The following is a 55,147-nucleotide window of genomic DNA, read 5'->3' as shown; positions in this document are numbered from 1 at the left end:
TCCACGTCGCCTACGGGCTGCCGTTCGCCATCTTCCTGCTGCGCAACTACTTCGCCGAGATCCCCCGCGAGATGCTGGAGGCGGCGCGGATGGACGGCGGCAGCGAGTGGCGGATCTTCGCCCAACTGGTCCTGCCCGTGGGCCGGCCCGCCCTGGCCAGCCTGGCCATCTTCCAGTTCCTGTGGGTCTGGAACGACATGCTGGTCGCCCTGCTCTTCGCGGACAGCTCCTCGCAGCCGCTCACGGTGGCGCTCCAGTCGCAGATACGGCAGTTCGGCAGCAACATCGACGTACTGGCGCCCGGCGCGTTCCTCTCACTCGTCGTGCCGGTGGCCGTCTTCTTCGCCTTCCAGCGTCACTTCGTGCAGGGCGTCATGGCGGGCTCCGTCAAGTAGGCGCTCCCGTACGCGAAGGGGCCCGGCGCGCCGTGAGGCGGGCCGGGCCCTCGTCGTGCCGTTCGGCGTCAGGCCGTCAGGGGATGGCAGGACGGTAGAGCGCGCGCGGCAGCTGGGACGCCGCCGCGTCGTCCAGCAGCCACAGCGTGCGGCGGCGGCCGTACGCGCCCGCCGCCGGGGCCTGGATCTCCCCGGCGCCCGACAGCGCGATGGCCGCGGCCTTCGCCTTGTCCTCGCCCGCCGCCAGCAGCCACACCTCACGCGCCGCGCGGATCGCGGGCAGCGTGAGGGTGACCCGGGTGGGCGGGGGCTTGGGCGCACCGTGCACCCCGACCACCGTGCGCTCCGTCTCGCGGACCGCCGGCAGCTCCGGGAACAGCGACGCGACGTGCGTGTCGGGGCCGACGCCCAGCATCAGGACGTCGAACGTCGGCACCGGACCGTGGTCCTCGGACCCGGCAGCCGCGGCCAGTTCGGCGGCGTACCCGGCCGCCGCCGCGTCCACGTCCTCGCCGTACTCGCCGTCCGACGCCGGCATCGCGTGCACCCGCGCGGGGTCCAGTGGCACCGCGTCCAGCAGCGCCTCGCGCGCCTGGGTGACGTTGCGCTCCGCATCCCCCTCGGGGAGGAAGCGCTCGTCGCCCCACCACAGGTCGAGCCGCGACCAGTCGACCGCGTCCCGCGCCGGCGAGGAGGCCAGCGCGGCCAGCAGGCCGTTGCCGTTGCGGCCGCCGGTCAGTACGACCGACGCCGACCCGCGGGTGGCCTGCGCGTCCACGACCTTCGTGATCAGCCGGGCCGCCGCGGCCTGCGCCATCAGCTCCTTGTCGTGGTGGACGACAAGCTGCGGTGCTCTCACTTCGACGCCGCCTTCTTGGCCGCCGCGCCCGAAGCCGTCTTCTTGGCCGGGGCCGCCGCGGACGTGTCCGCCGCCGGCTCCTTGGCGCCCTGCTCACCGAGCCGCTCGACGCCGTACTTCAGCGCCGACGCGTACGTGTCGTCCGGGTCCAGCCTGCGCAGCTCCTCGGCGATCAGCTCGGCGGTGTCCCGCCGCTTGAGCGCCACCGCGCGGTCCGGCTGCCCCTCGATGGACAGGGACGCCAGCGAACCGTCGGACCGTCCGAGCCGGATCGGCCCGCAGTTGGTGTCCATCCGTACGCCCGTCAGACCGGGACCGTCCGAGACGGAACGCTTCACCGGTACGCCCAGCCGGTCGGCGAGCCACATGCCCAGCAGCTCCACGCTCGGATTGAACTCCTCGCCCTCCACCTCGACCGAGCTGACCTCGCACTCGATCTGGTCCAGCGCCGCCGCGAGCATCGAGCGCCACGGCGTGATGCGCGTCCAGGACAGGTCGGTGTCGCCCGGCGTGTACGCCTCGGCGCGCGCGGTGAGCTCCCGGATCGGGTGCTCGGCGGCGTACGTGTCCGTCACCCGGCGCTGCGCCAGCGCGCCCAGCGGGTCCTTCGCCGGGTCGAGCGGCGCGTTCACCGCCCACCACACCACGACGGGGGCGTCGGGCAGCAGCAGCGGCAGCACCACGGACTGCGCGTGGTCGATGACCTCGCCGTACAGCCGCAGGACGACGGTCTCGCCGGTGCCCGCCGCCGTACCCACGCGCACTTCGGCGTCGAGGCGGGCCTTGGAGCGGTCGCGCGGTGAGCGCGACACCCGCTTGATGACGACCAGGGTGCGCGAGGGGTGCTCGCGGGAGGCCTCGTTGGCCGCCTTGAGCGCGTCGTACGCGTTCTCCTCGTCGGTGACGATGACCAGTGTCAGGACCATCCCCACGGCCGGCGTGCCGATGGCGCGGCGGCCCTGGACGAGAGCCTTGTTGATCTTGCTGGACGTGGTGTCCGTCAGGTCGATTTTCATGGCCGACGCCAGCTCCGTCCGTCTCGTGCGAGCATTTCGTCCGCCTCGACCGGGCCCCACGTACCGGCCGGGTACTGCGCGGGCTTGCCGGTCCTGTCCCAGAACTCCTCGATCGGGTCGAGGATCCGCCAGGACTGCTCGACCTCCTCCAGGCGCGGGAAGAGGTTGGCGTCGCCGAGCAGGACGTCCAGGATCAGGCGCTCGTACGCCTCCGGGCTGGACTCGGTGAAGGACTCGCCGTACGCGAAGTCCATCGACACGTCCCGCACCTCCATCGCGGTGCCCGGCACCTTGGAGCCGAACCGGACCGTGACTCCCTCGTCCGGCTGGACCCGGATGACCAGGGCGTTCTGCCCCAGCTCCTCGGTGGCCGTGTGGTCGAAGGGGGAGTGCGGGGCGCGCTGGAAGACGACCGCGATCTCGGTGACGCGGCGGCCGAGGCGCTTGCCCGTACGGAGGTAGAAGGGGACGCCCGCCCAGCGGCGGTTGTCGATCTCCAGCTTGATCGCGGCGTAGGTGTCGGTCTTCGACTTGGGGTCGATGCCGTCTTCCTGGAGGTAGCCGACGGCCTTCTCGCCGCCCTGCCAGCCGGCCGCGTACTGCCCGCGCACGGTCTCCCGGGCCAGGTCCTTGGGCAGCTTGACGGCGCCGAGCACCTTGGTCTTCTCGGCGACCAGCGCGTCGGCGTCGAAGGAGGCGGGCTCCTCCATGGCGGTCAGCGCGAGGAGCTGGAGCAGGTGGTTCTGGATGACGTCACGGGCGGCGCCGATGCCGTCGTAGTAGCCGGCGCGGCCGCCGATGCCGATGTCCTCGGCCATGGTGATCTGCACGTGGTCGACGTACGACCGGTTCCAGAGGGGCTCGAACATCTGGTTGGCGAACCGCAGCGCCATGATGTTCTGGACCGTCTCCTTGCCCAGGTAGTGGTCGATCCGGAAGACCTCGTTGGCCGGGAAGACCTCGTGGACGATCCGGTTGAGCTCCTGCGCCGAGGCGAGGTCGTGCCCGAAGGGCTTCTCGATGACGGCCCGCCGCCAGGAGCCCTCCTTCTGGTCGGCGAGTCCGTGCTTCTTGAGCTGCTGCACGACCGCCGGGAAGAACTTCGGCGGCACGGACAGGTAGAAGGCGAAGTTGCCGCCGGTGCCCTGGGCCTTGTCGAGCTCCGCGATCGTGGACTTCAGCGTCTCGAAGGCGTTGTCGTCGTCGAAGTTGCCCTGGACGAAGCGCATGCCCTGGATGAGCTGCTGCCAGACCTCCTCGCGGAAGGGCGTACGGGCGTGCTCCTTGACGGCGTCGTGGACGACCTGGGCGAAGTCCTCGTTCTCCCAGTCGCGGCGGGCGAAGCCGATGAGCGAGAAGCCCGGCGGCAGCAGGCCGCGATTGGCCAGGTCGTAGACGGCAGGCATCAACTTTTTACGTGACAAATCGCCCGTGACGCCAAAGATGACCAGGCCCGACGGCCCCGCGATACGCGGGAGCCGTCGGTCCTGAGCGTCACGCAGCGGATTGCTGCTGGACAATGTTTAGCCCTCCGAAGGGGCGAGGCGCTTGAGCTCCGCCTCGGTCGACTTGAGCAGGTCGTTCCAGGACGCCTCGAACTTGTCGACGCCCTCGTCCTCGAGCAGCTGCACCACGTCGTCGTAACTGATCCCGAGCTTCTCGACGGCGTCGAGCTCGGCGCGCGCCTGCTCGTACGTACCGGCGATCGTGTTGCCCGTGATCCGCCCGTGGTCGCCGGTCGCCTCCAGCGTCGCCTCGGGCATGGTGTTCACCGTGCCGGGGGCGACGAGGTCCTCGACGTACAGGGTGTCCTTGTACGACGGGTCCTTGACGCCGGTCGACGCCCACAGCGGACGCTGCTTGTTGGCGTTGGCCTTGTCCAGCGCGGCCCAGCGGTCCGAGGAGAAGACCTCCTCGTACGCCTGGTACGCCAGCCGGGCGTTGGCCAGCGCGGCCTTGCCCTTGAGGGCCTTGGCCTCGTCCGTGCCGATGCCGTCGAGACGCTTGTCGATCTCGGTGTCCACGCGGGACACGAAGAACGAGGCCACCGAGTGGATCTTGGACAGGTCCAGGCCCGCGGCCTTCGCCTTCTCCAGGCCGGCCAGGTAGGCGTCCATGACCTCGCGGTAGCGCTCCAGCGAGAAGATCAGCGTCACGTTGACGCTGATGCCGAGACCGATGGTCTCGGTGATCGCCGGGATGCCCGCACGGGTGGCGGGGATCTTGATCAGGGTGTTCGGACGGTCCACCAGCCAGGCGAGCTGGCGGGCCTCGGCCGTCGTGGCCCTGGTGTTGTGCGCCAGGCGGGGGTCGACCTCGATCGACACCCGGCCGTCCTGACCGCCGGTCGCGTCGAACACCGGCCGCAGGATGTCGGCGGCGTCCCTCACGTCAGCCGTCGTGATCATGCGGATGGCTTCTTCGACGGTGACCTCACGGGCGGCGAGGTCGCCGAGCTGCTGGTCGTAACCGTGGCCCTCGGAGATCGCCTTCTGGAAGATCGAAGGGTTGGTCGTGACGCCCACGACGTGCTGCTGGTCGATCAGCTCGGCGAGGTTGCCGGAGGTGATCCGCTGGCGCGAAAGGTCGTCAAGCCAGATCGCGACGCCTTCGTCGGAGAGGCGCTTGAGTGCGTCTGTCATGAGAGTTGCATCTCCTACTTGTCGTATATACCGGCGTCAGCGCGCTGCGGCAGCCAGGGATTCCCGGGCGGCGGCCGTGACCGCGTCCGCGGTGAAACCGAACTCCCGGAAGAGCACCTTGGCGTCCGCGGAAGCCCCGAAGTGCTCCAGCGAGACGATGCGGCCGGCCTCACCGACGTACCGGTACCAGGTCAGGGCGATGCCCGCCTCGACCGCGACGCGGGCCTTGACGGACGGCGGCAGCACGCTGTCGCGGTACCCCTGGTCCTGCTCCTCGAACCACTCGATCGAGGGCATCGACACCACACGGGTCGGAATACCGGCCGCCTGGAGCTGCTCGCGCGCCTCGACGGCGAGCTGGACCTCGGAGCCGGTGCCGATCAGGACGACCTGCGGCTGGCCGCCCTCGGCCTCGGCGAGCACGTAACCGCCGCGCGCGGCGTCCTCGTTGGCCTCGTACGTCGGCACACCCTGGCGGGTCAGCGCCAGACCGTGCGGGGCGTCGTTGCGGCGGAGGATCTCGCGCCACGCGATCGCCGTCTCGTTGGCGTCGGCCGGGCGGACCATGTTGAGACCCGGGATGGCGCGCAGCGCGGCCATGTGCTCGACCGGCTGGTGCGTCGGGCCGTCCTCGCCCAGACCGATGGAGTCGTGCGTCCAGACGTACGTCACGGGCAGCTTCATCAGCGCGGCGAGGCGGACGGCGGGGCGCATGTAGTCGGAGAACACCAGGAAGGTGCCGCCGTAGATGCGGGTGTTGCCGTGCAGCGCGATGCCGTTCATCGTCGAGCCCATGGCGTGCTCGCGGATGCCGAAGTGGACCGTACGGCCGTACGGGTTCGCCTCGGGCAGCGGGTTGCCGACGGGCAGGAACGACGACGTCTTGTCGATCGTCGTGTTGTTCGAGCCGGCGAGGTCGGCGGAGCCGCCCCACAGCTCGGGGATGACCGCGCCGAGCGCCTGGAGGACCTTGCCGGAGGCGGCGCGGGTCGCGACGGCCTTGCCCGGCTCGAAGACGGGAAGCGACTTCTCCCAGCCCTCGGGCAGCTCGCCCTTGGCGATGCGGTCGAAGGTGGCGGCGCGCTCGGCGTTGGCGTTGCGCCACTCCTGGAACTGCTTGTCCCAGGCGGCGTGCGCCTCACGGCCGCGCTCGGCGGCCTTGCGGACGTGCGCGAAGACGTCGTCGTCGACCTGGAAGTGCTGCTCGGGGTCGAAGCCCAGCACGCGCTTGGTGGCCGCGATCTCCTCCTCGCCCAGCGCCGAGCCGTGCGAGGCCTCGGTGCCCTGGGCGTTCGGTGCCGGCCAGGCGATGATCGTGCGCGCCGCGATGATCGACGGGCGCTCGGTCTCGTCCTGCGCCGCCTTGAGCGCCGCGTACAGCGCCTTGACGTCGAAGTCGCCGTTCGCGTTCTGCTCGACGCGCTGCACGTGCCAGCCGTACGCCTCGTAGCGCTTGAGCACGTCCTCGGAGAAGGCGGTCTCGGTGTCGCCCTCGATCGAGATGTGGTTGTCGTCGTACAGCGCGACGATGCTGCCGAGCTTCTGGTGGCCCGCGAGCGAGGACGCCTCGGCGGAGATGCCCTCCTCCAGGTCGCCGTCGGAGACGATCGCCCAGATGGTGTGGTCGAACGGGGAGGCGCCCTCGGCGGCCTCCGGGTCGAACAGACCGCGCTCGTAGCGGGCGGCCATCGCCATGCCCACGGCGTTGGCGATGCCCTGGCCCAGCGGGCCCGTGGTCGTCTCCACACCGGTCGTGTGCCCGTGCTCGGGGTGACCCGGCGTCAGGCTGCCCCAGGTGCGGAACGCCTTCAGGTCGTCCAGCTCCAGGCCGTAGCCGGCCATGTAGAGCTGGATGTAGAGCGTCAGGCTGGAGTGACCGGGTGAGAGGACGAAACGGTCGCGGCCGGTCCAGTTCGCGTCACTGGGGTCGTGGCGCATCAGCTTCTGGAACAGCACATACGCGGCCGGGGCGAGGCTCATGGCCGTACCAGGGTGGCCGTTGCCGACCTTCTGTACGGAATCCATGGCCAGGACGCGGACGGTATCGACAGCCCGCTGGTCCAATTCGGTCCACTCGAGATCTGTGGTGGTCGGCTTGGTGCTCACCCTGAGTCAGGGCTCCTCTCCACATGTCGAATCCCGGCGACTGGTAGCGCACCGGGCGTAGTCGAGCCTACCCCCGCGAGAACACGCCTCTTTTCGAGTCCAGGGCTTGGACGGTCCCGGATAAAAGGGGACACGGCCCAGCGTGCGGGCGGGCGGGGGACTTCGCCTCCCGGAGTTCACCTCGTATGTACGGACCCCCCCTGCTTATAAGTACGTATCCCCCTGCGGGGGTGCTCAACACGACCGGACCCCGGCGGAGATCGGTGTCCGGGCAACGTCTAGAGTGGCGTGGTACGCGCAAGTCTTTACCGGGCCCTCACGCCCGGAGCTTGCTGGAATTTCTCTGTCAGGGGTGTGCGTGACGGCCGTCGAGTCCCGACCCGCAGGGGTCGCCTTGACTCCCAGCCCGGGGGGCCATCGGCCGTTCGGAGCCCGGGTCAAAGCGTTCGTGGCACTGACCAAGCCTCGGATCATCGAACTGCTGCTGATCACCACCGTCCCGGTGATGTTCCTGGCCGAGCAGGGTGTGCCCGACCTGTGGCTGGTCCTGGTGACCTGTCTCGGCGGCTACCTGTCGGCCGGCGGCGCCAACGCGCTGAACATGTACATCGACCGTGACATCGACGCGCTGATGGACCGCACGTCGCAGCGTCCGCTGGTCACCGGCATGGTGAGCCCCGCAGAGTGCCTCGTCTTCGGCATCAGCCTGGCCGTGATCTCCACGCTCTGGTTCGGCCTGCTGGTCAACTGGCTGTCGGCCGCCCTCTCGCTCGGCGCGCTCCTCTTCTACGTCGTCGTCTACACGATGATCCTCAAGCGGCGCACCGCGCAGAACATCGTCTGGGGCGGCATCGCGGGCTGCCTGCCGGTCCTCATCGGCTGGTCCGCCGTCACGAACTCGATGTCCTGGGCCGCCGTCGTCCTCTTCATGGTCATCTTCTTCTGGACGCCGCCGCACTACTGGCCGCTGTCGATGAAGGTGAAGGAGGACTACGCCCGGGTGGGTGTTCCGATGCTCCCCGTCGTCGCCTCCAACAAGGTGGTGGCCCGCCAGATCGTGGCGTACAGCTGGGTGATGGTCGGTGTCTCACTGCTGCTGACCCCGCTGGGCTACACCGGCTGGTTCTACACCGCGGTCGCCCTGGTGGCCGGCGGCTGGTGGCTCAAGGAGGCGCACGGCCTCCAGTCCCGCGCCAAGGCCGGGGTCACCGGTGGGAAGCTCAAGGAGATGCGGCTGTTCCACTGGTCCATCACCTACGTCTCGCTGCTGTTCGTCGCGGTGGCGGTGGACCCCTTCCTGCGATAGGCCGTCCGCTGTGGACCGCTGGGCTACCCGTCGGTAGCATCGGCCGCATGGCAGACACGAAGCAGGCAGAGCGCAAGGTGGCGAAGCTCGCCAAGGAGATCACCGCCTTCGCCAAGCGGCACGGCGGCGCCGAGGGGCAGCTCGCCCACATCGGCCAGGCGGGCACCCGCATCGTGCTCGTGGGCGAGGACGGCGAGTGGGGCGACCTGGTCGCCCCCACCCACGCCGTCGCGCGGAGCGCGGCCGAGAAGTCCGGGATCACCCTGCACGAGTCCTTCGACGGCGACTTCGCCGCCAAGGTGCGCACGGGCCCGTACGAGTGGACCCGGATGGCCGGCATCCAGGTCGGCGGCCCCTCCAACGGACCGGCCGACGCGCCGGCTCCGACTGCCCAGCCGCCCGCCTAGCAACACCTGACGCGGGGGTCACCCGTTAGAGCCTGTGGAAGCACGTCCACCACAGGAGCCCCGGATGATCGAAACGCCTTCCCTGGTGGACCAGTACTGCCACGGAGTGCTCCGTACGGAGCTGGGCCTCGGCACCTTCGAGACCTACCTCGGCAGGACCCCCGCGCCACCCGCGCCGGGCACCACGTTCTTCGACACCCAGACGGGCTTCGCGGTACGCCGCTGGTGTCCGCCGCTGCTCGGCCTCGAACCGCACTGCCCGCCCGCGCGCTATCTGGCGCGCCGCAGGGAACTGGGTGTGCTGGAGACCGGCAGGAGGCTGCTGCGGGGCAGCGGGATCTCCACCTACCTGGTGGACACCGGGCTGCCGGGCGATCTCACCGGGCCCGTCGAGATCGCCGCCGCGGGCGACGCCCAGGCCCGGGAGATCGTGCGCCTGGAACTCCTCGCCGAGCAGGTCGCGGACACCTCCGGCACCGTCGACGGCTTCCTCGCCAACCTCGCCGAGGCCGTGCACGGTTCGGCGGGCTCAGCGGTCGCCTTCACCTCGGTGGCGGGCGTACGGCACGGACTCGCCCTCGCGCCGCACCCGCCGGGGCCCGGCGAGGTACGCGGCGCGGTGGGGCGCTGGCTGGCCGGGCGCCGGGCCGGCGCCGCGCTCACCGATCCCGTGGTGCTGCGGCACCTGCTGTGGGTCGCCGTCGCCTCCGGGCTGCCGCTCCAGCTCCAGGCGGGGGCGGCGGGCCCCGGCCTGCGGATCGACCGTACCGACCCGGTGCTGCTCACCGACTTCGCGGCGGCGACCGCGGGCCTCGGCACGAACGTGGTGCTGCTGCACGGCTATCCGTACCACCGGCACGCCGCACATCTGGCGAGCGTCTTCCCGCACGTGTACGCCGACCTCGGGCCCGCCCTCGTGCACACGGGGGCGCGGGCTGCGGCCGTACTCGCGGAGATCCTGGAGCTCGCGCCCTTCGGCAAGCTGCTCTTCTCCAGCGGCGCGCGCGGCCTGCCCGAGCTGCACGTGGTGGGCGCCCGGCTGTTCCGCGAGGCGCTCGGCAGGGTGCTCGGCGAGTGGGTCGGCGACGGCGCGTGGTCGCGGGTGGACGCCGAACGGGTCGCCGCCATGATCGCGGCGGGCAACGCCCGCCGCGTCTACGGACTGGCCGAGGACCCCTCAGACCGCGGCGGACACCGCTGAACCGGCCTGGACTGGGACCGGGGCCGGGGCTTCCAGCGGACGCTCGCGCAGGCTCAGCGCCAGGCGCAGCACCGCGATCCACATCAGCGAGGACCCGAGCATGTGCGCGCCGACCAGAAGCTCGGGCACCTCGGTGAAGAACTGCACGTAACCGATGGCTCCCTGCGCGAGGAGGACGACCAGCAGGTCGCGGGCGCGCGCCCGGGTGTCGTCGGGAGCGTCGACCACGCGCAGCACCAGCCACATCGCGACGGCCAGCGCGCAGACCACCCAGGCGGCCGCGGCGTGCAGGTGGGCGGCGTCGGCCCAGTCCCACGGCATGCGCGGCACGTCGCTGCTGTCACCGGCGTGCTTGCCCGAGCCGGTCACCGTCGTGCCCAGGGCGATCAGCAGCCCGGAGGTGACGAGCAGCGCCCAGGAGAGCTTTCGGACGGGGCGCGGGACGCGCGGGCGGGGGGCGGTGTCGCCCTCGCGGGTGCGCTGCCAGGTGATCACGGCGACGGTGAGCAGGGCGTTGGCGAGCAGGAAGTGCCCGGCGACGCTCCAGGGGTTCAGGCCCGCCCAGACCGTGAGGCCGCCGACGACGGCGTTGCCCATCACGATCCAGAACTGGAGCCAGCCCAGGCGCGTGAGACCACGCCGCCACGGTTTCGTGGACCGGGCCGCGATGATCGCCCAGCCGACGGCGGCCGACAGGACGTACGTCAGCAGGCGGTTGCCGAACTCGATCGCGCCGTGGATGCCCTGTTCGGGCGTCGCGAAGAGGCTGTCGTCGGTGCACTTGGGCCAGGTGTCGCAGCCGAGGCCGGAACCGGTCAGCCGGACGGCGCCGCCGGTGACGACGATGAGGACGCTCATCACGACGGCGGAGAGCGCGGCGCGCCGGAGCGTACGGGGGGTGGGCGTCCAGCGCCGCGCGATGAGGGCGAGGGGGGTCAACACGGGAACCATCGTAGGACGGGGCTTGTGCGGGAATTCACGAGGGGTGCCAATCGGGGCGTATCTCACTCTCCGCGCGGCGAACCCGCGCGTCTCACTCCCAGCGGAAGAAGCGGGCCGCCGCGCCGAGCCCCAGGACCGCCCACGCCGTGAGGATCCCGGCCGCGCCCCACGGGACGGCCGCGCCGTGCTGGAGCACGTCGCGCAGGCCGTCCGACAGGGCCGAGATCGGCAGCAGCCCGAGGACCGACTGGACCGCGTCCGGGAACTTGTCGAGCGGCACGATCACCCCGCCGCCCACCAGCAGCAGCAGGAAGACGAGATTGGCGGCGGCGAGCGTCGCCTCCGCCTTGAGCGTGCCGGCCATCAGCAGGCCGAGACCGGAGAAGGCCGCCGTACCGAGGACGAGGAGAAGGAGTACGGCGAACGGGCTGCCGTGCGGGGACCAGCCGAGGCCGAACGCGATCAGCGTCAGCAGGACGACCTGGAGCATCTCGGTGACGAGTACGGAAAAGGTCTTCGCCGTCATCAGCGCCCAGCGGGGCAGCGGAGAGGTGCCGAGCAGCTTCAGGACGCCGTAACGGCGCTCGAAGCCGGTCGCGATGGCCTGCCCGGTGAAGGCGGTGGACATCACGGCCAGCGCCAGGACGCCCGGGGCCAGGAAGTCGACCGCCGGGCCGGAACCGGTGTCGATGATGTCGACCGACGAGAACAGCACCAGCAGCAGCGCCGGAATGATCACCGTGAGCAGCAGCTGCTCGCCGTTGCGCAGCAGCATCTTCGTCTCGAAGGCGGTCTGCGCCGCGATCATCCGGGGGACGGGGGCCGCTCCCGGCCGGGGCGTGTACGTGCCGATGCTCATGAACGGAGGTCCTTACCGGTCAGCTCGAGGAAGACGTCCTCCAGGGAATGCCGCTCGACGGAGATGCCGTCCGGCATCACGCCGTGCTGTGCGCACCAGGAGGTCACGGTGGCCAGCAACTGGGGGTCGACCTTGCCGGTGATCCGGTACGTCCCCGGCGTCAGCTCGGCCGCCAGGGTGTCCACGGGCAGGGCCTTGAGCAGGGAGGCCACGTCGAGGCCGGGGCGGCCGGTGAAGCGCAGGGTGTTCTCGGCTCCGCCGCGGCACAGCTCCTCGGGGCTGCCCTGGGCGATCACCCGGCCGCCGTCGATGATGGCGACGTCGTCCGCGAGCTGCTCGGCCTCGTCCATGAAGTGGGTGGTCAGGACGACGGTGACGCCGTCCGACCGCAGCTCGCGGACCAGGTCCCAGGTGGACCGGCGGGCCTGCGGGTCCAGACCCGCCGTCGGCTCGTCGAGGAAGACCAGCTCGGGGCGGCCCACCACGGCCATCGCCAGCGCGAGCCGCTGCTGCTGCCCGCCGGAGAGCCGCCGGTACGCCGTACGGCCGCAGCCGCCGAGGCCGAGGCGCTCGATCAGCGCGTCGACGTCCAGGGGGCGGGCGTGCAGCTTCGCCACATGACGCAGCATCTCGCCGGCCCGGGCCCCCGAGTAGACGCCGCCCGACTGGAGCATGACGCCGATCCGGGGGCGCAGCTCGGCCGCGTCGGCGACCGGGTCGAGGCCGAGGACGCGCACGGACCCGGCGTCCGGCCTGCGGTAGCCCTCGCACGTCTCGATCATGGTGGTCTTGCCGGCTCCGTTGGGGCCGAGGACGGCGGTGACCGCGCCCGGGCGGACCTCCAGATCGAGGCCGTCGACGGCGGTCTTGGATCCGTACCGCTTGACCAGTCCTGAGACCTGGACGGCGACCTCGGCGGTCTCGCTTCTCATGCCAGGAAGTCTAGAGAGGGTGCCGGGACGGGGGTCCGGGGGCTCCGGTCAAGACCGGAAAGGCCCTGGTCAACCTCGTCAGAGTGACCGGAAGGCCCGTTATATTCCTGAGTGGTCCGCAGGGCGGCGGCCCGGGGCGGCGCGGACCGTACTGATCGTTTCCGCAGGTCAGATTAGGTTTACCTAAGTGATGCAGTACACCGGAGCTTGATCAGGACGCGGGTTGTCACGCTCTCGGGAATTACGCAACAATGGCGTTGTGAAATACGGTGTGAGTTCGACCGAGCCTCCCCAGGAGGAGCTCGCGACCGGTGAGCGCTCGACGCGCAACCGGATCGCGCGGTCCGTCCTGGACCACGGCCCGTCCACCGCCGCCGATCTCGCGAAACGACTGGGGCTCACCCAGGCCGCCGTCCGCCGCCACCTCGATTCGCTCGTCGCCGAGAACGTCGTCGAGCCCCGCGAGCAGCGCGTGTACGGCACCAGGACCCGGGGCAGGCCCGCCAAGGTCTTCGCGCTCACCGACTGCGGCCGGGACGCCTTCGACCAGTCCTACGACAAGCTCGCGGCCGACGCCCTGCACTGGATCTCCCAGGCGGCCGGCGGCGGCGAGAAGGGCGAGGCGGCGGTCGCCGCGTTCGCCCGGGCACGGTTCGCCGCCCAGTCCGGGGCCTACCGCGAGGCGGTCGAGGCCGCCGCCCCCGAGGACCGGACGGAAGCGCTCGCCAGGGCTTTGTCGGTCGACGGGTACGCTGCTACGGCGCGTAACGCACCGGTCGGAGAGCAGCTCTGCCAGCACCACTGCCCGGTCGCCCACGTCGCCGAGCAGTACCCGCAGCTGTGCGAGGCGGAGACCGAGTTCTTCTCCGAGCTGCTCGGAACGCATGTGCAGCGGCTGGCGACCATCGCCCACGGCGACGGCGTATGCACGACGTACATCCCCAAGATTTCCCATTCAGCATCTGCAAGTACGGCCGGGAGGAACCCCGCATGACTCTCCCCACGGAGACTGCCCACCCCGAACTCGAGGGCCTGGGTACGTACGAATTCGGCTGGGCCGACTCCGACGCGGCAGGCGCCACGGCCAAGCGCGGCCTTTCCGAGGACGTCGTACGCGACATCTCGGCGAAGAAGAACGAGCCGGAGTGGATGCTGAAGCTGCGGCTCAAGGGCCTCAAGCTCTTCGGCAAGAAGCCCATGCCGAACTGGGGCTCCGACCTGTCGGGCATCGACTTCGACAACATCAAGTACTTCGTCCGGTCCACTGAGAAGCAGGCCGAGTCCTGGGAGGACCTGCCGGAGGACATCAAGAACACGTACGACAAGCTCGGCATCCCCGAGGCGGAGAAGCAGCGCCTGGTGGCCGGTGTCGCGGCCCAGTACGAGTCCGAGGTCGTCTACCACCAGATCCGTGAGGACCTGGAGGAGCAGGGCGTCATCTTCCTCGACACGGACACGGCGCTGAAGGAGCACCCGGAGCTCTTCCAGGAGTACTTCGGCACGGTCATCCCGGTCGGCGACAACAAGTTCGCCTCGCTGAACTCGGCCGTGTGGTCCGGCGGCTCGTTCATCTACGTCCCCAAGGGCGTGCACGTCGACATCCCGCTCCAGGCCTACTTCCGCATCAACACGGAGAACATGGGCCAGTTCGAGCGGACGCTGATCATCGTCGACGAGGACGCGTACGTCCACTACGTCGAGGGCTGCACCGCGCCGATCTACTCCTCCGACTCGCTGCACAGCGCCGTCGTGGAGATCATCGTGAAGAAGGGCGGCCGCTGCCGCTACACGACCATCCAGAACTGGTCGAACAACGTCTACAACCTGGTCACCAAGCGCGCCGTGGCGTACGAGGGCGCGACCATGGAGTGGGTCGACGGCAACATCGGCTCCAAGGTGACGATGAAGTACCCGGCCGTCTACCTGATGGGCGAGCACGCCAAGGGCGAGACCCTGTCGATCGCCTTCGCGGGCGAGGGCCAGCACCAGGACGCCGGCTCCAAGATGGTCCACATGGCGCCGAACACCTCCTCCAACATCGTCTCCAAGTCGGTGGCGCGAGGCGGCGGCCGCACCTCCTACCGCGGTCTCGTCGAGATCGGCGAGGGCGCACCGGGCTCGAAGTCCAACGTGCTGTGCGACGCGCTGCTCGTCGACACGATCTCCCGCTCGGACACGTACCCGTACGTGGACGTGCGCGAGGACGACGTCTCCATGGGCCACGAGGCGACCGTCTCCAAGGTCTCCGAGGACCAGCTCTTCTACCTGATGAGCCGCGGCATGACCGAGTTCGAGGCCATGGCGATGATCGTGCGCGGCTTCGTCGAGCCGATCGCCAAGGAGCTGCCCATGGAGTACGCACTGGAGCTCAACCGGCTGATCGAGCTGCAGATGGAGGGTTCGGTCGGCTGAGGCCCCGTACCCCCGCAGTGACTGACTGCAGCGACTGACTTTCGACCCAGAGAGAGAGCACTACGACAGCCATGGCTGAGGCTCAGAACATCCCGGTGGGTTCCACCACCGCCGGCACGATCGCGGTGGCCGCCGAGTCCACCGTCGCCACGCGCATGAGCGCCCCGCCGTCCTTCGACGTGGCGGACTTCCCCGTGCCGCACGGCCGCGAGGAGGAGTGGCGCTTCACGCCGCTGGAGCGCCTGCGCGGGCTGCACGACGGCACCGCCGAGGCCGGCGGCGTACTCACCGTCGAGGTGAGCGCCCCCGAGGGCGTCACCGTCGAGACGGTGGACCGCGGCGACGCGCGGCTCGGAACGGCCGGCACCCCGGTGGACCGTGTCGCGGCCCAGGCGTACAGCTCCTTCGAGAAGGCCTCGGTCGTCTCGGTGCCCAAGGAAGCCGTGCTCACGGAGCCCATCCGCATCGCCGTCCACGGCGAGGGCGGCACGGCCTACGGCCACCAGGTCGTGGAGCTGGGCGCCTTCGCCGAGGCTGTCGTCGTCATCGACCACACCGGTGATGCCGTGCTCGCCGCCAACGTCGACTTCGTCGTCGGCGACGGCGCGAAGCTGACCGTCGTGTCCGTGCAGGACTGGGACGACACCGCCGTGCACGTCTCCCAGCACAACGCGCGGATCGGCCGCGACGCCTCGTTCAAGTCGGTCGTGGTGACCTTCGGCGGTGACCTCGTACGCCTCAACCCGCAGGTGCGGTACGACGGCCCCGGCGGCGAGGCCGAGCTCTTCGGCCTGTACTTCACCGACGCGGGCCAGCACCAGGAGCACCGCCTCCTGGTCAACCACAACACCCCGCACTGCAAGTCGAACGTCGCCTACAAGGGCGCGCTCCAGGGCGAAGGCGCGCACGCCGTGTGGATCGGCGACGTGCTGATCCAGGCCGCCGCCGAGGGCACGGACACGTACGAGATGAACCGCAACCTCGTCCTCACGGACGGTGCGCGCGTCGACTCGGTGCCGAACCTGGAGATCGAGACCGGCGAGATCGCCGGCGCCGGCCACGCCTCGGCCACCGGCCGTTTCGACGACGAGCAGCTCTTCTACCTCATGTCGCGCGGCATCCGGGCCGAAGAGGCCCGCCGTCTGGTCGTCCGCGGCTTCTTCGCGGAGCTCGTCCAGCAGATCGGTCTGCCCGACGTCGAGGAACGCCTCCTCGCCAAGATCGACGCGGAGCTGGAGGCGTCCGTCTGATGGCCTTCGTCAAAGCCTGTGCGCTGAGTGAGCTGGAGGACGACACCCCGAAAAGGGTGGAGCTCGACGGCACACCGGTGTCCGTCGTCCGTACCGAGGGCGAGGTGTACGCGATCAACGACATCTGCTCGCACGCGAACGTCTCCCTCTCGGAGGGCGAGGTGGAGGACTGCATGATCGAGTGCTGGCTGCACGGCTCGAGCTTCGACCTCCGCACCGGCAAGCCCTCCGGCCTTCCCGCGACGCGCCCCGTCCCCGTATACCCCGTCAAGATCGAAGGGGACGATGTGCTCGTCTCCGTCACCCAGGAGTCCTGAGACACCCATGGCAACGCTTGAAATCCGCGACCTGCACGTTTCCGTCGAGGCCGACAACTCCACCAAGGAGATCCTCAAGGGCGTCGACCTGACCGTGAAGCAGGGCGAGACCCACGCCATCATGGGCCCCAACGGCTCCGGCAAGTCCACCCTCGCGTACTCCATCGCCGGTCACCCCAAGTACACGATCACCAGCGGCACCGTCACCCTCGACGGCGAGGACGTCCTGGAGATGTCCGTCGACGAGCGCGCCCGCGCCGGCATGTTCCTCGCCATGCAGTACCCGGTCGAGGTTCCCGGCGTCTCGGTCTCCAACTTCCTGCGTACGTCGGCTACGGCGATCCGCGGCGAGGCCCCCAAGCTGCGCACCTGGGTGAAGGAGGTCAAGACGGCTATGGAGACCCTCCAGATGGACCCGGCCTTCGCCGAGCGCAACGTCAACGAGGGCTTCTCCGGCGGCGAGAAGAAGCGCCACGAGATCCTCCAGCTGGAGCTCCTCAAGCCGAAGATCGCGATCCTCGACGAGACCGACTCCGGCCTCGACGTCGACGCCCTGCGTCAGGTCTCCGAGGGCGTCAACCGCGTCCACGCGAGCGGCGAGGTCGGCACGCTGCTGATCACGCACTACACGCGCATCCTGCGCTACATCAAGCCGGACTTCGTGCACGTCTTCGCCAAGGGCAGGATCGTGGCGTCCGGCGGCCCGGAGCTCGCCGACAAGCTCGAGGCCGAGGGCTACGAGGAGTACACGAAGGGTGGCGTAGGCGCGTGACACAGCTGCCGGGCCTTCTCGACACCGAGGCGATCCGCAAGGACTTCCCGATCCTGGATCGCACGATCCACGACGGCAAGAAGATCGTTTACCTGGACAACGCGGCGACTTCGCAGAAGCCGCGCCAGGTCCTCGACGCGATCAACGCGTACTACGAGCAGAGCAACGCCAACGTCCACCGCGGCGTGCACGTGCTCGCCGAGGAGGCCACGGCGCTGTACGAGGGCGCCCGCGACAAGGTCGCCGCCTTCATCAACGCGCCGAGCCGCGACGAGGTCATCTTCACGAAGAACGCCTCGGAGTCGCTCAACCTCGTGGCGAACATGCTGGGCTGGGCCGACGAGCCCTACCGCGTGGACGCCGAGACCGAGATCGTCATCACGGAGATGGAGCACCACTCCAACATCGTGCCGTGGCAGCTGCTCTCGCAGCGCACGGGCGCGAAGCTGAAGTGGTTCGGCATCACCGACGACGGCCGTCTCGACCTGTCGGACATCGACGAGATCATCACCGAGAAGACGAAGATCGTCTCCTTCACGCTGGTCTCGAACATCATGGGCACGGTCAACCCGGTCGACACGATCATCCGCCGGGCGCAGGAGGTCGGCGCGCTGGTGTGCATCGACGCCTCGCAGGCGGCGCCGCACATGGTGCTCGACGTACAGGCGCTGCAGGCCGACTTCGTGGCCTTCACGGGACACAAGATGGTCGGCCCGACCGGCATCGGCGTGCTGTGGGGACGCCAGGAGCTGCTGGAGGACCTTCCGCCGTTCCTCGGCGGCGGCGAGATGATCGAGACCGTGTCGATGAGCTCGTCGACGTACGCTCCCGCGCCGCACAAGTTCGAGGCGGGTACGCCCCCGATCGCCCAGGCCGTCGGCCTCGGCGCGGCCGTGGACTACCTCACCGCGATCGGCATGGACAAGATCGCCGCGCACGAGCACGCGATCACCGAGTACGCGATCAAGCGCCTCTCGGAGGTCGAGGGCCTGCGGATCATCGGCCCGACGACGGCCGAGGACCGCGGCGCGACCATCTCGTTCACGCTCGGCGACATCCACCCGCACGACGTGGGCCAGGTCCTCGACGAGCTGGGCATCGCGGTCCGGGTCGGACACCACTGCGCGCGGCCCGTCTGCCTGCGGTACGGAATTCCTGCGACCACGCGAGCGTCGTTCTATCTGTACTCCACGCCGGCCGAGGTCGACGCCCTGGTCGAGGGCCTGGAGCACGTCCGGAACTTCTTCGGTTAAGGGCTGGGGATCGTGAAGCTTGATTCGATGTACCAGGAAGTCATCCTGGATCACTACAAGCACCCGCACGGGCGGGGCTTGCGGGACGGCGACGCCGAGGTGCACCACGTCAACCCGACGTGCGGCGACGAGATCACGCTTCGCGTGAAGTACGACGGCGAGACCGTCGCGGACGTCTCGTACGAGGGCCAGGGCTGTTCCATCAGCCAGGCCAGCGCCTCCGTGCTGAACGACCTGCTGGTCGGCAAGGAACTGACCGAGGCGCAGAAGATCCAGGCGACGTTCCTGGAGCTGATGCAGTCCAAGGGCCAGATCGAGCCGGACGACGCGATGGAGGAGGTGCTGGAGGACGCGGTCGCGTTCGCCGGTGTCTCGAAGTACCCGGCTCGGGTGAAGTGCGCTCTGCTGAGCTGGATGGCATGGAAGGACGCGACGTCCCAGGCACTGGGCGACGGCGCCGAGAGGAAGACCGCATGAGCGAGAACGCTGCGACCCCCACCGAGGGCGTCACGACCAAGCCGGCCTCCGAGGAGGAGGTCCGCGAGGCCCTGTACGACGTGGTCGACCCGGAGCTGGGCATCGACGTGGTCAACCTCGGTTTGATCTACGGCATCCACATCGACGACTCGAACATCGCCACCCTCGACATGACGCTGACGTCCGCGGCCTGCCCGCTGACCGACGTCATCGAGGACCAGGCGAAGTCGGCGACCGAGGGCATCGTCAACGAGCTGAAGATCAACTGGGTCTGGATGCCGCCGTGGGGCCCGGACAAGATCACGGACGACGGCCGCGAGCAGCTGCGCGCGCTGGGCTTCAACGTCTGAGACACCCCGCGACGTACGGGACGTACGTCGCGCACGGCATGCGAGAGGCCCCCGGCAGTGCGCCGGGGGCCTCTCGCATGCCGGACGTCAGTGCGGGGCCGCCGCCGCCTCGGCCAGGGCCGGGGCCAGGTTCTCCTTGCGGATGCGCTGGTCGACGTAGAGCAGGCCGGTCACCACCTGGGGGTAGGTGGTGGCGATGATCTGGCTGATGATGCTGCCCAGCATGATGAACAGCAGGTAGCCGGCCATCGCGGTGAGCGTCTCGCCGACGCTCGGCTCCGCGCCCGCGCCCGCCATGCCGGGCATGCTCGTCATCATGCCGATGATCGTGAGCGGGAACTGCACGATGTATCCCGCGACCATGGCGATGAGCCACGCCAGCATGCTGATGCCGAAGATCCGCCACCAGGAGCCCTTCACCAGTTGGGCCGAGCGGCGCAGCGCGGCGACGGGCCGCTGCGACTCGAAGACGACGGCGGCCGGGGCCAGGCTGAACGTCACCCACACCCAGACGGCCACGGGAAAGCACGCCAGCATCAGGACGAAGCCGAGGACGGCCCAGCCAACGGGCAGGTCGTCCGAGACGAACGACACGATCATCAGGATGTAACTGGCCAGGAAGACGCCCATGATGAACGCCGCGACGAGCCAGGGCAGCAGCATCGCGCCGATCACCGCGGGCACCCGGCTCCAGGCGCGCCGCCACACCGCGGCGAGCGTCGTACGGCGGCCGAGCACCGCGTCCTGGAGGACGGCGGGGCAGGCGGCCATGATCACCGCGTTGGCGAGCGTCAGCGCCAGGACGGCGACGAGGCACACGAGGGCGAACGCGACGATCAGGGGCACCGCGACGTCGGAGCCGAACGAGTCGTCGTACTCGTCCACGTCGACCACCTTGCGCAGGGTGTCGCTCGTCGCGGAGTAGGCGACCAGCAGGGCCGCCAGCGTCACCAGGAGCGCGCCGCCGTACGTCAGCACGGCTATGCCGAACAGCTGCTTCCAGTACCGGCCCACCGTGCTCATGGATCCGCTGATGACGTCCCCGAGCGCGAGCGGCGCCAGCGGGATCACCCCGGGCTTCGGCGGGGGAGGGGGCGGCATCCAGCCGCCGCCCCAGCCGGGCGGCGGGGGGTGAGGGGGGCCTGCGTGGGGGCCGCCGCCGTGGGGGCCGTTCCAGCCCGAATCGTGCGCCACTTTCACTCCGTTGGGTTCAGGCCCTGACCGGGCGCTACACCGTATCCGGTGGCTGTCGCCGGGCGGAACGGGATAAGGGGCACAAGGATGCGTACGCCCGTACACAACGATGTGTACAGTCGTACGCATGCCCACGCCCTACGTACTGCTCGCCGCCGCCATCGCGGCGGAGGTGGCCGGCACGACGGCCATGAAGTACAGCGACGGATTCACCAGGCTGTGGCCCTCGCTCGGAACGGCCGCCGGTTATCTGCTCGCCTTCACCCTGCTCGCCCAGACCCTCAAGTCCATGTCGGTCGGGACCGCGTACGCGATCTGGGCCGGTGTCGGGACGGCGGCGGTGGCCGCTATCGGGATGTTCTTCCTCGGTGAGTCGGCGAACGCGGTCAAGCTGGCGGGGATCGGCCTGGTCATCGCCGGCGTCGTCCTGCTCAACCTCGGCGGCGCGCACTGATGGCCCGCCGTTACGACCCCGAGCGCAGGCAGCGCATCATCGACGCCGCGATACGCGTCGTGGGGAGCCAGGGCATCGCCGGGCTGAGCCACCGGTCCGTCGCGGCCGAGGCGGACGTGCCGCTCGGTTCGACGACGTACCACTTCGCCACGCTCGACGAACTCATGGTCGCCGCGCTGCGGCAGGCGAGCGAGGGCTTCGCGAAGGCGGTGAGCACGCGCGGCGCCTTCGAGGACCCGCGGACCGGTCTCGCCGACGAGCTGGCCCGGTTGCTCGGGGAGTGGCTGTCGGGCGACCCCGCCGGGGTGGAGCTGGAGTACGAGCTCTACCTCGCCGCGCTGCGCAGGCCGGCCCTGCGCCCGGTCGCCGCCGAGTGGTGCGCGGGCCTGGCCGAGCGGCTGGCGCGGCGCACCGACCCGGTCACCGCGCGGGCGCTGGTCGCGCTGATGGACGGCATCTGCCTCCAGGTGCTGCTGACGGGCGCGCGGTACGACGAGGCGTACGCGCGCGAGATGCTGGCGCGCCTCGTCGGCTGACGGGCGCCGCTGGGCTGATCCCGCGTCACGCACGCACCCCCTGCTCCCGCACGCGCACTCACGCCCCGGCCCGCGTCCTGCGCACTCCCTGCTCACGCACGCCGTCATGCCCCGGCCCGTGTCAGGCACTCGGCCCCCCGCCGCACCCCGGTCCGCGTGACGCGGCCGGCGTCAGGAGCCGAGGCCGGCCAGCGCCGACTCGACGCTCGCCGTGATGTCCGTGACCGGGTAGTGGACCTGACGGATCGTACGGTCGCGCTCCACCACCAGCGTCAGCCGTTTCAGCCGGCTGACGCCCGCCGCCCGGAACGTCGGAAGGCGCAGGGCGGCCGCCAGTGCGAGGTCCGCGTCCGACAGGAGCGGGAAGTCCAGCCGCTCCGCGTCCGCGAACGCCCGCTGTTCGTCCGGGCGCTGGGCGGACACGCCGTGCACGGTCGCGCCCGCGGCGGCGAACTCGGCCGACCGGTCGCGGTACGTGCAGGATTCGAGCGTGCAGCCCCGCGCGCCGGGGATCTCGGCCCAGCCGGGCGGATACGCCTCGGGGCGGGCGTACGCGCCCGGGAAGCAGTACAGGACGGTGTACGGAGTGTCCGCGACGGGGTCGCGCGGCTCGCCGTCCAGGTCGGGGAGCCACAGCTGCGGCAGCCGGGTGCCGGCGAGCCGGTGCACGCGCTCGGCCTCCCGCGACGCCGGCTCCGCCGTCGCGGTCGTCTCCCCGTCGCCGAGCAGCCAGGCGTCGCCCCAGTCCTGGAGCGCGATCAGCACGGGCAGGAGCGCGCGGCCGCGCCGGGTGAGGCGGTACTCGTACCGGACGGGCCGGTCCTGGTACGGCTCGCGGGTCAGCACGTCCGCGTCCACGAGCAACCGAAGCCGCTCGGCGAGCACCTTGCGGGACATGCCGGTCTCCGCCTGGAGTGCGTCGAAGCGGTGCACGCCGCGGGCCGCGTCGCGCACGATCAGCAGCGTCCACCAGTCGCCCACGACGTCGAGGGCCTGGGCGATGGCGCAGTCGGCGTCGCCGAGGCTGGTGCGTTGTGCCATGGCGCTCATGCTGGCATAGTCCGTTCCTAAAAGAAACTGACGCGGAACGCAGGGGGCGGGCAGATTGGGGCCACTCCGGGATGTGCCGAAGGCCGTGTGGCACCTGGCGTTCGGCATCTTCTTCAACAGCGCCGTCGCCTTCACCTTCATCTACCTCTTCGTCTACCTGACCGACGAACGCGGCCTGGCGGTCCCGCAGGCGGGCGTCCTCAGCGGCATCGGGGGCGTCGGCCTCGTCGCGGGGAACTTCACCGGCGGCTGGTTCGGCGACCGCTTCGGCCACCGGCGCACCCTGCTGACCGCCTCCGTGGTCGGGGGCGCCGGGCTGGTGGCGCTGCCCTCCCTGCCGGACGCCGTGCTGTACGGCGCCCTGCCGCTCGCCCAGTACGCCCTGGGGGCGGTGCGCGCCACGAATTCCGCGCTCATCGCCGTCTCCGTACCCGACGGATCGCGGCGTCAGGGCTTCGCCGTGATGCGGGTGGCCGGGAACGCGGGCTTCACGGTCGGCGCGCCGCTCGGGGCACTGGTCGCCGCGGAGTTCTCGTACACGGTGATCTTCGTGGCGGACGGCATCGGCACGCTCCTGTTCGCGCTGTACGCCGCCGCGGTCCTTCCCGCGCCCCGGACCGGGCGGACGACGACCGGAGGTGCCTCCCCGCTGCCCGCCGCGCCGGGCGTCTGGCGGGAACTGCGGGCCCGCCCCCAGGTGCTCGTGCTCCTGGTGGCGATCTTCTTCGCGGACATCGTCTACCGGCAGCTGTTCTCCACCGTGCCGGTCTTCCTCGGGGACCACGGCATGGACACCCGCGCGTACGGCTGGCTGATCGCCGTCAACGGCGCGGTCATCCTCTGCCTGGAGATCCCGGCGGCCGTCGTCCTGCGCCGGCGGGCGCCCCTGGCGATCGTCGGCGCAGGACTCGTCCTGGTCGGTGTGGGCTACGGCGTGCTGACACTGGGGGCGGCCCTCGGCGTCGCCGTGGTGATGATGCTGCTGCTCACGGCGGGCGAGATCCTCTACAAGACCCCGGCGACCGCCTTCGTGGCCGACCAGGCCCCCGAGCACGCGCAGGGCCGCTTCCAGAGCCTGTACGCCGGTGTCTCGGTCAGCGGCGTCATCCTCGCCCCGCCCCTGGGCGGGGCCCTGTACGAGGCCGCGCCCGGCCTGCTCTGGCCGCTGAGCGCGGCGCTGGCGCTGGCGGCGGGCGGCGCGGTGATCGCGGCGGGACGACTGGGCCGCGCGGCGGACGGGACGCCGCCGGGCACCGGACCCGGCGGAGCGGCCGGCGGGGCCGGTGGGGAGCTCGGGCGCCCGGCATCCGGGACCGGTTCGCCTCGACGCGCCGGAGCCGGTTAGCGTTCGGGCATGACCGATACGACTGCTACTCGCACCACCGGCGCCGTCGCCGCCGGCCTCGCCACCGTCGCCGCTGACGGCACCGTCCTCGACACCTGGTTCCCCGCCCCCGAGCTCGTCGCGGAGCCGGGCCCCGCCGGCACCGAGCGCCTCACCGCCGAGCGCGCCGCCGAGCTGCTCGGCGCCTCCGCGCCGAAGGCCCTCGGCGCCGACGCCCGGCGCGGCGTCGAGGTCGTCGCCGTCCGTACGGTCATCGCGTCCCTCGACGACAAGCCGCTGGACGCCCACGACGCGTACCTGCGCCTGCACCTGCTCTCGCACCGGCTGGTCCAGCCGCACGGCCAGAACCTGGACGGCGTCTTCGGCCTGCTCGCCAACGTCGCCTGGACCTCGCTCGGCCCGGTCGCGGTCGACCAGCTGGAGACGGTACGGCTCAACGCCCGCGCCGAGGGCCTGCACCTCCAGGTGACCTCGGTCGACAAGTTCCCGCGTATGACGGACTACGTGACGCCCAAGGGCGTCCGTATCGCCGACGCCGACCGGGTCCGCCTCGGCGCGCACCTCGCCGAGGGCACCACGGTGATGCACGAGGGCTTCGTCAACTTCAACGCCGGCACGCTCGGCACCTCCATGGTCGAGGGCCGCATCTCGGCCGGCGTGGTCGTGGGCGACGGCTCCGACATCGGCGGCGGCGCGTCCACCATGGGCACCCTGTCCGGCGGTGGCAACGTCCGCATCGTCATCGGCGAGCGCTGCCTGGTCGGCGCGGAGGCGGGCGTCGGCATCGCGCTCGGCGACGAGTGCGTCGTCGAGGCCGGCCTGTACGTCACGGCGGGCACCCGCGTCACGATGCCCGACGGCCAGATCGTCAAGGCCCGCGAGCTCTCCGGCGCCAGCAACATCCTCTTCCGCCGCAACTCGGTGACCGGCACGGTGGAGGCCCGTCCGAACAACGCGGTCTGGGGCGGCCTCAACGAAATCCTGCACAGCCACAACTGACCACCGGCGGCCGTGACCTGCGGCCGCCTTATCGATCAACGTCCTGACCTGCTGCTGAGCTGTCGGTAGCTGTCGACGTTGGCCATCGTGGAGCGCCCTTCCACCGTCTCAGGACGGCCCGGAAGGGCGCTCGTGTGCTCGTGCGTGAGTGCTCTTCCGGACCGCCGTGCGCGCCGGTCCGTCAGCGCTCGAGGTTCACGGTCACGCCGCCGCTGAACACGGAGTCGTGCAGCTCGATCTTCACGGGATCGACATCCTTCGGACCGTCGAACACGACGATCCCCTCGACCTTGTTGCCCGGGTTGATCTCGTTGAGGAACGACTCGCTTTCCTCCAGGTAAATGGCTGCCCCGGCATCCGTGCTGAACTCGCGGTCCTTCGCGTCGAACAGTTTCTGGCCCTCACGGCCCCTCTCCGCATCCCATGCCCGCTCCTTCCGGAGAGGGCCGCCGCAGCCGGGTCAGGGTTTCGGTCAGTTCCGCTGTGAGGGCCCGGGCCGCCGCGTCCGGGTCGGCGGCGGCGATGGCGTCGATCAGGGCGCTGGGACCGGCGTCGGCGGCGGGGTCCGGCGGGGTGGCCGGGGCCTGGCGCAGGGCCGGTGCGAGCTGTGCGAAGAGGTCGGTGAGCACGGGGTTGTGCGCGGCGGCGACCACGGCGGCGTGCAGGGCGGCGTCGGCGTCGGCGAACGCCGCCCCGTCGCCTCCGGCCGCCGCCCGCCGCGCTGCCAGGGCGGCGCGGAGCGCGGTGAGGTCCCCGTCGGTCCGGCGTACCGCCGCCAGGCGGGCGGCCTGCACCTCCAGCAGCGTCCTGACCTCGAACACGTCGGTGACCGGCGCACGGCGCAGGCGCGTCGGCCAGTCCTCCTCCGGTCGGCTGGCGATGACGAAGACGCCCGCGCCCTGCCGGGGCTGCACCAGGCCCGCCCCCGCCAGGGCGCGCAGCGCCTCGCGGACCGTGGAGCGGCCCACGCCCAGGGTCTTGGCGAGGGTCGTCTCGCCGGGCAGCCGTGTGCCGACCGGCCAGTGGCCGCAGGAGATCTGCTCGCGCAGGTTCGCGGCCGCCTGCTCGACCAGGGGGCTGGGGCGAGGAGCGCCGAGGGTCATGTGGCTCTCACCTCTCAGATTCCGGTGGGGCGGATGGATCCGTGTGCCGCCATGGTGCCGCGTCGCACGCCCCCCGCGCACCGTACTCGCCGCCGCGAAATCGCACTCACACGGATGACGTCGCGTGTCCTTGGGGCCGTTCGGGTGGATAAGCAGGACGGACAATCGGGTCGGCACATCGCACGACGCATCAGGCGAGGGAGCGGCATGACGGCGCAACAGGCACGGACACTGGCCCGACGGATCACCGGATGCGGTGCGGTTCTGATCGCCATGGGGCTCACCCCCGGGGCGGCGTACGCCGACGAGACGCACACCGACTCGCACAACGCGCCCCGCGTCATGCTGATCTCCACCGGGCAGATCGACGATCCGCTGGAGGACGTCCTGGAGCACACCGCGATCCTCAGCCGGATCGGCGTGTCCGGCTGACCCCGGATCAGCCCAGCGCCTCGTGCGCCCGCAGCAGCCCGTCGACCGTCGTCACGTCGGCGGGCCGCAGTGGTTCCCGGACCGGGCCCGAGGGCAGCCCGAGCGCGCCGAGGAGTCCCTTAGCCGTGACCGTGCCGGGCAGCCCCGACGCCATCATCAGCGTGATCAGGGGTACGGCGCGCTGATGCGCGAGCGCCGCGCCCCGGGTGTCACCGGCGTCGTACGCGTCGAGGACGGCCCGCATCGCGCGGGGCGCGCAGTTGGCGACCGTACTGACGCAGCCCGCGCCGCCCACCGCGTAGAGCGGCAGGTTCAGCTCCTCGCACCCCGAGTAGTAGGCGAGATCCGTCCGCGAGATCACGGTGGCGCTGCCCAGCAGGTCGTACGCGCAGTCCTTGACGGCGGTGATGCGCGGATGGCCGGCGAGGCGCAGCATGGTCTCCACCTCGATGCGGGTGCCGGTGCGACCGGGGATGTCGTACAGCATCAGCGGGACGCCGACCGCGTCCGCGACCCGCAGGAAGTGCGCCTCCACCGCGTCCTGCGGCGGCCGGCTGTAGTACGGGGTGACCACCAGCAAGCCGTCCGCGCCCGCCCGTTCGGCCTCCCGCGCCAGCTCCACCGTATGCCGGGTGTCGGCACTGCCGACGCCCGCCAGGACCGGCGCCCGGCCACCCACCGCCTCGCGGACGGCCCGTACGAGCGCGCTCTTCTCGGCGTCGGTGGTGGTCGGGGACTCGCCGGTGGTGCCGTTGAGCACCAGCCCCTCGCAGCCGCCCTCGGACACCAGGCGGTCGGCGAGCGACTGGGCGCCGTCGAGGTCCAGGGCGCCCGCGGGGGTGAAGGGAGTGATCATCGCGCACAGGGCGCGGCCGAACGGGCTTCTGGGGGATGAGGTCATACGGCAGTCTCGGCTGCCGGGACGATGAAGGTCCACTTAGATCTTCTTGGCCCGATCGGCAAGCAGTGCTGAACAGTGTGGCGGTGCGCACGCCCCGTCCCGCTGTGCGCCGACGATGGCGGACACTTGTCGCGACGACCAGGTGAGGGAGCGGGACGTGGGCATACGCGGAGCCGGTGGAGCGGTGGCCTGGGCGGTCGCGGGGGTGTTGGCACTGTCGGGGTGCGACTTCCTCGTACCCGACGGCGAGGGCGAACCGAGGCCCACGCCGACGGCGAAGCCGCTTCCGCCGCGGAGCGCCACGGCCGCCCCCGCCCCGCCGGTCTCCGGCTCGCCCCCGGAGGAGCCCCGGCCGGCGGGCTGCTCGGCCGGCGCGCCCGAAGTGTCCATGGGCGAGGTGCAGGCGGCCCTCGGTCACCGGGCCGTCGGGCTCACCCTGACCAACTGCGGCAAGGACCCGTACCAGGTGTTCGGCTACCCGAGCGTCCAGGCACTGGGCACCGACGGCGAGGTGCTCGACGTCTGGGTCAGGCGCGGCTCCTCCTACATGGGCACGGACGAGGGCCCCGCCTCGGTGGTCCTCGCCCCCGGCGAGAGCGTGCGGTCGCTCCTTTCCTGGACGAGCAACCCCAAGACCGGACGGCTGCAGCAGGCGTCCGCTCTCGAGATCGCCCCGGCCGCCGGTGAGAAGGCGCGGAGGTTTCCGCTGGAGGGCAGCGATGTGCGCACGGTGGACGAACTCACCCTGACCGCCTGGCGCCCGGCTCCCCGCGACTGACCCCGGCCGCACCGCGAACGGGTCCCGTCGGCACGACGCGCCCCGCGGCCCGTCTCAGAGCGCGCGCTTGAACCCGTCGTGGCTGCGGGCGAAACCGAGCGACGCGTAGAAGCGGTGCGCCTCGGTGCGCCGCTTGTGGCTCGTCAGCTGCATCAGCGCGCAGCCACGCTCGCGGGCCCGCTCGGCGGCCCGTTCGAGCAGCTCGCGCCCCAGTCCGCCGCCGCGCCGGTCCGCCCTGACCCGTACCGCCTCGATCAGGACCCGCTCGGCCCCGTGCCTGCCGAGGCCCGGGACGTATGTGGCCTGGAGGCAGCCCAGCACCGTGGAACCGGTCCCGTCGGTCAGGACCAGCATCTCGTTGCGGTTGTCGCCGTCGATCGCCTCGAAGGCCCGCTCGTACGCCGCGTCGACGACGACGGACGCCGGATCGACGACCTTCTCCTCGTCGGCGAGGAGGGCGAGTATCGCGGGAAGGTCCTTGCGGGTCGCGGTGCGGAAGATCACGGACGTGAGTCTCGCACGCTTGACCTCGACCTCGACCGCGATTCGGCCGAGGACGGGGACCACGCGAGCCCGCCGCCCGGCGTCCCGGCGATCCGCCGTGTCCGTACGAGAAGCCGGATCGTCCGAGGAGCGCAGATCAACGCCCGTCCCGTGACCGGGCGTTCGAACGCCGGCGTCCCGCTGGTGAGCACGCGGCGGGCCGGTACACCGCGGCCACCCGGGCGTGACCGGCGGCGGTGTGCGGCGGTACACGCCCGCGCTCGGCGTGAGCGCGGGCGTGTGACGGGCGGCCGGCCGGGGCCGGGACTACGGGCGGAAGCGGATGACCTGCGGGTCGTGGTCGCTGTTCTGCTCGGCGAACTCGGCGTTGATGTGCACGCTGTCGTAGCGGAACTTCCCGACCGACGGGCTGGTCAGGATCTGGTCGAGCACCTGGCTGTTGCCCTGGAAGACGTACGAGTAACGCTCCGAACGCGGCAGGGACTTTACCGCCGGGTAGAGCGCGCCGTCCGCCGTCAGCGCCTGCGTCGTCGCGGAGAACTCGAAGTCGTTGATGTCGCCGAGGACCAGCACGTCCGCGGAGCGCTGCGCCTTGAGGATGTCCTTGACGAACGCGTTGACGGACTGCGCCTGCTCCAGCCGCTTGACCTCCGACTTGCGCACCGGCGGCTGGTGGTGCGACGGCAGACCCTCGTCGCCGCCCTTCGAGCCGAAGTGGTTCGCGATCACGAAGACCGTACGGCCGCGGAAGGTGAACTCGCCGGCCAGCGGCTTGCGGCTGTTCTCCCAGGCCGCGTTCGCCGGGTCGATCCGGCCGGGGGAGTGGGTCAGGGCCGCGCGGCCGTCCTCCTGGACGACACCGGTCGGGGTGGTGGCGTCGCCGGCTCCGCGGTCGGTGAAGGAGACGCGTTCGGGGTTGAAGAGGAAGACCTGGCGGATGTTGCCGCCGGGCTCGCCGCCGTCCTTGTTGTTCGCCGGGTCGATCGTGCGCCACGCGTACGACGGGCCGCCGGCCGCGGCGATCGCGGCCGTGAACTTCTTCAGCGTCTCCTCGGCGGAGACCGTGCCGTCGTTCTTCGCGCCGTTGTCGTCCTGGATCTCCTCGAGGGCGAGGATGTCGGGCGAGGCGAGGTTGTCCACGACCGCCGCAGCGAGCGCGTCGAACTTCTCCTGCGGGTCGCTCGGGTCCAGGTTCTCGACGTTGTACGTCGCCACCGCGAGCTCGCCGCGGCGCTGCGGGCGGGTCGACTCGCGCTCCAGGCCCCGGTCGGTGACCGTGCCGAGCGTGCGGGCCGTCAGGGTGTAGCCGCCGAACTGGTTGAAGTCCAGGGGGCCTTCGGTCGTACCCGAGAGCACGTCACCGACGTTCGCCTTCGGGAACGGCTGCTGGGAGATCGGCGCGAGCTGCTGGATCTGGAGCCGGCCGGTGTTCTGCGACGTGTACGAGCCGTAGACGGCGCCGCCGCGGCGGTTGTCGTTCTCGTGCGGCTTCACCGTGACCCAGAGCTCGGAGTACGGGTCGGTCGCGCCGACCACGCGCGACGAGCCGATGCGGATGTTGCTGCCCTCCAGCGACTCGTAGTAGTCGAGGGCGTACGTGCGCGGCTTCAGCGGCAGCGCGTTGATGCTGCCGTCGGCCGCCGGGTCGCCCTCGGGGGCGTACGCCGACGGCACCGACTTCGCCGAGACAGTGACCGGCGCGGGCAGCGGGTTGCCCGAGGAGACCACGGTCACGGCCGGCTTGGTGATCTGGGTGAGCGACTGGTTGCCGGAGGCCGTGCCGCCCGGGACGTACTCGCCGACCGTGCCGGACACCTTGACCGCGTCGCCGACGGCGACCGTCGGCGCGGAGCCGGTGAAGACGAAGACGCCCTCGCTGGTGGCCGCGTCGGCGTCGGCCTCGGGGTCCTGGAACCAGAAGCCCTTCGAGCCGTACGCCCGGACACCGGTGACGATGCCGGACACGTCGGTGACCTGCTGCCCCACGAGCGGGGATATGCGGGTAGTGCCCTGGATGTCGTGGATCCGGATGTCCGCGGCGGACGCGGCGGAGGCCGAGCCGGCCAGCAGTCCGCAGGCCAGTGCGGTGGCTGCGACGGCCGCGACGGCGGCGGATCCGGGAAGGGAGGAACGGGAAGTCATCTCGTGGCTCCGAGTGCGATGGATGAGGGGTGGAGCAGTGTTCTACGCGCGTCAATCTCTTGTGTGCGACAGGGGGTTGTCAAGGGTCACCGTGGGTACGGATTCTGACGGGTACATGAACCCGGTGGCATGGGGGCAAATACGTCTACGCTGGGGGCCGCCCGACCCGCATGCGTCAAGGAGAACCCCCAGATGTCCGGTGACCGCCCGACCCTGCCGCCGGTGCGGCTCCACTCCGAAGCCGAGCTGGCGCGGGCGGCGCTCACTTCGCCGCTGCTCGCGCGCGCCGCGCGGCTCGCCCGGTGGGCGGGGCCCGCGACGCGGGTCGGAGCCGGCGGCGAACTGGCCGACGAGCAGCTGCCGGAGGCCGCCGCGCACCTCGGGCTCACCGCCGACGAGGACGGTGCGGCGGAGGCGAGCGAGGCGTGGCGGCTGGCCGTCGACGCGGGGCTCGTGGACGTGAGCGATCCGGACGGGGACGCCGAGGACTTCGACGGCGCCGTCACGGCCGGCGAGAACCTCGCGCTGCTCACCTCCGGCGGCCCCCAGGACGTACTCGCCATCTGGCTCGACGCCTTCGACGCCGTCTTCGCGGACGCCACCGCGCCCGTCCTGGACGACCTCGCCGACGTCATCGGGGACGACGGAGAGATCGACTTCGAGGCGCTGGACTGGGACCCGGAGGCGGAGGCGGAGTTCCTGGAGGGCGTCCTCGGCAACCTCTACCTGCTGACCGTCTCCGACGGGGCGGCGGAGGGGCCGGTGCCGCTGCCCGCGCTGGCCGCCTCGATGATCGTCCCGGACGACATGGGCGAGCCGACCGACGACGTACTGGAGCAGGTGTCGGACGCGATGATGCGGCTCGACGACCAGTTCAGGGTCCTGGAGCCGATCGGGCTCGTCACCTACCGGCCGGTGGACGAGGCGCTGATGGCCGAGGAGGGCGCGGAGCCCGAGCCGCCGGTCGACGACGAGGATGTGACGCGGTACGGAATGGTGGGCCTGACCCCGCTCGGCCTGTACGGCGTCCGGGCCCGGATGCTCGAAGCGGGCGTCGACGCGCCCGCGGTGGGCGACCTGGCGGACAAGGGTGCGGAGGCGCTGCTCGACGGCATCGCGTACTTCCCCGAGGCGTCCGCGGGCGCCGAGACGCAGCTGTGGCTCGCCCGGCGCGAACCGGCCGCTGCGGCGCGGGAGTTGCTGGCCGCCGCGCGTGGTACGGACGAGGGCGCGCCGCTGCGCAGGCTCCGCAGCCAGCAGGCGCTGTCGCTGGTCGGGCCGGAGGCCGAGGAGGCGGTGCGCGAGGTGCTGGACGACGCGCAGCTGGGCGGTCTGGCCCGCGTCTGGCTCGCCGAGCACGGGGCCTCCGACGTGCCGCCGCCGCCCGAGTCGATGATCTTCTGGCTCGCGATCGACACCATCGCGGCGCAGCTCGACGCGGACGGCGAACTGGAGGAGCTCCAGGGGCTCGTGGCGGGCCTGACCGGCCGGCACAGCGGTTTCTTCGACGCGGCGTGGCGGGTGGACCACCCGGCCACGGCGGACGTCCTGGAGGCGATGGGGCGCCTGCACCCGGACAAGAAGGCGGCGAAGGAAGCACGCAAGGCCGCGTTCAAGGCGCGCTCCAGCAACAGGGGTTGAGCGGGCCCGGGGGCACCCCGCCCGCCCGACAGCCGAGAGCGCGCCGCGGAGGGCGTCGGGGAGCCGGGGGCAGGCGCCCCCGGTCGCGGGCAGGGTGCGGGTCGGGGGGCGGCGCCGCGGGCACCCCCTCCACCCCGCCGTGCCGGGCCGCCCCTCCTGCACCTCGCACTCAAGTCCGCAGCTGCGACGCCCCACTGGGCGCCGTCAAGTCCGCAGATGCGACGCCCCGTTGAGGTCGAGCACCGCCCCCGACGACCACTCCGCCTCCGGCGACGCCAGCCACACCACCGCGCCGGCGATCTCCTCCGCCGTCGCCACCCGCCCGAACGGGCTCTGCGCCCGGATCGCCTCGCCCTCCGCGCCGTTCAGCCGGTCCGCGACCCGCTCGGTGCCGAAGAACCCGGGCGCCACGGACGCGACCCCGATGCCGTACGGAGCCAGCGACACCGCCAGCGACTGGCCGAGCGCGTGCACCGCCGCCTTCGTCGCCCCGTACGCCGGGTGGTCCGGCTCCCCGCGGAACGCGCCGCGCGAGCCGATGTTGACGATCCGGCCGCCCGTGCCCTGCTCGATCATGCGCCGGGCCGCGAGGTGGCTGAGGTTGGCCGTGGCGAGCAGGTTGACGGCCACATGGCGCTGCCACACGGCCGTCCACGCGTCGTACGGCGTCTCGGCGAGCGGGTGGCGCTCGTTGACGGCCGCGTTGTTCACCAGCACGTCGACGCCGCCGAGGCTCTCCGCCGCCCGGTCCGCGACGGCGGCGGCGCCCGCCGGGTCGGACAGGTCGCCGCCGACGAGCACATGGCCCGTACCGGGCAGCTCTTCCAGGGTCCGCTCGGCGTCCTCGCGCCGCGAGCCGTAGTGGACGGCGACGTGGTCGCCGCCCGCCGCGAAGGCGTGGGCGACGGCGCGCCCCAGGCCGCGCGACGCGCCGCTGACGAGGACGCGGCGACCGGAGGACGGCAGGCGCGAGGGCTGTCGCGGCAGCGCGTGCTGGGGCAAGGGCATGACGGGTGGCCTCTCGTACGACGGGCACTGTTCAGCCCCCGTTTATACGCGCGCGCGAGCCTGACGCCGAAAACACGTGCCCCGCACGGGCCTCAGGAGGTACGCATGACGATCACCCGCAGGGACTTCGCCAGACACTCCGCGGTCACGGGCGCCTCGGTCGCCCTCGTCGGCAGTGTCGGCGCGCTCGCCACCGCCCCCGGAGCCCTCGCCGCCGACGAACCGGCGGAGACCGGGGGCGCGGGCGACCGGGCGCAGAGCGGGCACGGCCCCGGCTACGGGCCGCTCGTACCCGACCCCAAGGGCATCCTGGCCCTCCCCGCGGGCTTCTCCTACCGGATCGTCACGCACGCGGGCGTCACCCGGCTGGAGTCCGGCGAGTTCACCCCGTCGAAGCACGACGGAACCGGCGCCTTCGAGGGGCCGCGCGGAGTGACCCTGCTCGTGAACAACCACGAGCTCAAGGGCGCGCGGTCCAGGTGGCAGCACCCGGTGCCGCTCGCCGAGGGCCTGGTGTACGACCCGGCCGCGGCCGGCGGCTGCACGGTCGTCGAGGTGCACCGCGGCGGCGAGGTCGCCGAGTGGGTCGGCATCGCGGGCACCTCCACCAACTGCGCGGGCGGCACCACCGGTTGGGGCACCTGGCTGACGTGCGAGGAGAACTCCGACCGGGCCGGCCAGAACGGCATGACCAAGGACCACGGCTACGTCTTCGAGGTCGACCCGTACGACCGCCGCGCCAATCTGGACCCCGAGCCGGTCAAGGCGTTCGGGCGCTTCGACCACGAGGCCGTCGTCATCGACCCGAAGCGCGGCCACGCATACCTCACCGAGGACGACTCGGCGCCCAACGGGCTGCTCTACCGCTGGGTCCCGCCGCACGGCTTCACGCACGGCCGGGGAAAGCTGCGCGGGCTCGCGGACGACGCGGGCACCCTCCAGGCGCCCAAGTGCTTCGACTCCGGCGGGCGGTTCGTCGACGACCTGTCGCGCGCCACGCGCGTCGGCACGGTCTACGGCGTCGACTGGATCGACGTACCGGACCGGGACGGGCGCACGGTCGCGGTGCGCGAGCAGTTCGACGACGGGGACATCACGCGGGCCCGCAAGCTGGAGGGCATGTGGTGGGCCGACGGCGGCGCGTACATCGTCTCGTCGTACGCCCGTGACGAGAGCCCGGGCGAGCCGCACGACGGCCAGGTGTGGTTCTACGACCCCAGGCGCCGCACGCTCACGCTGCAGGTGCTGCTCGGCACGGGCGGGCGGTTCGACGGGCCGGACAACATCACCGTCTCGCCGTACGGCGGTCTGGTCGTGGCGGAGGACGGCGAGGGCGGCCAGTACCTCTTCGGCGCCACGGAGAGCGGCCGTACGTACCCCGTCGCGCGCAACGAGCTGAACGTGGGGACCGAGGCAGAGCCGGAGTACAGCGAGTTCGCCGGGGTGGTCTTCTCCCCGGACGGGAAGACGCTCTACGCCAGTATCCAGGAGCCGGGCGTCATGGTCGCGATCACCGGTCCGTGGCGGCGCCGCCGCCCTCGCTGACGGCGAGGAGCTCGGCCAGGTCCTCCGCGTGCTCCCGGACGAGGTCCGACACCAGTTCCTGCTCCCACCACGGCACGGGAGCGGCGCGCTCCGCGCACCAGGCGAGGGCCTCGGGCATGCTCGGCCGGTCGGCGGGGGCGGTGGCCAGGCAGGCGGCGAGGAAACCGGGCCACTCGGCGCCGGGGACGCCGACGAGGTCGGGGGCGTCGCGCAGGGTCCGCTCGGTCACCTGCTCGGCGCTGCCCGACCCGAACGGGTTGCGTCCCGTACTGGACAGCGCGAGGAGCGCTCCCAGGGCGAACACGTCGGCGGGTGTGTCGGCCCGGCCGCCCGGCGTCAGCTCCTCGGGGGCGACGAAGCCGAGGAAGCCGGTGGCCGCGGGGTCGAGCCCGGCGGAACGGCCGGCGGTGCCGAAGTCGACGATCTTCGGGCCGCGGTGGGTGATCAGGACGTGGGCGGGCTTCAGGTCCAGCAGGGCGGGGCCCGCGCCGTGGATCGCCGAGAGGGCCACGGCGATCGCCGAGCCGAACGTTCCGAGGTCCGCCGGGCCCATCGGTCCCGCCGTGGTGATGGCCTCCACCAGCGGCGGCCCCACGCAGAACTCGGCCGCCAGCCAGGGCTGCCGGTCCTCCGTGCCGGTGTCGAGAACCGTCGCGGTGAAGGGCCCGCGCACGCGCAGCGCGGCGGCCGCCTCGCGACGGAAGCGCTCGCGGAACCGGGGCGCGGCGGTCAGCCGGTCGTGGACCGTTTTGAGGGCGACCAGCCGCCCGGCGGGATCCCGTGCCAGGTGCACACGGCCGGTACCGCCCTCACCGATCAGCGAGACGATGCGGTACTCCGCGCGCTCGGCCATGCCGTGGTCCCTCCGGTCGTACGCGATCGTGATCGTGACCCAGTGTCCCGGACGCCGAGTGCGACGCGTCCGGCGGCCGTGCGGTTGCGGTCGGTGCGAGAACCACCCGGTTCCCGGCCGCGCCCGCCGGCGAATTCCCGTCGCCCCGCCAGGAAACTCCGGGGACAGGGACACCGGATTTCCGGTGGCGGCCGGCTTGTGGATTCCCGGCGCCGCGCCGGGCCTGTCCGTCGCGCCGTGGGCGGCTTGTGGCGGGCGAGTCCATGGGCTCTGAGCAGCGGTTCAATCCGGAGCCGCACGTCCGGACGTCCTCCGGCGCGCGTTCGGCAGCCGCGATTACCGCGTGAATACGAGGCTATTCGCGAACGCTCACCGGAGTGCTCCCGGCGTTCTTTAAGCCCGTGACCGCCAATTTCGTTTCACCGCAAAGTCCTTGCGGAACGGGCACGTGTGTTCGTCGGCGGTGGCGGTCGGTCCGCGCCCGACGGGGGAGCGCGTCGGCCGGCCCGGCGGCGGCGAAGATTCCGGTCTTCCCCGTGAATTTTCGCCGGTACCGGGCCGGTCACGCTCCGTGCGCAACGCCTGCCCCGCACACGTCCGGTGGCCTTGCGGGCCAGGCGTTTCGCGCGGTGCCGCCGTCGCCGCCGGACGGGGGTGCCGACCGGCCCCGGGTGAAGTGATCATGGACGGGCATGGCGTGGGGGCCTCGCGGGGCGCATACTCTCAACTAATGACAAAGTCAGCCGGAGCCCGGCGCTACCTGCCGTCCAGTCCCTTCAACGTCCCCGCCGCGGACGCCCCCCCGATCGAGGTCTTCGAGGTGGGCGACCGGGTTTCGCATGATCAGTTCGGACTCGGGAGGGTCGTCGCCGTCGAAGGCGAGGCGGCCGTTCTCATCGACTTCGCAGGGCGGCAGGGCCGCATCCTGAGCCCCTTCACCAAGCTGACCAAGCTCTAGTCCCTCCCGCGCGCGAGCGTTAGAGGGCTTGGGCTGCCGGCTTGACCATGCCGCGAACGGTGCGACTCTTCACGAAGTCGCCCATCGCGGTCATTTCCCATTCTCCAGAGAACTGCCTGATCAACTTCGCCATCATCACCCCCGTCTGCGGCTCGGCGCCCGTCAGGTCGAAGCGGACCAGTTCCTCACCGGTCGCCGCGTCCAGCAGTCGGCAGTAGGCCTTGGCCACCTCGGTGAACTTCTGTCCCGTGAAGGAGTTCACCGTGAACACCAGGCCCGTCGCCTCCGGGGGGATCCGGCCGAGGTCGACGGTGATGACCTCGTCGTCGCCCGCGCCCTCGCCGGTCAGGTTGTCACCGGAGTGCTTGACCGCGCCGTTCAGGATCGACAGCTTGCCGAAGTAGCAGCTGTCGAGGTGCTTGCGCGTCCCGTCGTACGCGATGACGGACGCGTCCAGGTCGATGTCCTTGCCGCGGAACGCCGGCTCCCAGCCGAGGCCCATCTTGACCTGGGAGAGCAGCGGACGGCCGCCCTTGACCAGCGAGACCGTCTGGTTCTTCTGGAGGCTGACCCGGCCCTTGTCCAGGTTGACCTTGCCGCTCGCGGCGGGGGGCGCGGGCGGGGCGGCGGGGGCCGCAGGGGCGGCCGGGGCCGCGGCGACCCGCGGGTCGGCCACCGGGGGCGCCGCGGGGGCCTGTGCGGGCGCGGGAGCGGCCGGGGCGGCCGCGGGCTCCTCCTCCACCGAGACGCCGAAGTCCGTCGCGATGCCGGCCAGCCCGTTGGCGTAACCCTGGCCGACCGCGCGCACCTTCCACGCGCCGTTGCGGAGGTAGATCTCCACGACCACGAGCGCCGTCTCGGAGCCGAGCTGCGGCGGGGTGAACGTCGCGATGGCGGCGCCGTCGTCGGCGCCGCGCACCGTGGCGGTGGGCTCGATGCCCTGGAAGGTCTGCCCGGCGGCGTCCGGGCTCGCCGTGACCACGATCTTCTCGATGCCCGGCGGGACCGCCGAGGTGTCCACCACGATCGCGTCGGGGGCGGTGCCGCCGCCGGAGCGGTACGTGACGCCGGGGCCGGCCGGCTGGTTGTAGAAGATGAAGTCGTCGTCCGAGCGGACCTTGCCGTCGGCGGTGAGCAGCAGGCCCGATACGTCGAGCCGCACGGGGGCGGCAACGTCCACGGCCACGCGGGCGGTGGGGAGCGGAATGTTCGAGCCGGGGGTCATTGCGGTCATGCCAAAGCTAACGACCGAGGCCGCTTTGCCGTTCCCTCACCCGTCACCCGTTGCGCGGGTGATTTCTCGCCGCCCGCTCGTTGCCGTGTTTGTACGCCCCCGTCCAGCGGGCCATGACCAGCTGCTCGTCGCCGGCCCCGGCCTGGGCGAGGAACTTCTCCGCCCGGGCGCCCCGCAGGGTGCCGGCCGGCCGCCCCTGGTGGGTGATGGCGACGCTGCCGTCGTTGAACCGCTCGTAACGGAATCCGTGAGGTCTGGGCATGGGCGGCATCATGCCCGCCGCCCGGCCGCCCGTCGCGTGATTTTCAGTGGGGCCACCGGGGCGGGTCGGTGCAGAACGGGCCGCCCAGGTGGGCGTGCTCCGGGTGGGACGGGTCGAGTTCGCCCTGGTCCGCGATGAGCTTCTCGGCGTACTGCTCGGAGTCGTCCCGCGGCTCGTACCCGATGGCCCGCGCGGACGACAGGTCCCACCACAGGCGGGTGTTGGCGGAGGATCCGTAGACGACGGTGTGGCCCACGTCCTCGGCGGTGAGCGCGGCGTGCAGGAGGCGGGCGCCGTCCCCGGGGCTCAGCCATACGGACAGCATCCGTACGGACGTGGGCTCCATGAACAGGGAGCCGATCCGGACCGACACGGTCTCGAGGCCGTGCAGGTCCCAGTAGAGCTGGGCCAGGTCCTCGCCGAAGGCCTTGGAGAGGCCGTAGAAGGTGTCGGGGCGGTGCGGGGTCCCAGCGGGGATCAGGGGCGCGCCCCGGGCGGGGACAGGGGTGAAGCCGACCGCGTGGTTGGACGAGGCGAAGACGATCCGCCGGACACCCTCCGCGCGGGCCGCCTCGTAGAGGTTGTACGTCCCCTCGATGTTGGCGCGCAGGATCTTTTCGAAGGGGGCCTCCAGCGAGATGCCCGCCAGGTGGATGACGGCGTCGACGCCGCGCACGGCCTCGCGCAGCGCCTCCTTGTCCGCCAGGTCGGCGGTGATCGCGTCCGGTTCGCCGTCGAGGGGCGTCGCGTCGAAGAGGCGCAGGGTGTAGCCGTACGCCGGAAGCAGGCCGCGCATCAGAGTGCCGACGCCTCCTGCGGCGCCGGTCAGCAGGACGGTGCGGGGTGCGGGCATCGGCGCTCTCCTCGAGGCAGGTATGTATGTGTGGACCACATTCACATGCGTGGACACGCTAAGGAGAGACGCGAACCCCGTCAAGTGTCGCGCGACGGCCCGCGATCCGCCTCCCTCTTGAGGTTTCTCGTCTTGACCGCCCCCCGGTGGCTGCTTTAGCGTGACGGCGTTCAGGGATATAGACACGGATCATAATTGTGCACGCACAGGGAGCGCCCGTGACCTCAGCCCCGCTCGCCGGCCGACTCGACGGCCTGCTCTTCTTCCCCGTCACCGCGTACGGGCCGGACGGCGCCCTCGACATCGACGCCTTTCGCGCCCATGTACGCGCCGGCATCGAGGACGGCGCGGCCGCCGTCTTCGCCTGCTGCGGCACCGGTGAGTTCCACGCCCTGACAGCGGAGGAATTCCGCGTCTGCGTGGCCGCCGCCGTCGACGAGGCGGCCGGCCGGGTCCCCGTCGTCGCGGGAGCCGGCTACGGCACGGCGCTCGCCGTCCAGTACGCGCGGATCGCCGAGGAGGCGGGCGCCGACGGCCTGCTCGCCATGCCCCCGTACCTCGTCGTCGCCGACCAGCGCGGGCTGCTGCGGCACTACACCGAACTGGCCGCCGCCACCTCGCTCGACGTCATCGTCTACCAGCGCGACAACGCCGTCTTCACCCCCGAGACGGTCGTCGGACTCGCCCGGGTGCCCGGCATCGTCGGGCTCAAGGACGGCCACGGCGACCTCGACCTGATGCAGCGCGTCATCGGCGCCGTCCGCCGCGAGCTGCCGCCCGGCCACCCCTTCCTGTACTTCAACGGCCTGCCCACCGCCGAACTCACCGGCCTCGCCTACCGGGGCATCGGCGTCAGCCTCTATTCCTCCGCCGTCTTCTGCTTCGCCCCCGACATCGCCCTGGCCTTCCACCGGGCCCTCAACACCGGCGACGACGACACCGTCAACCGCCTGCTCGACGGCTTCTACGCCCCGCTCGTCGAACTGCGCGGCCTCGGCCGCGGATACGCCGTCTCGCTCGTCAAGGCCGGGGTGCGGCTCACCGGCCTGGACGTCGGCGGAGTGCGGCCGCCGCTCAGCGAACCCGACCCCGCGCACGTCGAGGCGCTGGCCGAACTGGTGGAGCGCGGCCGCGCCCTGATCGGCGACGCGGGCGACGGCGGTGAGCACGCGTGAGAACCGCCGCCTTCCTCTACCCGTGGGACGTCGTCGGCGACCCGGACGCCGCCGCCCGCATCGCGGACCTGGGCGTCCAGCAGGTCACCCTCGCCTCCGCCTACCACTCGACCCGGGCCCTCACGCCGCGCCACCCCCGCCACCGGGTCGTCACCGCCGAACACGCCGCCGTGCTCTACCCCGCGGACGCGTCCCGCTGGTCGGGCCGCGGCCTTCGGCCGTACGCCGCGGGGGACTGGGCGCCCGGCTCCGACGCGTACGGCGAGGCGGCCGAAGCCCTCGCGGCGGCCGGGCTCGACGTCCACTCCTGGGTGGTCCTCGCGCACAACTCCCGCCTCGGCGCCGAGCATCCGGACACCTCCGTCGTCAACGCGTACGGCGACCGCTATCCCTGGGCGCCCTGCATCGCGCGGCCCGACGTCCGCGCGTACCTCACCGACCTCGCGGCGGAGGCTGGCGTACGCCCCGGGGCGCGCGGCACCGAGCTGGAGTCCTGCGGCTGGTACGGCCTGGCCCATCTGCACGCACACGACAAGACCGCGGGGGTGACGCTCGGGGACGCGGCGCAGTACCTGATGTCGCTCTGCTTCTGCGAGGACTGCCGCACGGGGTACGGCGAACACGGCCTGGCGGCGGACCGGTTGGCGGCGGCGGTGCGCCGGGCGCTCGACCCGGCCTGGGCCGCCGGTTCCACCGACGCGGGATGGCAGGCCGTCGAGAAGCTGATCGGCGCCGACACGGCCGCCGCGACGCTCGCCTGGCGCACCCGGGCCGCCGGTACGCTCCAGGAAGCGGCGGTCGCGGCGGTACGGGCCGCCGCGCCCCCCGGCTTCCAGGTGCTGCTGCACGCCGACCCGGCGGCGTACCGCTGCGGGGCGAACGCGGGGGTCGATCCCCGGCACATCCTCGGGATCGCGGACGGGGTGGTGGTGCCGTGCGCCGGAGGGCCGGAACTGCTCGCGCCGTTCGCGGCGCACCGGCGCCCCGGTGCGGCGACCGTCGTGGCCGCCAATCTCGGCGTCGTCTCGGGGATGGGAGGCAGCCCCGCCACACTCGCCCGGGACGCCGAACGGGCGGCGGCGCTGGGCGCGAGCGAGCTCCGTCTCTACCACGCGGGACTGGCGTCCGACGCCGACCTCGGGCTCGTACGCGCCGCTCTGCGTACGTCGTGAGCGCCGGGGCGCCGCCTCGCCGGCCGGCGCCCCGCCCCACCAGGACCCCCGGCTTGGTTCCCGGTCGGCACGTCCATTAGGTTAGGCGAACCTAACCTGCCTGACCGGACGAGTCAGTGGAATCAAGATGGGGAACAACGTGAGCACCGAGGTCTTCCGGGACGCCTGGGGAATCCCCCATCTCCGCGCCGCCAGCGCACACGAGCTCGCGTTCGCGCAGGGCCGCAACGCCGCCACCGACCGCGCCTGGCAGATCGAGGTCGAGCGGCACCGCTCCCTGGGCACCACCGCCGCCTTCCTCGGCGCCGACAGCGTCGGCTGGGACGTCTTCGCCCGCCGGTCGCGGCTGGACGACACCGCCCGGCGCTGCTTCCGCGCCCTCGACGCGGGCACCGCCGCCTGGATCACGCGGTACGTCGACGGGGTCAACGCCGGTCTTGCCGAGGGCGCCCGCCGCGCACCGGAGTTCGCCGCCACCGGGCTCACCCCCGGGACGTGGGAGCCGTGGACGCCGCTCGGGATCTGGCTGTCCACGCACATCCTCTTCGCCGGTTTCCCCACCAAGCTGTGGCGCGACGAGGTCGCCCGCAGGCTCGGCGAGGAGGCGATCACCCTGTTCGCCACCGACGGCCCCGGCACCTCCGGCAGCAACGGCTGGCTGGTCACCGGCGAGCGCACGGCCACCGGCGCGCCGCTGATCGCGGGCGATCCGCACCGGTTCATCGAGGACCCGGGCGTCTACCAGCAGGTACGGCTCGCCTGCCCCGAATACGACGTCGTCGGCCTCGCCGTGCCCGGCGTCCCCGGCATCGCCCACTTCGGCCACACCTCCACCGTGGCGTGGGCGATCACCAACGCCATGGCCGACTACCAGGACCTCTACCGCGAGCAGCTGCGGCGCACCCCCGACGGCTCCGGCGTCGAGGCGCTGGGCCCCGACGGCTGGCGGCCCGCCGCCGTCCACACGGAGACCGTCGAGGTGGCGGGCGGCGACCCGGTCCGGACGGAGGTCGTCGAGACCGAGCGCGGCCCCGTCGTCGTCGGCGGCCCCGGCGAGGCCCTGACCATCAGCCTGCGCTGCCCGGCGCGCGTGTACGAGAACCTCGGCTTCGACGCGCTGCCCGCGCTGCTCAGGGCGCGCACCGTCGCCGACGTGGACCGGGCCTTCGAGCGCTGGGTCGAGCCCGTCAACGTCGTCCAGGCGGCGGACACCGAGGGCGGCCTGCTGCACCGGGTCGCGGGCCGCGTGCCCCTGCGCCACCGGGACAACGGGCTGCGCGTCGTACCGGCCTGGGAAGAGGCGCACACCTGGCGCGGTGATCACGGACCGCTGCCCCGCGCCGGCGTGGAGGGCGTCGCGGTGATGGCCAACCAGCGGGGCCTGGCCGCGCCGCTCGGCGTCGAGTTCGCCCCGCCGTACCGCGCGGACCGCATCGGGCAGCTGCTCGCCGGGTCGGACGCGTGGACCGCCGGCGAGATGGCGGACGTCCACACCGACACGTACCTCGCGTCCGCCCGGCCGCTGCTGGAGCTGGCCGCCGGCCTCGAAGGGCTCAGCGCGCCGGCGGCCGCGCTGCGGGACCGGCTGCTGCGCTGGGACCGGCGGATGGAGGCCGGCAGCACGGACGCAACGGCGTACGCCGCCGTGCGCACGGAGGTGGTCCGGCGGATCGCCGCCCACCCGGAGCTGGCCGCGCTGACCGAGCCGGTGGCGGACCCGGCGTACCCCGGCGTCTTCCTGCCGTGGCTCCACCTCACCTCGCGCGTCGGCTTCGCCCTGGAGACCCTCCTGACGACCGGTCTGCTGCCCGGAATCGACCGGCCGGCCGTCGTGGCGGCGGCCGTCGAGGCGGTCGCGGCGACGGACGCGGCGCCGGTGGCCTGGGGCGACGTACACCGTCTCGCGCCGTGGCAGGCCCTGCCCTCCGCGCCGCCCGGTGGGTGGCCGGGGGTGGCCGGGGACCACGACTGCGTGCTGTCCACGTCCAGCGTCCCCGGCGTCACCGACCGCTGCGCGCGCGGACCGGCCGCCCGCTACGTCTGGGACCTCGCGCGACGCGAGGACAGCCTGTGGGTGGTGCCGCTCGGCGCGTCCGGCGTCCCGGACGACCCGCACCACCGCGACCAACTGCCCTTGTGGCTGCGGGGCGAACTCGTTCCCGTGACCACCGACTGGAACCGTCTGACCAAGGAGTCCCGATGACCACGCCCCCGACGAGCACCGCGGCGACCGTCTACGAGCGGAGGATCGACGGCTTCGGCACGGTCCGCCTCGTCCCCGTCGACCCGGGCCGCGACGCCCCGCTGCTGCACGGCTGGGTCACCGAGGAGCGGGCCCGGTTCTGGGGCATGACGGAGGCGAGCGTCGAACAGGTCGAGGAGATCTACGCGCACCTGGACTCCCTCACCACGCACCACGGCTACCTGGTGCTGCGGGACGGCGCGCCCGTCGCACTCTTCCAGACGTACGACCCCGAGGCCGACCGCGTCAGCGAGTGCTACGACGCCCGGCCGGGGGACTTCGGGGTGCACATCCTCGTCGCGCCCGCCGGCGGGAGCGCCCCGGAGCACGGATTCACCGCGTGCCTGCTGACCGTGCTGATCGACTTCGTGTTCTCGGACCCGGAGCACCTGCGCATCGTGGCCGAGCCGGACGCGCGCAACGCCAAGGCGGTGGCGCTGCTGGAACGGGCCGGGTTCGAGCTCGGCCCGGAGATCGTGATGCCGGAGATCGACCTGCCGGAGGTCTTCCTGCCGGAGAAGCGCGCGCGACTGGCCTTCCTGACGCGCGCGGAGTCTGCGGTGTGACGGTGTGACGGTGTCACGGGCGTCACGGGCACGGCGGGCGTGACCGTTGCGGCGGCGTTCGAGGCGTCTGCGGTGTGACCGGCGCGGGGGGCGGGAAGGGGCGTGCGGCGCACCGATGAGTTCCCGGCCCCCCGGCGGTCTCCACTGCGCAGGCATTCGTCCGCCCACCGGAGGCAGCACCATGACCGTCCGCGACACCACGCCCGCCACGCCGCCCGGCCCCGACTTCGCGCCGGTCGCCCGCCAGATCGCCCGACTGGCCGAGGCGGTCGGGGACGACCGGCTCTCCGACCCCACGCCCTGCGAGAAGTACGCCGTGCACCACCTTCTCGCCCACCTCGTCGGGTTGGCCACGGCCTTCCGCGACGCGGCGGCCAAGCGGCTCGGGCCCACGACCGACACGGCGCCCGACGGCGCCGCCCCCGTACTCGACGACGACTGGCGCACCGTCCTCCCGCGGCGGCTCGACGAGCTCGTCGCCGCCTGGCGCGACTCCGCCGCCTGGCAGGGCATGACGCGCGCGGGCGGCGTCACGCTGCCCGGCGAGGTCGCGGGGCGGGTCGCCCTCAACGAGCTGGTCGTCCACGGGTGGGACCTGGCCCGCGCCCTCGGCCGGCCGTACGCCCCGGACGCCGCCGCCCTCCGGTCGTCGTACGAGCTGCTGGAGCCCACGGACGACACGCCGGGCGAGGACGCGATCTTCGGGCCTCCCGTCGACGTGCCGCCGGACGCGCCGCTCCTCGACCGTGTCGTCGGGCGTGCGGGCCGCAATCCGGCCTGGACCGCCGGGTGAGGGGCCGGGAGCGGTCCGGGGAGGCGCTGTCATGACGGCGGTCAGCCCGCCCAGCGCCCGGTCAGGAACACCACGGCGAGCACGGTGGACAGGGGCGCCACCACGCACAGGTACGCGCTGCGGATCCAGGGGCGGCGCAGGCTCCACGCGGCGAGCAGCACCCACATCGGCCACCACAGGAGGGTGGCGCGGGGGACGGACGTGTACCAGTACGAGGTGCCGAGGGCCCAGAGGCTGAGCCCGACGTAGACCGCCTCCGGCCAGGCGCGCCGCCTGAGCAGTACCGCCACGAGGATGACGCCGGCGACCATGGCGAGCAGTTCCGCCTGGAACATCGCGGCGTAACCGGTGGACTGGGTGTGTCCGAAGGCGGCCTTCCAGGTGTTCTGCCACGCCTCCCACGGGGCGTGGAAGTCGCGGTACCAGCCGCGCTCCTGGGCGTGGTTCCACGCCATCCAGTCGCCGGTGTGCGTGTGCAGGAACCAGGTGTACGCGGCGGGCGGCAGCGCGGGCAGCGCGATCCACGGGACCCATCGCCACTGCGCGCGGAGGTCCGTCGCGGCGACGAAGTGCACCGCGATCGCCGCCGCGAGGAACAGCCCGCTGACCCGCACTCCGGTGGCGAGGCAGGCCAGGACGCCCGCGAGCGCCCAGGCGTGGCGCCGGGCGGCGAGCCAGGCCGGCAGGGCGAGGGCGAGGAAGAGCGACTCGGTGTAGCCGGCGGCCAGGAAAACCGCGCAGGGGGAGAGGAGGAAGAACAGCACGGCGCGCTGGCCGGGGTGGCCGTCGGCGCGCACGTGCGAGCGGGCGACGCGGGCGAGGGCGAGGACGGCCACGGCCCCCGAGACGAACGAGATGAGCAGGCCGGCGAGGGTCCAGTCGGGGACCACGACGTGCACGGCGCGCAGGACCAGGGGGAAGCCGGGGAAGAACGCCTCCCTGTTGTCCCAGCCGTCCGTACCCGGCCCCGCGCCGCCCGGGAAGTAGCCCTCCCGCGCTATGTGCAGGTAGTGCCACCAGTCCCACTGGTCCCACGAGGACAGGGCCGGCCGTACGTCGCGGGCCTCGCGGTCGCCGGCGAAGAGCCAGCGCGTGCAATAGGCGGTGGTCCAGACGCCGGCACGGGTGAGGACGTACAGCAGCAGGACGTTCCGGTCGTCGGACCCGAGCCCGAGCCGCCCGAGCCGCCGGCGTCCCGTCGGTCGCGGTCCTGGCCGCCCGAGCCCGAGTCCGAGCCGTCGGCGGCCGGGCCCCGGACCGCCTTCGGCGTCTCTTCCGGACGCGGGGTTACGGGCGGGCTGTGCGGGGGGCCGCAAGGGGATCGCGGTGGCCATGGTCGTACTCCTGGGCGGGCATCGGGCATGCGGGATCGCCCTGCGGCGCGTCGGCGATGCGGCGAGCAGGGGCAGGGGCAGGGGCGGCCGGCGGGGCGCGGTGCGGGTCAGTCCGGCGGCGGCTGCGAGTTCAGCGGCAGTCGGGTGCCTGCCCCGGACGGCGGCGCGGTCGGTGTCCCGGAGACCGTCGAGGACGGCGGCGCGGTCGGCGGCCCCGAATCGGTCTCGGTCGGTGAGCCGGGTGGCACCGAGGTCGCCGGGGGAGTGGTGCGCGCGGGGGACGACGAGGAGGAGGGAAGGGGCGAGAACGACGGCGGTACGGACGGGAGGACCGAGGGGCCGCCGGACGGAGTGGAAGCGGGAACGCGGGGTTCCGCGCCGCCGCCCGGCAGCAGCGCCGTCACCGCGGCGGCGCCCGTACCGGCGAACGCCAGGCACACGGTGGCGGCCACCAGGGCCGACCGCCGCTTCTGCCGGCGGACGCCGCGCTCGGAGATCACCGACGCGGGGACGGGCCGTACCCGGGCCTGCCCGGCCGCGGCCGCTGACTTGAACGCGTTGCTCAACGGGTCGTGGGGCTCAGGCACCGTGGGCCTCCTCAGCGCGCGGATCCTGCAGAAGGTGGGAGAGCGCGGCCCGGCCCCGGGCCAGGTGCGTCTTGACGGTGCCGGTGGACAGGCCCGTCTCGGCGGCGATCTGGGCGACCGTCAGGTCGCACAGGTAGTGCAGCGTCACCGTCCGGCGCTGCTTGGGCGGCAGTTCGCGCAGCGCGGTGACCAGCGCCACCTGTTCGGGGCCGGGGCCCGGCTCGGACGCAGGGCTGCCGCGCCGCTGCCACGCGTCAGCCGAGCGGCGGCGCACCCGCCACCGGCTGACCGCCAGCCGCCACGCCACCGTGCGGATCCACGCCTCGGGTTCGCCGCCGCCGTCGAGCCGGTGCCGCCGGCTCCAGCCCCGTACGAAAGCCTCCTGTACGACGTCCTGGGCCTCGTGCAGATCGCCGAGCATCACATACAGCTGCCCGATGAGGCGGGACGCCGTATGCGCGTAGAACTCTTCGAACTCCTCGACGGTCAACAACCACTCCTGGATCTCTTCGGTCTCACCGGGCATACGCCCGGCAGCACCCGCCCGGTTGACAGGGAGACCAAAGATCCTGAGTGAGGCCGATCACAGTCCGAGAACGCATACCATGCGGCGCGTCGCATCCATCGCATCATCTCCGACCGAGGGGACTTCCGCGTGCGCACCCAGGTCCTGCCTTCTCTGCTCTGTGCCGGTCTCATAGCGGCAACCGGCCTGTCGGCCGCCTCGCCCGCACTCGCCGCCACCGACGCGAACGCCTCGAACGCGCCCGCCGCCGCCACGGCCCCGGGGTCCGCCACGGCGTCGCCCGCACCGGCGGCATCAGATGGCATCCGCGAGAAGCTGGAGCGCATCCCCGGCCTGACGGTCGTTTCGGTGGCCGACAAGGGCGGATTCCCCTTCTTCACCCTCACGCTCGCTCAGCCCGTCGACCACGGCGACCCCGGCAGAGGCACCTTCGCGCAGCGCTTCACGCTGTGGCACAAGGCCGAGACGGCGCCGGTCGTGCACTACACGGGCGGTTACGGGCTGTCCTCGGGCACCCGCGAGATCACGACGCTGCTCGGCGCGAACCAGGTCAGCGTCGAGCACCGCTACTTCAACACCTCGCGTCCCGCCGCGGTCGACTGGGACGACCTGAACGTCTGGCAGCAGGCGAGCGACGAGCACGCCATCGTCCAGGCCCTCAAAAGCGTCTACCGGGCGAAGTGGCTCGGGACCGGCGCCAGCAAGGGGGGTATGACGCAGGTCTACCACGAGCGCTTCTACCCGGACGACCTGGACGCGGTCGTCGCGTACGTCGCCCCGAACGACGCGAACAACCGCGACGACAGCGTCTACGAGAACTTCTTCAAGACGGTCGGCACCCCCGAGTGCCGGACCGCCCTGGACGCCGTACAGCGCGAGATGCTCGTGCGGCGCGAGGCGATGCTGTCGCGCTTCGAGGCCACCTCCAAGGATCAGGGCCTCACGTTCGAGTACCTGGGCTCGGCCGACCGAGCCTTCGAGTTCTCGGTGCTCGACCAGGTGTGGAACTTCTGGCAGAGCGGCACGTACACCGACTGCCCGGCCGTCCCGGACGCCAGGAAGGCCACGGACGACGAGCTCTACACCTGGTCCCTCGGCCACGGTCTGAGCATCTACTCCGACCAGGGAAACGGGTCCGAGGGCGCCGGCCCCTACTACCGCCAGGCGGCCGCCCAGCTCGGCTGGGCGGACCTGAAGTTCAAGCACCTGCGCGATGTCCGCCGGTACCCGGACGTCTACCAGCCCAATTCGGTGCTGCCCGCCGACATGCGGACCACGTACGACGGCCGCGTCATCAAGGACGTCGACCGCTGGGTGGCGACCCGCGGCGAGCGGATGATGTTCGTGTACGGGCAGAACGACCCGTGGAGCGCCGAGCGGTTCAAGCCCAGCAAGCACGACTCGCACCTGTACGTCGCACCGGACACCAACCACGGCGCGCTCATCTCGAGGCTCACGCCCGCCGAACGGGCCGAGGCCGAGGCCACGGTCAAGCGCTGGGCCGGCCAGTAGGCGCCGGCCCGGCGCCCCGCGTCAGCGGCTGAGCGCCGCCCTCATCGTCTTCTGGGCGATGGGGGCCGCCAGGCCGTTGCCGCTGACCTCCGAGCGGGCCGCGCCCGAGTCCTCGACGACGACCGCCACCGCGACCTCCTTACCGGTCGACGCGTCCTTCGCGTACGACGTGAACCAGGCGAACGGCGTCTTGCTGTTCGCCACGCCGTGCTGGGCGGTGCCCGTCTTGCCGCCCACTTCGGCGCCGCCGATCCGGGCGTTCGTCCCCGTGCCGTCCTCGACGACCGTCACCATCGCGCCGCGCAACTGCTCGGCGGTCGAGGACGACACGACCCGTTCGCCGCGCCCGCCCCCGAGGTCCTCCAGCGTGTCGCCGTCCGCGTCGGTCACCTGGGAGACCATGTGCGGCGCCGCCAGTTCGCCGCCGTTGGCGAGGGCCGCGGAGACCATCGCCATCTGCAGCGGCGTCGCCGTCACGTCGAACTGGCCGATGCCCGTGAGCGCCGTCTGCGCCTCGTCCATGTCCGACGGGTACACGCTCTGCGCGGCGCGCACCGGTACGTCGAGCTTCTCCGTGTTGAAGCCGAACTTCTGCGCCATAGCCTTCACCTTGTCCTGGCCTAGGTCGACGGCCAGCTTCGCGAAGACGTTGTTGCAGGAGTGCTTCAGCGCGGTGCGCAGCGTCGCGTCCTCGCACGGCGCGGACGCGTTCTCGTTCCTCAGCACGGTCCGGGTGCCGGGCAGTGTGTACGGATTCGGGCTGTCCGTCCGCTCGTCGACCGATCCGTAGCGCCCGTCCTCCAGCGCCGCCGCGGCGACCACCAGCTTGAACGTGGAGCCCGGCGGCAGCGGCTGGCGCAGTGCCCGGTTGACCATCGGCTTGTCCGTGTCGCCGGTCAGCCGCTGCCAGGCGTCGCCGTCCGTCGTCCCGCCGATCTCCGACGGATCGTACGAGGGCGTGGACACCATGCCCAGGATCCGCCCGGTCTTCGGGTCGATCGCGACGGCCGCGCCCTTCTTGTCACCCAGGGCCTCGTACGCCGCCTTCTGCACGCCGGGGTCGATCGTCGTGACGACGTCGCCGGGGTCGCTGCGCTTGTTCAGGACGAGGTCGGCCGGGTTCCGCAGCCGGGTGTCGGTCCCGTCGAGGACGTCGCCGTAGATGCCTTCGAGCTGGGTGGCCCCGTACGCCTGCGAGCTGTACCCGGTGACGGCCGAGTAGAGCTCGCCGTCCGTGTAGGTCCGCTTGTACCGGAGATCGCTGTGCTCCGTCCTCTTCGATCCGGTGACTGGTGAACCGGCCACGATGATGTCCCCGAGCGGCTGCGCGTACTGCGCGATGACCTTCCGCCGGTTGTGCTTGTCGTCCGCGAGGGCCTGGCCTTGATACGCCTGCACCCAGGTGATCCGCACCAGCAGGGCGAGCACCAGCAGCAGGCAGAAGACCGAAGCGCGCCTGATTGTCTTGTTCATCCCGTACAACAGACGAACCGGACGGCCGGCCGCGTTCCGTGCCGCCGCACTTCTCAGACAATCCTCATCCGGCGCGCGGCCCGCCCGGGGGGACGGGCGGGCCGGCCGGGAGGGGCCGCTGATCCGGTTCAGCGGGCGGGCCCGGGTGACCCGGCTCGGTGGGCGGGCTCAACGCGGTGCGACGAAGCCCGACTCGTACGCCGCGATCACAGCCTGCGTCCGGTCGCGCGCCCCCGTCTTCGCCAGTACGGCCGCCACATGGCTCTTCGCCGTCGCGGGTCCGACCCGCAGCCGGTCGGCTATCTCCGCGTTCGTCAGCCCCGTCGCCATCAGCCGCAGGACCTCCGCCTCCCGGTCGGTCAGCCGCCCGGCCCAGGGCGGCGGCGGTGCGGGCTGCCGCCGCGCGTACTCGGCGGCCAGGCCGCGCACGGCCGCGGGGAAGAGCAGCGAGTCGCTGCGCGCCACCAGCCGCACCGCCTGGACGAGGTCCTCCGCGGCGGCGCGCTTCAGCAGGAACCCGGCGGCGCCGGCCCGCAGCGCGTCGTACACGTAGGAGTCGTTCTCGAAGGTGGTGACGACGACGATGCGCGGGGGCTGTTCCATGCCGCCGAGGATCTGCTCGGTGGCGCGGATGCCGTCGATCTCCGGCATGCGCACGTCCATCAGCACCACGTCGGGCCGCAGCTCGCGGACCACCGACACGGCCTGGGCGCCCGTCGCCGCCTCGCCGACGACCTCCAGACCGGGCTCGGCGTCGAGGATGACGCGCAGCGCGGTGCGGACCATGCGCTCGTCGTCGGCGAGCACGACCCTGACCGGCGCGTTCATCGCTCTCCTCCCGCGCCGCCGGCCGGCAGGCGGGCCGCGAGCCGCCACACGCCGCCGTCCGCGCCCGCTGTGGCGCGCCCGCCGAGCAGGGTGGCCCGTTCGGCTATGCCGGGCAGGCCCCGGCCGCCCCCGGGCCGTACCACGGGAGCCCTCGCGGGCAGCGGGTTCTCCATCACGATCTCCAACTCCTCGCCGCTCAGGGCGATCCGCAGCGACACCGGGGCGGCGTCGCCGTGGCGCAGGGCGTTGCTCAGCCCTTCCTGGACGATGCGGTACGCCTCACGGGACACCGGTCCCGGCAGCCGGGCGGCCGGATCGCCCTCCTGCGTGTACGCGACCTGCACCCCGCTGCGGGCCAGCAGGTCGTCCAGTACGTCCAGCGCCGGTCCCGGCAGGTCGGCGTCGGCGTCCTCCCCCTGGCGCAACAGGCCCAGCACGGTGTCGAGTTCACCCACCGTGCGGCGCGTCGTCTCCTCGATCGCGGTCAGCGCCTGCCGTACGAACTCCACATCGCTGTCCAGCACCCGCCGCGCCGCGCCCGCCTGCAGCGTGACCGCGCTCAGCGCGTGCCCCACCGAGTCGTGCAGCTCGCGGGCCAGCCGGTTGCGGACGGCGAGATCCGCGGCCCGCCGTTCCGCTGCCGCCAGCCGGTCGGCCGGTGTCGGCCCCAGCAGCACCGGCGCGCAGCGGGCCAGCAGCGCCCCCGCCAGCGCCGCGCACGCCGCGAGCGCCACCAGCATCGCGACCCCGGCGACCGGGGCGAGCGCCAGCGCCCAGGCGCGGCCGAGGACTTCGGGCAGCCCTTGCGGGGTGCCGCGCAGCCGCGTCAGCAGCGGCAGGACGATCAGCACGCCCGCGAACGGCGGCACCGCGAGCGTCATGCCGCTGATGACGCCGCCGAGCCCGAGATGCAGCGTGAACCAGCCGGCGGTCCGCACCCGCGCCGCCCTGGACCGGGCCGGCCCGTCGGCCAGCCGCCCGGCCGGCACCGCGCACAACGCCCGTACCGCGCCCACGGACAGGGGCCTGACCAGGGGGAAGAACGCGGTGAGCGCGGCTACCGGAAGCGCGATGCCGAAGGCGGCGAACTGCAGCGTGGTGGAGGTGAAGGCGTTGTCGTTGCCGATGAACGGGCCGACGAAGACGCTGCCGAGGAGGAAGTACGGCATCGACAGCGCGCCGCCGAGGACCAGATGGATCCAGCGCAGGCGGGCCCGCGCCCCGAACAACCGCTTCACGCCGTGCGTCCCCGTATCCGTCCCCGTGCCCGGCCGCTCGCCCGGCTCCCCGCCCGTACGCCCTCCCCGCCGTCCGTCCGGCCGCCCCGCAGGAAGCGGGCGCCCGCGGCCAGGACGGCCAGACCGGCGATCATCTGCACAGCGTAGGTCAGCATCATCGGCGTGGTGGCCTGATCGGCGCCCTCGGTCACCGGCATCAGCGAGGCGACGAGCAGCCAGCCGCCCCAGCACCCGAGCGCGCCCGAGCCCACCCAGGCGAGTGCCAGCGGCACCCGGACCGGCAGACCGCGCCCGCGCCGCAGGGCGAGCGCCAGGACCCCGGCCACGGTCATGGCGGCGAACAGGACGTACGTCCCTTCCAGGAGGCGGAAGTCGGCTGTGGGCCCCTCGATCCGGCCGCGGCTGAGCCCCGCCGTCACGCCGGCGGCCCACAGCGCGTGCGGCACGGCGGCCAGCGCCGCGAGCACGGACGCGCCCGTCCCGGCCGCCCTCAGCCCGGTACCGACGGCCGAGCGGGGCACGTCCCACACCGTGCCCCGCCACGCGTGCCCCCAGCGGTCGCGGGCGTACAGGGCGAACAGGCCGCCGAGCGCGAGCCCCTGGACGATGAAGCCCGTGTAGACGACCGCGAAGACCCATTCGGCGAGGAACGCTTCACTCCCGGCCGGCGCGCCGGCGCCCGGCGCGCCGGTGAACGCCCTGGCCAGCACCTGGAGCGGAAATCCGGTCATGATCGGTGTCAGCAGCCCCGTCGCCACCCACATGGGCAGCGCCAGCAACCAGGCCGGTACGCGCAGGCCCCAGTCCTGGGTCAGCAGCAGGGCCAGGACGACGACGGCCGCGTCCATCAGCACCGTGGCGCTGTTGGCGACTGCCATCAGGCCGGGGTGATCGACGAGGACGCTGCCGTCGGGGATCCCGACGCGGCTGCCCGCGATCCACGCGATCTTGAGGGCGATGTACGGCACGCAGGAGACGACGGCGGCGGCGCGCAGCGCGGCGCGCAGCCGCCCGACAGGCGCGGAGGCGGGACGAGGGCCCCGGGACGGGGGAGCGTGCGTGGTCTCGGTCATGACGTCCACGCTCCCGGACCGGCCGCCGCCGCACCTCCCACCCCGGGGTGAACCGTCTCCCCCGCCCGGGGGAGAGCACTCAGCCGTTGAGGGCGAGAACCAGCTCGTCGATCTCCGCCCCGCGGGCGTTCGCGAACCCGCGCTCGCGCCCCGTGACGGTGAACCCGCACTTCTCCAGCACCCGCAGCGAACCGGCGTTGTCCGCGGCCGCGCGGGCGAACAGCGGCCGCTCGGGGACCACTTCGAGGAGCGCGCGCAGGGCGGCGGTGGCCACGCCCCGGCCCCAGTGCGCGCGGTCGATCCAGTACGTCACCTGGAGGTCGCCCGGCTCTCCGTACACGCAGACGCTGCCCGCGACCTCGCCGTCGGCGAGGACGGTCCGTACGACGTACTCGGCGATGTTGCGCTTCCAGTGCGCGTCGAATCGGGCGCGGTCCACCGGACCGGCCGGGCCGAAGGCCGCCATGCGCTTGGCCTCGGGGTCCTGGAACTGGGTGAAGAACCGGCCGAGGTCGTCCGGCCGGACTTCGCGCAGCGTCACGCCGAGCGCCATGTCAGAGCCTCCGGGTGGCGAGCGTCAGCCGGTCGCGCGCGTCGAACAGGGCGTCCTTGACCATCTGTTCGTGCGCCGGGGTGAGCCGGGCGACGGGCACCGAGCAGCTGATCGCGTCGCGGGCCGGTGTCCGGTAGGGGATCGCGACGCCGAAGCAGCGCAGGCCGAGCGTGTTCTCCTCGCGGTCCACGGCGTATCCCTGTTCGCGGACGAGGTGCAGCTCCTGGATGAGCTTCTCGCGGTCGGTGATCGTGTGCTCGGTCAGCGCCGGCAGCGTCTCCGGCAGGAGCTTGCGCACCTGCTCGTCGGTGTGCGTCGCGAGCAGCGCCTTGCCGAGGGACGTCGAGTGCGCGGGCAGCCGGCGGCCGACACGGGTGAAGGGGCGCAGGTAGTGCTGGGACTGGCGGGTGGCGAGGTACACGACGTTCGTACCGTCGAGGCGGGCCAGGTGAATCGTCTCCGTCGTGTCGTCGGAGAGCCGGTCGAGGGTGGGGCGGGCGGAGGCCACGACCTCGTCGCCGTCGATGTACGACGTGCCGACGAGCAGGGCGCGTACGCCGATGCCGTACCGCGTGCCCGTCGCGTCGGTCTCCACCCAGCCGAGCTCGACCAGGGTGCGCAGCAGCATGTAGAGGCTGGACTTCGGGTATCCGACGGCCTCCTGGACGGCGGCGAGGGAGTGCATGCCGGGGCGGCCGGCGAAGAATTCGAGCAACTCCACGGTCCGCACCGCCGATTTGACCTGCGCACCGCCCGTATCGGCAGTTGACATTGAGCCCCGCCCCTT

56 protein-coding genes (1 of these 56 running past the window's edge) are annotated in these 55,147 nt (G+C 72.2%); 27 read left to right on the top strand and 29 right to left on the bottom strand.

What is annotated here, in order from left to right; genetic code table 11:
• On the top strand, positions 1–395 hold the 3' end of the coding sequence (locus AC07FK_RS05555) for a carbohydrate ABC transporter permease (RefSeq protein ID WP_479102831.1). It extends 478 nt beyond the left edge of the window; the window shows 395 of its 873 coding nt (coding positions 479–873); its start codon lies off the left edge, out of view; its stop codon occupies positions 393–395.
• A gap of 76 nt (positions 396–471) precedes the next feature.
• On the opposite strand, the gene pgl is transcribed toward AC07FK_RS05555, so the two are convergent.
• From pgl to tkt, 5 genes are read right to left on the bottom strand one after another with little or no spacing between them, the layout of a single operon-like run.
• Positions 472–1,254: a 6-phosphogluconolactonase gene (gene pgl / locus AC07FK_RS05550; RefSeq protein ID WP_479102829.1), complete on the bottom strand. Its 783-nt coding sequence runs from the start codon at positions 1,252–1,254 to the stop codon at positions 472–474.
• Complete coding sequence (gene opcA / locus AC07FK_RS05545) at positions 1,251–2,270, bottom strand: glucose-6-phosphate dehydrogenase assembly protein OpcA (RefSeq protein ID WP_479102827.1); 1,020 nt, start codon at positions 2,268–2,270, stop codon at positions 1,251–1,253. Before opcA ends, pgl begins: the two co-directional genes overlap by 4 nt.
• On the bottom strand, positions 2,267–3,790 hold the full coding sequence (gene zwf, locus AC07FK_RS05540; RefSeq protein ID WP_479102826.1) for a glucose-6-phosphate dehydrogenase: 1,524 nt from the start codon (positions 3,788–3,790) through the stop codon (positions 2,267–2,269). Before zwf ends, opcA begins: the two co-directional genes overlap by 4 nt.
• 3 nt (positions 3,791–3,793) lie before the next feature.
• Positions 3,794–4,912 (bottom strand): transaldolase, encoded by a 1,119-nt coding sequence (tal, locus tag AC07FK_RS05535; RefSeq protein WP_479102824.1) that lies wholly within the window; start codon positions 4,910–4,912, stop codon positions 3,794–3,796.
• A gap of 36 nt (positions 4,913–4,948) precedes the next feature.
• Positions 4,949–7,018, bottom strand: a complete 2,070-nt coding sequence (gene tkt / locus AC07FK_RS05530) for a transketolase (RefSeq protein WP_479102822.1) — start codon at positions 7,016–7,018, stop codon at positions 4,949–4,951.
• A 352-nt stretch (positions 7,019–7,370) separates the two neighbouring features.
• Here tkt and AC07FK_RS05525 point away from each other — a divergent pair, with 352 nt between their 5' ends.
• The 3 genes from AC07FK_RS05525 (at position 7,371) to AC07FK_RS05515 (ending at position 9,932) form a co-directional block, all read left to right on the top strand.
• Positions 7,371–8,324, top strand: coding sequence for a heme o synthase (locus AC07FK_RS05525; RefSeq protein ID WP_479102820.1), 954 nt, complete (start codon positions 7,371–7,373; stop codon positions 8,322–8,324).
• Positions 8,325–8,371: 47 nt separating this feature from the next.
• Positions 8,372–8,731 (top strand): hypothetical protein, encoded by a 360-nt coding sequence (locus tag AC07FK_RS05520; protein WP_479102819.1) that lies wholly within the window; start codon positions 8,372–8,374, stop codon positions 8,729–8,731.
• A gap of 64 nt (positions 8,732–8,795) precedes the next feature.
• On the top strand, positions 8,796–9,932 hold the full coding sequence (locus AC07FK_RS05515) for an amidohydrolase family protein (protein WP_479102817.1): 1,137 nt from the start codon (positions 8,796–8,798) through the stop codon (positions 9,930–9,932).
• Here AC07FK_RS05515 and AC07FK_RS05510 read toward each other — a convergent pair.
• From AC07FK_RS05510 to AC07FK_RS05500, 3 genes are all read right to left on the bottom strand, one after another.
• The gene (locus AC07FK_RS05510) at positions 9,909–10,883 is read right to left on the bottom strand and encodes a COX15/CtaA family protein (RefSeq protein WP_479102815.1); all 975 of its coding nucleotides are present in this window, start codon (positions 10,881–10,883) and stop codon (positions 9,909–9,911) included. The two genes, AC07FK_RS05515 and AC07FK_RS05510, sit on opposite strands and share 24 nt — an antisense overlap.
• An 82-nt stretch (positions 10,884–10,965) precedes the next feature.
• Positions 10,966–11,733, bottom strand: coding sequence for an ABC transporter permease (locus AC07FK_RS05505; RefSeq protein WP_479102813.1), 768 nt, complete (start codon positions 11,731–11,733; stop codon positions 10,966–10,968).
• Positions 11,730–12,665: an ABC transporter ATP-binding protein gene (locus tag AC07FK_RS05500; protein ID WP_479102812.1), complete on the bottom strand. Its 936-nt coding sequence runs from the start codon at positions 12,663–12,665 to the stop codon at positions 11,730–11,732. The genes AC07FK_RS05505 and AC07FK_RS05500 overlap by 4 nt, the downstream gene beginning before the upstream one ends.
• A 271-nt stretch (positions 12,666–12,936) precedes the next feature.
• Between AC07FK_RS05500 and AC07FK_RS05495 the strand changes: the two genes are divergently transcribed.
• The 8 genes from AC07FK_RS05495 (at position 12,937) to AC07FK_RS05460 (ending at position 19,496) form a co-directional block, all read left to right on the top strand.
• Positions 12,937–13,659, top strand: a complete 723-nt coding sequence (locus AC07FK_RS05495) for a helix-turn-helix transcriptional regulator (RefSeq protein WP_479102810.1) — start codon at positions 12,937–12,939, stop codon at positions 13,657–13,659.
• Positions 13,656–15,077, top strand: coding sequence for a Fe-S cluster assembly protein SufB (gene sufB, locus AC07FK_RS05490; RefSeq protein ID WP_479102808.1), 1,422 nt, complete (start codon positions 13,656–13,658; stop codon positions 15,075–15,077). Before AC07FK_RS05495 ends, sufB begins: the two co-directional genes overlap by 4 nt.
• Before the next feature lie 71 nt (positions 15,078–15,148).
• Complete coding sequence (gene sufD, locus AC07FK_RS05485) at positions 15,149–16,327, top strand: Fe-S cluster assembly protein SufD (protein ID WP_479102807.1); 1,179 nt, start codon at positions 15,149–15,151, stop codon at positions 16,325–16,327.
• Positions 16,327–16,644, top strand: coding sequence for a bifunctional 3-phenylpropionate/cinnamic acid dioxygenase ferredoxin subunit (locus AC07FK_RS05480; protein WP_028813879.1), 318 nt, complete (start codon positions 16,327–16,329; stop codon positions 16,642–16,644). Before sufD ends, AC07FK_RS05480 begins: the two co-directional genes overlap by 1 nt.
• A gap of 7 nt (positions 16,645–16,651) precedes the next feature.
• On the top strand, positions 16,652–17,416 hold the full coding sequence (gene sufC / locus AC07FK_RS05475) for a Fe-S cluster assembly ATPase SufC (RefSeq protein ID WP_479102806.1): 765 nt from the start codon (positions 16,652–16,654) through the stop codon (positions 17,414–17,416).
• Positions 17,413–18,669, top strand: coding sequence for a cysteine desulfurase (locus AC07FK_RS05470; protein WP_479102805.1), 1,257 nt, complete (start codon positions 17,413–17,415; stop codon positions 18,667–18,669). The genes sufC and AC07FK_RS05470 overlap by 4 nt, the downstream gene beginning before the upstream one ends.
• A gap of 12 nt (positions 18,670–18,681) precedes the next feature.
• Positions 18,682–19,146 carry a Fe-S cluster assembly sulfur transfer protein SufU gene (sufU, locus tag AC07FK_RS05465; protein ID WP_479102803.1) on the top strand — a complete coding sequence of 155 codons (465 nt, stop codon included), beginning with the start codon at positions 18,682–18,684 and terminating at the stop codon, positions 19,144–19,146.
• Positions 19,143–19,496: a metal-sulfur cluster assembly factor gene (locus AC07FK_RS05460; RefSeq protein ID WP_479102801.1), complete on the top strand. Its 354-nt coding sequence runs from the start codon at positions 19,143–19,145 to the stop codon at positions 19,494–19,496. Before sufU ends, AC07FK_RS05460 begins: the two co-directional genes overlap by 4 nt.
• An 87-nt stretch (positions 19,497–19,583) precedes the next feature.
• On the opposite strand, the gene AC07FK_RS05455 is transcribed toward AC07FK_RS05460, so the two are convergent.
• Positions 19,584–20,597 carry a DUF7847 domain-containing protein gene (locus AC07FK_RS05455; RefSeq protein WP_479102800.1) on the bottom strand — a complete coding sequence of 338 codons (1,014 nt, stop codon included), beginning with the start codon at positions 20,595–20,597 and terminating at the stop codon, positions 19,584–19,586.
• Between the two features lie 220 nt (positions 20,598–20,817).
• Between AC07FK_RS05455 and AC07FK_RS05450 the strand changes: the two genes are divergently transcribed.
• On the top strand, positions 20,818–21,144 hold the full coding sequence (locus AC07FK_RS05450; RefSeq protein WP_479102798.1) for a DMT family transporter: 327 nt from the start codon (positions 20,818–20,820) through the stop codon (positions 21,142–21,144).
• Positions 21,144–21,680: a TetR/AcrR family transcriptional regulator gene (locus AC07FK_RS05445; protein ID WP_479102797.1), complete on the top strand. Its 537-nt coding sequence runs from the start codon at positions 21,144–21,146 to the stop codon at positions 21,678–21,680. The genes AC07FK_RS05450 and AC07FK_RS05445 overlap by 1 nt, the downstream gene beginning before the upstream one ends.
• Before the next feature lie 171 nt (positions 21,681–21,851).
• Here the strand turns inward: AC07FK_RS05445 and AC07FK_RS05440 are convergent, their stop codons facing one another.
• Positions 21,852–22,721, bottom strand: coding sequence for a winged helix-turn-helix transcriptional regulator (locus AC07FK_RS05440; protein WP_479102796.1), 870 nt, complete (start codon positions 22,719–22,721; stop codon positions 21,852–21,854).
• Positions 22,722–22,785: 64 nt separating this feature from the next.
• Between AC07FK_RS05440 and AC07FK_RS05435 the strand changes: the two genes are divergently transcribed.
• The gene (locus AC07FK_RS05435) at positions 22,786–24,075 is read left to right on the top strand and encodes an MFS transporter (protein WP_479102795.1); all 1,290 of its coding nucleotides are present in this window, start codon (positions 22,786–22,788) and stop codon (positions 24,073–24,075) included.
• Positions 24,076–24,084: 9 nt separating this feature from the next.
• The gene (gene dapD / locus AC07FK_RS05430) at positions 24,085–25,074 is read left to right on the top strand and encodes a 2,3,4,5-tetrahydropyridine-2,6-dicarboxylate N-succinyltransferase (RefSeq protein ID WP_479102794.1); all 990 of its coding nucleotides are present in this window, start codon (positions 24,085–24,087) and stop codon (positions 25,072–25,074) included.
• A gap of 181 nt (positions 25,075–25,255) precedes the next feature.
• Here dapD and AC07FK_RS05425 read toward each other — a convergent pair whose 3' ends face one another.
• Positions 25,256–25,465, bottom strand: coding sequence for a DUF4352 domain-containing protein (locus AC07FK_RS05425; RefSeq protein ID WP_479103896.1), 210 nt, complete (start codon positions 25,463–25,465; stop codon positions 25,256–25,258).
• Positions 25,466–25,475: 10 nt separating this feature from the next.
• Positions 25,476–26,177, bottom strand: coding sequence for a FadR/GntR family transcriptional regulator (locus AC07FK_RS05420; RefSeq protein WP_479102793.1), 702 nt, complete (start codon positions 26,175–26,177; stop codon positions 25,476–25,478).
• A 207-nt stretch (positions 26,178–26,384) separates the two neighbouring features.
• Here AC07FK_RS05420 and AC07FK_RS05415 point away from each other — a divergent pair, with 207 nt between their 5' ends.
• On the top strand, positions 26,385–26,609 hold the full coding sequence (locus AC07FK_RS05415) for a hypothetical protein (RefSeq protein WP_479103959.1): 225 nt from the start codon (positions 26,385–26,387) through the stop codon (positions 26,607–26,609).
• A 7-nt stretch (positions 26,610–26,616) separates the two neighbouring features.
• Here the strand turns inward: AC07FK_RS05415 and dapA are convergent, their stop codons facing one another.
• A complete protein-coding gene (gene dapA / locus AC07FK_RS05410; RefSeq protein WP_479102791.1) occupies positions 26,617–27,510 on the bottom strand; it encodes a 4-hydroxy-tetrahydrodipicolinate synthase in 894 nt (297 codons plus the stop codon).
• Between the two features lie 157 nt (positions 27,511–27,667).
• On the opposite strand from dapA, the gene AC07FK_RS05405 reads away from it, so the two are divergent.
• The gene (locus AC07FK_RS05405; RefSeq protein ID WP_479102789.1) at positions 27,668–28,288 is read left to right on the top strand and encodes a DUF4232 domain-containing protein; all 621 of its coding nucleotides are present in this window, start codon (positions 27,668–27,670) and stop codon (positions 28,286–28,288) included.
• Positions 28,289–28,342: 54 nt separating this feature from the next.
• Here AC07FK_RS05405 and AC07FK_RS05400 read toward each other — a convergent pair whose 3' ends face one another.
• Both AC07FK_RS05400 and AC07FK_RS05395 read right to left on the bottom strand, forming a co-directional pair.
• A complete protein-coding gene (locus AC07FK_RS05400) occupies positions 28,343–28,792 on the bottom strand; it encodes an N-acetyltransferase family protein (protein ID WP_479102787.1) in 450 nt (149 codons plus the stop codon).
• Between the two features lie 306 nt (positions 28,793–29,098).
• A complete protein-coding gene (locus tag AC07FK_RS05395; RefSeq protein WP_479102785.1) occupies positions 29,099–30,934 on the bottom strand; it encodes an endonuclease/exonuclease/phosphatase family protein in 1,836 nt (611 codons plus the stop codon).
• Positions 30,935–31,126: 192 nt separating this feature from the next.
• Here AC07FK_RS05395 and AC07FK_RS05390 point away from each other — a divergent pair, with 192 nt between their 5' ends.
• A complete protein-coding gene (locus AC07FK_RS05390; RefSeq protein ID WP_479102783.1) occupies positions 31,127–32,575 on the top strand; it encodes a hypothetical protein in 1,449 nt (482 codons plus the stop codon).
• A gap of 204 nt (positions 32,576–32,779) precedes the next feature.
• Here AC07FK_RS05390 and AC07FK_RS05385 read toward each other — a convergent pair whose 3' ends face one another.
• Positions 32,780–33,583 carry an SDR family NAD(P)-dependent oxidoreductase gene (locus tag AC07FK_RS05385; protein WP_479102782.1) on the bottom strand — a complete coding sequence of 268 codons (804 nt, stop codon included), beginning with the start codon at positions 33,581–33,583 and terminating at the stop codon, positions 32,780–32,782.
• 105 nt (positions 33,584–33,688) lie between these two features.
• Here AC07FK_RS05385 and AC07FK_RS05380 point away from each other — a divergent pair, with 105 nt between their 5' ends.
• Positions 33,689–35,128, top strand: coding sequence for an alkaline phosphatase PhoX (locus AC07FK_RS05380; protein ID WP_479102780.1), 1,440 nt, complete (start codon positions 33,689–33,691; stop codon positions 35,126–35,128).
• On the opposite strand, the gene AC07FK_RS05375 is transcribed toward AC07FK_RS05380, so the two are convergent.
• The gene (locus AC07FK_RS05375; protein ID WP_479102778.1) at positions 35,094–35,981 is read right to left on the bottom strand and encodes a protein kinase domain-containing protein; all 888 of its coding nucleotides are present in this window, start codon (positions 35,979–35,981) and stop codon (positions 35,094–35,096) included. The two genes, AC07FK_RS05380 and AC07FK_RS05375, sit on opposite strands and share 35 nt — an antisense overlap.
• 730 nt (positions 35,982–36,711) lie before the next feature.
• Here AC07FK_RS05375 and AC07FK_RS05370 point away from each other — a divergent pair.
• Positions 36,712–36,939 carry a hypothetical protein gene (locus AC07FK_RS05370; RefSeq protein ID WP_138898319.1) on the top strand — a complete coding sequence of 76 codons (228 nt, stop codon included), beginning with the start codon at positions 36,712–36,714 and terminating at the stop codon, positions 36,937–36,939.
• Between the two features lie 19 nt (positions 36,940–36,958).
• Here AC07FK_RS05370 and AC07FK_RS05365 read toward each other — a convergent pair whose 3' ends face one another.
• The 3 genes from AC07FK_RS05365 to AC07FK_RS05355 are packed head-to-tail and all read right to left on the bottom strand — an operon-like array spanning position 36,959 to position 39,288.
• Positions 36,959–38,173 carry a TerD family protein gene (locus AC07FK_RS05365; RefSeq protein WP_479102776.1) on the bottom strand — a complete coding sequence of 405 codons (1,215 nt, stop codon included), beginning with the start codon at positions 38,171–38,173 and terminating at the stop codon, positions 36,959–36,961.
• A gap of 43 nt (positions 38,174–38,216) precedes the next feature.
• The gene (locus tag AC07FK_RS05360) at positions 38,217–38,435 is read right to left on the bottom strand and encodes a hypothetical protein (RefSeq protein ID WP_479102774.1); all 219 of its coding nucleotides are present in this window, start codon (positions 38,433–38,435) and stop codon (positions 38,217–38,219) included.
• A gap of 43 nt (positions 38,436–38,478) precedes the next feature.
• Positions 38,479–39,288: an NAD-dependent epimerase/dehydratase family protein gene (locus tag AC07FK_RS05355; protein ID WP_479102772.1), complete on the bottom strand. Its 810-nt coding sequence runs from the start codon at positions 39,286–39,288 to the stop codon at positions 38,479–38,481.
• 218 nt (positions 39,289–39,506) lie between these two features.
• On the opposite strand from AC07FK_RS05355, the gene AC07FK_RS05350 reads away from it, so the two are divergent.
• The 5 genes from AC07FK_RS05350 to AC07FK_RS05330 all read left to right on the top strand — a co-directional run bounded on the left by AC07FK_RS05350 (position 39,507) and on the right by AC07FK_RS05330 (position 45,236).
• Positions 39,507–40,463 (top strand): 5-dehydro-4-deoxyglucarate dehydratase, encoded by a 957-nt coding sequence (locus tag AC07FK_RS05350; protein WP_479102771.1) that lies wholly within the window; start codon positions 39,507–39,509, stop codon positions 40,461–40,463.
• A complete protein-coding gene (locus AC07FK_RS05345) occupies positions 40,460–41,635 on the top strand; it encodes a hypothetical protein (protein ID WP_479102770.1) in 1,176 nt (391 codons plus the stop codon). The genes AC07FK_RS05350 and AC07FK_RS05345 overlap by 4 nt, the downstream gene beginning before the upstream one ends.
• 139 nt (positions 41,636–41,774) lie before the next feature.
• Complete coding sequence (locus AC07FK_RS05340; protein ID WP_479103894.1) at positions 41,775–43,838, top strand: penicillin acylase family protein; 2,064 nt, start codon at positions 41,775–41,777, stop codon at positions 43,836–43,838.
• A complete protein-coding gene (locus AC07FK_RS05335) occupies positions 43,835–44,443 on the top strand; it encodes a GNAT family N-acetyltransferase (RefSeq protein ID WP_479102768.1) in 609 nt (202 codons plus the stop codon). Before AC07FK_RS05340 ends, AC07FK_RS05335 begins: the two co-directional genes overlap by 4 nt.
• A 181-nt stretch (positions 44,444–44,624) precedes the next feature.
• A complete protein-coding gene (locus tag AC07FK_RS05330) occupies positions 44,625–45,236 on the top strand; it encodes a TIGR03086 family metal-binding protein (RefSeq protein ID WP_479102766.1) in 612 nt (203 codons plus the stop codon).
• 41 nt (positions 45,237–45,277) lie between these two features.
• On the opposite strand, the gene AC07FK_RS05325 is transcribed toward AC07FK_RS05330, so the two are convergent.
• From AC07FK_RS05325 to AC07FK_RS05315, 3 genes are all read right to left on the bottom strand, one after another.
• Positions 45,278–46,570, bottom strand: coding sequence for a mannosyltransferase family protein (locus tag AC07FK_RS05325; protein ID WP_479102764.1), 1,293 nt, complete (start codon positions 46,568–46,570; stop codon positions 45,278–45,280).
• A 107-nt stretch (positions 46,571–46,677) separates the two neighbouring features.
• A complete protein-coding gene (locus AC07FK_RS05320; protein WP_479102762.1) occupies positions 46,678–47,157 on the bottom strand; it encodes a hypothetical protein in 480 nt (159 codons plus the stop codon).
• Positions 47,150–47,683, bottom strand: coding sequence for a SigE family RNA polymerase sigma factor (locus tag AC07FK_RS05315; protein ID WP_479102760.1), 534 nt, complete (start codon positions 47,681–47,683; stop codon positions 47,150–47,152). The genes AC07FK_RS05320 and AC07FK_RS05315 overlap by 8 nt, the downstream gene beginning before the upstream one ends.
• Before the next feature lie 129 nt (positions 47,684–47,812).
• Here AC07FK_RS05315 and AC07FK_RS05310 point away from each other — a divergent pair, with 129 nt between their 5' ends.
• Entirely contained in the window at positions 47,813–49,195 is a 1,383-nt protein-coding gene (locus AC07FK_RS05310) for a S28 family serine protease (RefSeq protein ID WP_479102758.1), read from the top strand.
• A 21-nt stretch (positions 49,196–49,216) separates the two neighbouring features.
• On the opposite strand, the gene AC07FK_RS05305 is transcribed toward AC07FK_RS05310, so the two are convergent.
• The 6 genes from AC07FK_RS05305 to AC07FK_RS05280 all read right to left on the bottom strand — a co-directional run bounded on the left by AC07FK_RS05305 (position 49,217) and on the right by AC07FK_RS05280 (position 55,132).
• A complete protein-coding gene (locus AC07FK_RS05305; protein ID WP_479102756.1) occupies positions 49,217–50,668 on the bottom strand; it encodes a peptidoglycan D,D-transpeptidase FtsI family protein in 1,452 nt (483 codons plus the stop codon).
• Positions 50,669–50,836: 168 nt separating this feature from the next.
• Complete coding sequence (locus AC07FK_RS05300; RefSeq protein WP_479102754.1) at positions 50,837–51,496, bottom strand: response regulator transcription factor; 660 nt, start codon at positions 51,494–51,496, stop codon at positions 50,837–50,839.
• Positions 51,493–52,734: a sensor histidine kinase gene (locus AC07FK_RS05295; RefSeq protein ID WP_479102753.1), complete on the bottom strand. Its 1,242-nt coding sequence runs from the start codon at positions 52,732–52,734 to the stop codon at positions 51,493–51,495. Before AC07FK_RS05295 ends, AC07FK_RS05300 begins: the two co-directional genes overlap by 4 nt.
• Positions 52,731–53,807, bottom strand: coding sequence for a hypothetical protein (locus AC07FK_RS05290; protein WP_479102751.1), 1,077 nt, complete (start codon positions 53,805–53,807; stop codon positions 52,731–52,733). Before AC07FK_RS05290 ends, AC07FK_RS05295 begins: the two co-directional genes overlap by 4 nt.
• A gap of 79 nt (positions 53,808–53,886) precedes the next feature.
• Complete coding sequence (locus AC07FK_RS05285; RefSeq protein WP_479102749.1) at positions 53,887–54,360, bottom strand: GNAT family N-acetyltransferase; 474 nt, start codon at positions 54,358–54,360, stop codon at positions 53,887–53,889.
• Between the two features lies 1 nt (position 54,361).
• On the bottom strand, positions 54,362–55,132 hold the full coding sequence (locus AC07FK_RS05280; protein WP_453403596.1) for an IclR family transcriptional regulator: 771 nt from the start codon (positions 55,130–55,132) through the stop codon (positions 54,362–54,364).
• Positions 55,133–55,147: the final 15 nt, after the last annotated feature.

Source organism: Streptomyces sp. NPDC046122, from assembly GCF_056429965.1.
Note: the sequence above shows the minus strand (reverse complement) of the source record. Positions and strands in the feature narration are given on the sequence as shown.

What these genes read in the sequence shown, in the direction of transcription:
- AC07FK_RS05390 (WP_479102783.1), top strand. Translation starts at nt 31,127, where the DNA reads ATGTCCGGTGACCGCCCGACCCTGCCGCCGGTGCGGCTCCACTCCGAA.
- AC07FK_RS05505 (WP_479102813.1), bottom strand. Translation starts at nt 11,733, where the DNA reads ATGAGCATCGGCACGTACACGCCCCGGCCGGGAGCGGCCCCCGTCCCC.
- AC07FK_RS05305 (WP_479102756.1), bottom strand. Translation starts at nt 50,668, where the DNA reads ATGAACAAGACAATCAGGCGCGCTTCGGTCTTCTGCCTGCTGCTGGTG.
- AC07FK_RS05385 (WP_479102782.1), bottom strand. Translation starts at nt 33,583, where the DNA reads ATGCCCTTGCCCCAGCACGCGCTGCCGCGACAGCCCTCGCGCCTGCCG.
- AC07FK_RS05380 (WP_479102780.1), top strand. Translation starts at nt 33,689, where the DNA reads ATGACGATCACCCGCAGGGACTTCGCCAGACACTCCGCGGTCACGGGC.
- tal (WP_479102824.1), bottom strand. Translation starts at nt 4,912, where the DNA reads ATGACAGACGCACTCAAGCGCCTCTCCGACGAAGGCGTCGCGATCTGG.
- AC07FK_RS05315 (WP_479102760.1), bottom strand. Translation starts at nt 47,683, where the DNA reads ATGCCCGGTGAGACCGAAGAGATCCAGGAGTGGTTGTTGACCGTCGAG.
- sufC (WP_479102806.1), top strand. Translation starts at nt 16,652, where the DNA reads ATGGCAACGCTTGAAATCCGCGACCTGCACGTTTCCGTCGAGGCCGAC.
- AC07FK_RS05420 (WP_479102793.1), bottom strand. Translation starts at nt 26,177, where the DNA reads ATGACCCTCGGCGCTCCTCGCCCCAGCCCCCTGGTCGAGCAGGCGGCC.
- AC07FK_RS05460 (WP_479102801.1), top strand. Translation starts at nt 19,143, where the DNA reads ATGAGCGAGAACGCTGCGACCCCCACCGAGGGCGTCACGACCAAGCCG.
- sufD (WP_479102807.1), top strand. Translation starts at nt 15,149, where the DNA reads ATGGCTGAGGCTCAGAACATCCCGGTGGGTTCCACCACCGCCGGCACG.
- AC07FK_RS05290 (WP_479102751.1), bottom strand. Translation starts at nt 53,807, where the DNA reads ATGACCGAGACCACGCACGCTCCCCCGTCCCGGGGCCCTCGTCCCGCC.
- dapD (WP_479102794.1), top strand. Translation starts at nt 24,085, where the DNA reads ATGACCGATACGACTGCTACTCGCACCACCGGCGCCGTCGCCGCCGGC.
- AC07FK_RS05480 (WP_028813879.1), top strand. Translation starts at nt 16,327, where the DNA reads ATGGCCTTCGTCAAAGCCTGTGCGCTGAGTGAGCTGGAGGACGACACC.
- AC07FK_RS05445 (WP_479102797.1), top strand. Translation starts at nt 21,144, where the DNA reads ATGGCCCGCCGTTACGACCCCGAGCGCAGGCAGCGCATCATCGACGCC.
- AC07FK_RS05280 (WP_453403596.1), bottom strand. Translation starts at nt 55,132, where the DNA reads ATGTCAACTGCCGATACGGGCGGTGCGCAGGTCAAATCGGCGGTGCGG.
- AC07FK_RS05515 (WP_479102817.1), top strand. Translation starts at nt 8,796, where the DNA reads ATGATCGAAACGCCTTCCCTGGTGGACCAGTACTGCCACGGAGTGCTC.
- AC07FK_RS05330 (WP_479102766.1), top strand. Translation starts at nt 44,625, where the DNA reads ATGACCGTCCGCGACACCACGCCCGCCACGCCGCCCGGCCCCGACTTC.
- AC07FK_RS05370 (WP_138898319.1), top strand. Translation starts at nt 36,712, where the DNA reads ATGACAAAGTCAGCCGGAGCCCGGCGCTACCTGCCGTCCAGTCCCTTC.
- sufB (WP_479102808.1), top strand. Translation starts at nt 13,656, where the DNA reads ATGACTCTCCCCACGGAGACTGCCCACCCCGAACTCGAGGGCCTGGGT.
- AC07FK_RS05510 (WP_479102815.1), bottom strand. Translation starts at nt 10,883, where the DNA reads ATGGTTCCCGTGTTGACCCCCCTCGCCCTCATCGCGCGGCGCTGGACG.
- AC07FK_RS05360 (WP_479102774.1), bottom strand. Translation starts at nt 38,435, where the DNA reads ATGCCCAGACCTCACGGATTCCGTTACGAGCGGTTCAACGACGGCAGC.
- AC07FK_RS05325 (WP_479102764.1), bottom strand. Translation starts at nt 46,570, where the DNA reads ATGGCCACCGCGATCCCCTTGCGGCCCCCCGCACAGCCCGCCCGTAAC.
- AC07FK_RS05375 (WP_479102778.1), bottom strand. Translation starts at nt 35,981, where the DNA reads ATGGCCGAGCGCGCGGAGTACCGCATCGTCTCGCTGATCGGTGAGGGC.
- AC07FK_RS05440 (WP_479102796.1), bottom strand. Translation starts at nt 22,721, where the DNA reads ATGGCACAACGCACCAGCCTCGGCGACGCCGACTGCGCCATCGCCCAG.
- opcA (WP_479102827.1), bottom strand. Translation starts at nt 2,270, where the DNA reads ATGAAAATCGACCTGACGGACACCACGTCCAGCAAGATCAACAAGGCT.
- AC07FK_RS05285 (WP_479102749.1), bottom strand. Translation starts at nt 54,360, where the DNA reads ATGGCGCTCGGCGTGACGCTGCGCGAAGTCCGGCCGGACGACCTCGGC.
- AC07FK_RS05300 (WP_479102754.1), bottom strand. Translation starts at nt 51,496, where the DNA reads ATGAACGCGCCGGTCAGGGTCGTGCTCGCCGACGACGAGCGCATGGTC.
- AC07FK_RS05520 (WP_479102819.1), top strand. Translation starts at nt 8,372, where the DNA reads ATGGCAGACACGAAGCAGGCAGAGCGCAAGGTGGCGAAGCTCGCCAAG.
- AC07FK_RS05365 (WP_479102776.1), bottom strand. Translation starts at nt 38,173, where the DNA reads ATGACCGCAATGACCCCCGGCTCGAACATTCCGCTCCCCACCGCCCGC.
- AC07FK_RS05395 (WP_479102785.1), bottom strand. Translation starts at nt 30,934, where the DNA reads ATGACTTCCCGTTCCTCCCTTCCCGGATCCGCCGCCGTCGCGGCCGTC.
- AC07FK_RS05500 (WP_479102812.1), bottom strand. Translation starts at nt 12,665, where the DNA reads ATGAGAAGCGAGACCGCCGAGGTCGCCGTCCAGGTCTCAGGACTGGTC.
- AC07FK_RS05355 (WP_479102772.1), bottom strand. Translation starts at nt 39,288, where the DNA reads ATGCCCGCACCCCGCACCGTCCTGCTGACCGGCGCCGCAGGAGGCGTC.
- AC07FK_RS05450 (WP_479102798.1), top strand. Translation starts at nt 20,818, where the DNA reads ATGCCCACGCCCTACGTACTGCTCGCCGCCGCCATCGCGGCGGAGGTG.
- AC07FK_RS05455 (WP_479102800.1), bottom strand. Translation starts at nt 20,597, where the DNA reads ATGCCGCCCCCTCCCCCGCCGAAGCCCGGGGTGATCCCGCTGGCGCCG.
- dapA (WP_479102791.1), bottom strand. Translation starts at nt 27,510, where the DNA reads ATGACCTCATCCCCCAGAAGCCCGTTCGGCCGCGCCCTGTGCGCGATG.
- AC07FK_RS05415 (WP_479103959.1), top strand. Translation starts at nt 26,385, where the DNA reads ATGACGGCGCAACAGGCACGGACACTGGCCCGACGGATCACCGGATGC.
- AC07FK_RS05335 (WP_479102768.1), top strand. Translation starts at nt 43,835, where the DNA reads ATGACCACGCCCCCGACGAGCACCGCGGCGACCGTCTACGAGCGGAGG.